The organism is Parageobacillus sp. VR-IP (genome assembly GCF_013357975.1).
GTDB classification, from domain to species: domain Bacteria; phylum Bacillota; class Bacilli; order Bacillales; family Anoxybacillaceae; genus Saccharococcus; species Saccharococcus caldoxylosilyticus.
This window is the reverse complement of the sequence record NZ_JABVYQ010000010.1, coordinates 1-57,671: the sequence shown is the minus strand read 5'-3', so window position 1 is coordinate 57,671 and position 57,671 is coordinate 1. Positions and strand designations below refer to the sequence as shown.

Below are 57,671 nucleotides of genomic sequence, written 5' to 3'. Positions count from 1 at the left end.
CCAAGCAAAACCGTTCCTCTAAAAATCAACCGGACAGGAACGTTGCCGGAAGGAGTAAACATTGTAGAAATAAAAACAGTTCCAGATGAAGTGACGATCTTCGGTCCTAAAGAAAAAATTGATTCTATTCAATTTATCGATGGGCTTACGATTCATTTAGATGAAATTACTGAGGATAGGACGTTGGAAATGGCTGTTCCGTTGCCGGAAGGAGTCAAAAGCGTTGATCCATCTAAAGTAAAAATCCATATCGATGTGCAAAAAGAAGAAACAAAAACGCTCAAGGACGTGCCAATTCATGTGTTAGGATTAGGAGAACCATATACAGTGGAATTTATAGACCCAAAAGAACAAGCAATGGATGTTCGGCTTCATGGAGCGCCTGACATCCTAAATGATATTAAAGAAGATGACGTGGAATTATATATTGATGTTAGCGGTTTAGACCTCGGTGAACATGAGGTAAAGATAAAATGGAATGGACCACAAAATATAAAATGGGAACTGCCAAAAGAAAATGTAAAAATTAAAATAAGCGAAAAAAACAATGAACAATAATATAATTTCATGGATGTAAGGAGAGATTGACATAATGGGCAAATATTTTGGTACTGACGGTGTACGCGGGGTAGCAAATCGAGAACTGACACCAGAGCTAGCGTTTAAAATCGGGCGCTGTGGCGGATATGTATTAACTAAAAGCGAAGAACGTCCGAAAGTGTTAATCGGTCGTGACACTCGGATTTCCGGCCATATGCTCGAGGGGGCGCTTGTCGCTGGATTGCTTTCCATCGGAGCGGAAGTCATGCGCCTCGGCGTCATCTCTACTCCAGGGGTTGCTTATTTAACAAAGGCATTGGGAGCACAGGCAGGGATTATGATTTCGGCGTCTCATAATCCTGTTCAAGATAACGGAATTAAATTTTTCGGTCCAGATGGTTTTAAGCTATCCGACGAACAAGAAAGAGAGATTGAAGAATTGATTGACAGTCCGGAAGATATGCTGCCAAGACCGATCGGCAAAGCTTTAGGACAAGTGAATGATTATTTTGAGGGCGGGCAAAAGTATTTACAATATTTAAAGCAAACCATTGATGAAGATTTTTCCGGTCTGAAAATCGCACTGGACTGCGCGCATGGAGCTACTTCGTCGTTGGCGACGCATTTATTTGCCGATTTAGAAGCCGATGTTGTCACGATGGGCGCATCGCCAAACGGACTTAACATTAACGAAGGAGTAGGCTCCACTCATCCGGAAGCATTAGCAGCATTTGTGAAAGAAAAAGGCGCCGATGTTGGACTTGCCTTTGACGGCGACGGCGACCGCCTCATTGCTGTCGATGAACATGGCAATATCGTGGACGGCGATCAAATTATGTACATTTGTGCCAAATATCTCAAAGAAATCGGGCGGTTGAAACATCAAACAGTCGTTACTACCGTGATGAGCAACCTTGGGTTTTACAAAGCGCTTGAATCCCAAGGAATTCAAAGCGTGCAAACCAAGGTCGGCGACCGCTATGTAGTCGAAGAAATGAAGAAAAACGGCTACAATCTAGGCGGAGAACAGTCAGGGCACATTATTTTCCTTGACTATAACACGACGGGGGACGGGTTGCTGACGGCACTGCAGCTTGTCAATATTATGAAAATCAAAGGAAAACCGCTGTCCGAGCTGGCAGGCGAAATGAAAAAATATCCGCAGCTGCTTGTTAATGTAAAGGTGTCGGATAAAGAGAAAGTGATGGAAAACGAAAAAGTAAAAGCAGCCATTCAAGAGGTGGAAGCAGAAATGAATGGAAATGGCCGCGTGCTTGTCCGCCCTTCGGGAACGGAGCCAGTCGTGCGTGTTATGGCGGAGGCGCCGACAGAAGAAACTTGCCGAAGCTATGTAGAGCGGATTGTTGCGGTCATTCGTGAAGAAATGGGAGTGGAATAAAAAGAATGGCTTATCACCAACCTATGCATAAATGGAACATTGTATTCCATTTATGCATAGGTTATTTTATGAACAATAACAAATATTACAGTTTATGAACAATAACCATATTACAGTTGACGCTCCTTTGGATGTACTGTAATATTAACGTTGTTGTTATTTTTAAGGAAAGGAGGATAAAGAGTTACTAGTTCTTTTTTCAAAGCGCCTGGACTAAGCGTGGGACGGCAAAACGCTTAGTTGACGAGGAGGAGGTTTATCGAGGTTTCGGCGGATGCCTCCCGGCTGTGGCGATTACAGCCGCAAGTCCTTCCTTAAAACAAAGGGGTGACCCTTTGGACAAAGGGGAGGATGTAATCGCAAAAAAAAAAAACGAAAAAGTAGGGAGTCTGTCTATACAAAAAGTCAGACCCCTGACATCGTTCTTTGACAAGAGAATAAACGTTTTTGGGTCGTTTTGTAAGACGGGCTCCCGCTAAAGGGAGGAACTATATCTATGTGCGGAATTGTTGGTTATATTGGCTACCAAGACGTAAAGGAAATTTTATTGCGTGGATTGGAAAAATTGGAGTATCGCGGCTATGACTCGGCAGGCATTGCCGTGCTAAACGATGAAGGTATCCATTTGTTTAAAGAAAAAGGCCGCATTGCTGATTTACGTAATGTCGTTGACCCGACGGTGAGCGCGTCGATCGGAATCGGCCATACGCGCTGGGCGACGCACGGGGCGCCAAGCCGTGTCAATGCACACCCGCACCAAAGCACATCGGGACGTTTTACGTTAGTGCACAATGGTGTCATTGAAAACTATGCGATTTTAAAACGCGAATATTTGCAAGATGTCGCGTTTCGCAGTGATACGGATACGGAAGTGATCGTGCAACTTGTTGAAAAATTTGTAAACGATGGTCTTTCTGTCGAAGAAGCGTTTCGCAAGACATTAACATTGTTGAAGGGTTCTTATGCCATCGCCATGATTGATGCGAAAAATCAAGAAGTTATTTATGTCGCGAAAAATAAAAGCCCGTTGCTTATCGGGCTCGGCCATGGTTTTAATGTGGTGGCGAGCGACGCGATGGCGATGCTTCAAGTCACCAACCAATTCGTCGAGTTAATGGACAAAGAAATGGTGATTGTGACAAGTGAAGACATTACGATTAAAACATTGAACGGCGATATCGTCCAACGCGCACCATATACGGCCGAATTGGATGCAAGCGACATTGAAAAAGGCACCTATCCGCATTACATGCTAAAAGAAATCGATGAGCAGCCGTTTGTAATGCGCCGCATTATCCAAAAATATCAGGATGAGAACGGCCAGCTGACGATTGATCCGCAAATCATTCAAGAAGTTCTAAATGCGGACCGCATATATATTATTGCGTGCGGAACGAGCTATCACGCCGGTTTGGTCGGCAAGCAATTGATCGAAAAATGGGCAAAAATTCCAGTTGAAGTCCATGTCGCAAGCGAATTTTCGTACAATATGCCATTGCTGTCGGAAAAGCCGCTTTTCATTTACATTTCGCAAAGCGGCGAAACAGCAGACAGCCGGGCGGTGCTAGTGCAAACCAACAAACTTGGTTATAAAGCAATTACGATTACGAACGTTCCAGGATCGACGCTGTCCCGTGAAGCCGATTATACGCTATTGCTTCACGCTGGTCCGGAAATCGCCGTTGCTTCCACGAAAGCATATACAGCGCAAATTGCCGTGCTTGCCATTTTAGCGGTTGCAACCGCGAAGGCCAAAGGCATTGATCTTGACTTTGATCTTGTAAAAGAACTTGCCATTGTCGCCAATGTGATGGAGATGCTGTGCGATGCGAAAGAAGAGATGGAAAAAATCGCGCGTGAATATTTAGCGGTAACGCGCAACTGTTTCTTTATCGGTCGCGCTGTTGACTATTATGTATGCTTGGAAGGCGCGTTAAAGCTAAAAGAGATTTCTTATATCCAAGCGGAAGGATTTGCCGGCGGCGAATTAAAGCACGGGACGATCGCTTTAATCGAAGACGGCACGCCGGTCATCGCCTTGGCGACACAGGAGCACGTCAACTTAAGCATTCGCGGTAACGTCAAAGAAGTCGTCGCCCGCGGCGCCAATCCATGCATCATTTCGATGCGCGGTTTAGAGACAGAGGAAGACCGCTTCGTTATTCCAGCGGTTCATCCAATGCTTACTCCGCTCGTTTCCGTCGTGCCGTTGCAGCTGATCGCGTACTATGCGGCATTGCACCGTGGCTGCGACGTTGACAAACCGCGCAACTTGGCAAAGAGCGTGACGGTCGAATAAAAGTTAAAAACACGCGTCCCGTTTGTCTCCCTACAAAAAACCCTGACGACACAAAAAAGTGTGACGATGTTGGAAAATAAAACAAGGGAGAAGGAATGGGATTGAAGGGAATCGAGGAAAGTACCTGACAGTGCTTTTCTCGATTCCTTTTTATTTTGGGACAAAAAGAGGAGAAAGGGATAGTGAATGTTAGCCTAAAAGTGGACACGCCAATATAACAAAACTAATTACATGGAGAAGAGAGTGTTCAACGCGGGAAAACGCTTGAACCTTCATGCTGTCAAACTAATCATAGAAGAAGGAAACACCAGCGCTGAAACTGCTCGAATTGCATAAATGGGGAAGCGGCTATAAAGAGGATTCTATTCACAGTTTTGTTGGAAGTGAAAACCTCCGGCCGGAAGAATAAGCATTATGAAAAGCATAATAGTATTAAAACGATTTATTTATTCGGGATTTTATACTTTTTTTAGAATTTGTTTAGAGTTTTTTTAAAGCTTAATACTAAGATAAGAACTAGATCATTTATTCATCATACGGGAGAGTTGATGATGTCTATTCGCACAAAACTGCTGCTATCATACATTGGCATGGTGATGATTCCAATAGTTTTGTTTATTTTGTCGGTTATGATGCTGATTGGAATCTTTTTGGACGACATTAAAGGAATCAACGAATATTACCAGGACGATCAACAAAAGAAGTGGGTGTTTTCTTTCATAGAAACGTTTAAGAAACGGGATGAGATTTTTTCGGGAATCAAAATGGTATCTAGGTATGACCCTGAACGTCTAATGGACCATACTTTTTTGCAAAATGTAGATGAAGAACTGCGTACGAATAATTCCGGTCTTCTTGTCACGAAACAGAATAAAACCGTTTTTGCATCTGCATTCCTAAAAGACGTAGATTTGTCAAAAGAACTATTAAGAAAAGATACAGAAAGATGGGAGATGTGGAAAAGAGAAAAAGATCGTTTTTTTGTGATTCAAACACACGATTTTCATTTTCAAGATGGGTCTGTCGGAACCGTGTATTTGTTCACTGACACCAGTCCACTTGCCCACTTTATGCAAAAGTTTTTTCCTCTTGTAATATTGTCTTTGCTGTTAGTGATCGGCTTGACCAACGGATTCCTGACTTTCCTTGTTTCCCGAAGCATCATCAAACCAATATATTCACTCAAACATGCAGCGGAACAAATCAAGGAAGGGAATCTGAATTACGAAGTGAACATGAAGCGCAAAGACGAAATCGGCGAATTGAGTGATGCGTTTGAAGAAATGAGATGCAGGTTAAAAGAATCGATACAGCTTCAACTACAATACGAAGAGAACCGAAAAGAGCTGTTGGCTAACATCTCCCATGATCTGAAAACTCCGATTACAGGGATAAAAGGATGCGTCGAAGCAGTGATGGACGGGATTGCCGATACGAAAGAAAAGCTGGACAAGTATATGAACATGATTTACAAAAAGGCGGATGACATGGATCATCTAATCGATGATTTGTTTTTGTTCTCTAAACTGGACTTAAAAAGGGTGCCATTCCACTTTGAGAATATTGACATTGTTGATTATTTAACCGATTGCGTGGATGAATTGCGGTATGATCCGAATCTGAATGGCGTGAAGATGAACTTTCTATATGACGGAAAGGGGCCCGTAACCGTCGTCGCGGATCGCGAACAACTTCGTCGAGTCATTATGAATATCGTGGATAACAGTATCAAATATAAACGGGATAAAACGCTGGAAATCGGATTTGATCTAATCGTTGGAGAAAAGGATGTTACCATCGCTATTTGCGACAACGGGCCTGGAATCGAAAGAGAAGCGCTTCAACGTATCTTTGAGCGATTTTACCGGGCGGAGAAATCACGGAATACCGAGACTGGCGGCAGCGGGCTTGGACTGGCCATTGTGAAGCAAATCATTGAAGAACATGGCGGGAAGGTATGGGCGGAAAGCCAAGCAGGAAAAGGTACGACCATATATTTCACGTTGCAAAAATCAAAGGCAATGAAGTGAGGAATAGGCATGAAACGAATATTAATCATTGAAGATGATACCGTGATCGCAGAAGTACAAAAGGATTACTTGGAGGCAAGCGGCTTTTCGGTAGATATTGCTTCAAGCGGAGACAAAGGTTTAGAGATGGCGTTGAACGGGTCGTATGATCTTATTCTTCTGGATGTGATGCTTCCGCATACAGATGGATTTGAAATATGCAGGCAGGTTCGTAAAGTACAGAACATTCCTATTCTAATGGTTTCGGCTAAGAAAGAAGATGTAGATAAAATCCGTGGTTTAGGGATGGGGGCTGACGATTACATCATCAAACCTTTCAGCCTCGGCGAGCTGGTTGCTAGGGTTAAAGCTCATCTTTCCCGTTTCGCAAGGCTGGTCGGTAGTGTTGAACGAAAAACAGAGGAAATTCGTATCCGGGGTATTGTCATTGATAAAGGGTCACGCAAGGTTTTCATCAATGGAAAGGAAGTAATGCTTACATCGAAAGAATATGACTTGTTGCTGTTGTTTGTAACGCACCCGAATCAGGTTTTTAGCAAGGAACAGATCTTTGAACGAATATGGGGGATGGATTCGTTCGGTGATATGGCCACTGTTACCGTGCATGTCAGTAAACTGCGTGAGAAAATTGAGCTCGATCCGTCCAACCCGCAATACATTCAGACTATTTGGGGAGTGGGTTACCGGTTTAACTTATAGATAGGAGGATACTGTTATGAAGAAAATCGGATTAACACCTAAGAAATGGCTGTTAACCTTGCACATCTTATTTGCGGCTATCATGTTTGGCGTAACCGTCACTTTCTTGGTTTTAAGCATTGCCGCGGCGGTCACGACGGATGAGGGCGTGCTGAAGGCTTCCTATACAAGTATGCATCTTTTAGCCAAAACGTCGGTTAGAGCATCCACGATCGGCACCGTAGTTACTGGCGTATTGCTTTCGTTGCTTACCCATTGGGGTTTCTTCCGATATTATTGGATCATCGTCAAAGAGTTGTTAACGATTCTTTCGATCGGTATTGGTATGGTGGGGATTTACTTATGGTCATCAAAAGCCGCTTCTATTGCAAGCGTTCAAGGAATGGAATCCCTGCAAAATCCCGATTTTTTGGTTAATCGAACATGCCTTTTCATCGGAATATCACTACAGATTGTTTCGCTTATAGCGATGTTTATCCTTTCGGTGTTCAAACCATGGGGGAAAAGGGAAAGGAAATCCAAATTGTCGAAGAAGCATTAAATGTGAACATGTGAGTCGGTATCGTTCTTAACTTCGTTATCGTTAAGTGGCTTATCTTAAAAAACAAAAAAATCACTAAGATCGATTGAGAGTCTTTTTTGCTTTAATATTTTTTGCTGTTGATGATAAGGTAATTATTATGTTATACTACTATCGACTTTTGAGAATGGAGGGTTTCCTTGTGGCATTTTATAGACTTCGATCCCAAGCTTTGAACGGGTAATTGAATACGTTCAAAGGCTCTGCCTGTGTGTAGAGTAAATGGGATTGGTCTGCCTATTTTTAAGGAAACCTATTGTTATACGATTATGAGGATATGAGAAAAAGAGGGGGACGAATCTGTCCCCCCTTTTATGTCTTTAAAAATAGAAAGCCATACAAAGGTAAGGAATGCTTCTTAGTATGTTTATCCACGTAAAGATATGCTTGAATTTTGTGCTGCAGTCAGGCTGGTTGCTAAAGATTTATTACGAGTGGATCAGTTTTGTTAAGTATGCCATTCTTTGTTGGAAGACCAGAATGATAACCAGGGAAGGATTTTTGTTTTCTTCTGAAAATAACTTATCTTTTTTGGTTTCTTAGATAGGTTCACATTCCTTTACCGTAACACAGGCAGATCGCCTGTGTTTTTTATTTTGTAAAAGTAATGGAGGATATATATGAAAAGCAAAAAAGTACAAAAATAACCAATTATGATAAAGGATGGGAGTCGTTGTTAAAATGAGCAAAAAAATAATATGTGTCAAACTGATCAGTAAATTTGAAAAGATTTTTCAATGTCCCATTTGTTTATCCCCTATGGGAATCGTGAACTCGAAAAGTTTAGTTTGCTCTAACAACCATACTTTTGATATCGCTAAGCAGGGATATGTAAATTTGATGACTCGTCCTCTCGCCACGAAGTACGATAAGGAATTATTTGAATCACGTAAGATTATTGCTGAAAATGGATTTTTTGAACCATTGCATAAGATGATTAGTGAATGGATAAAAAATGAGGTGCGTTTAGAGGGAGACACGGTGAAAATACTAGATACGGGATGCGGAGAAGGTTCGCATTTATCCAGCATCAAGCAGAAAATCAGCTTTCCTTCCGCAGGCGAAGTCTTGGGAGTGGGGATTGATATAGCTAAAGAAGGTATTTTGGTAGCGGCTAGGAATCATTCCAACATGATTTGGTGCGTCGCTGATCTTGCTCACAGCCCTTTTAAGGACAACACATTTGATGTAATCCTTAACATCTTGTCGCCAGCAAATTATAGAGAATTCCAAAGACTGTTGAATGGCAATGGTATCGTCATAAAAGTGATTCCTCGAAGTGATTATCTAAAAGAACTAAGAGAAGTTTTTTTTTGATGAACCGGAAAAGCAGTCTTATTCTAATCAAAAGATCGTTCAAAGATTTAATGCTAACTTTGAGGCTGTAGATAAGTTTCGGTTGTGTTATAGTGTTTCCTTGAATCAATCGCTGATTCCGACGCTGATTCGTATGACTCCTTTATCATGGTCTGCAACAGCGGAAAAGGTACAGGCATTGTTAAATATGAATGTAGGCGAAATAACCATCGATCTAGATATTTTAGTTGGAAAAAATAAAACAAAATAAGGTCATTTTGCGTTTATAAATGGCTTTGTTTCAGGAGCCGGATAAACAGAAAGAAAATGGATGCTTTTTCACACTGTTCGGATCTCTGAACGGTGTTATGCATATTTTGTGCATCGAGTGCAATATTTTTTCAAAACTTGTGTTGACTCTCACGCGGCGTGATACTTTATAGTGAATGTTGAAGGGAGGCCAAAGGTGATGGCAATGAGAGTAAAAGAAGTTGCGGATTTGGTTGGCATTAGTGTGCGCACACTGCATTATTATGATGAAATCGGATTATTAACCCCAGAGAAGACAACGGAATCGGGTTATCGCCTTTACACGGATGATGACCTTGAGAAATTGCAACAAATCTTATTTTTTAAAGAACTTGGCTTCCCTTTGAAGAAAATTAAAGAAATTATCAATAGTCCTTCGTTTGATCGGCATGAGGCGTTGGTGCTGCAGCGAAAAATGCTGCTGGAGAAACGCAGGCGGCTCGATAAAATGATTGCGACGATTGATAAGACCATTCAGCATATGAAAGGGGAAATTCAAATGACGAACAAAGAGAAGTTTGAAGGCTTTGACTTTAGACATAATCCATATGAACAAGAAGCCCGTGAGCGCTGGGGAGATGAAGCTGTCGACAAAGCAAACGCTAAAATCGGGAGCATGTCTAAAGAAGAACAAAAAGCTATGGTCCAAACAATGAATTCGATCTATAAAAAACTTGCAGCCCTTCGCCACGGCTCGCCTGAATCAGAGGAGGCGCAAGCGGCAATTAAAGAATGGTATGACTTTTTGAATAACTTCGGCAATTACTCGCTCGAAGCGTTCAAAGGATTAGGTCAAATGTATGTGGACGATGAACGCTTCACCAAAAACATCGACCAATTTGGCGAAGGGTTAGCAAGATTTATGCGCGATGCCATGGCGGTTTTCGCGGATCAAAACAAAAAATAATTGCGAACAAAAGCAGGGCATTGCCCTGTTTTTGTTCAGACTGTTGAAGCTCCAAGTCATTATGACCTAGGGGTTCAGGTTTTGTTAAATAGATGGATGAGGGGTTTATCTCGATGAAAAAAGGCTATTGATGAATTTTTAAATAGATTTTCTGCATATCCGCACATGCTCAAAATGGTTTTAGAATCATAAGTGCAATAATGATTAAAAAAATACCATTTTCTATGTGCTCGTAACGAAAAAGCTGATTGGATAAACGTATATATTCCTCTGGTATGTCTTCTCCTTTATAAGTTTCTAACAAATGTTTTAATGGTTTTGATTTAGGCGCTAATACAAGCGGTCCCATCGCGAGTGCAATTAAGAAGAGAACAAGGCTTGTCACATACCAACCCATTTGAAATAAGCCTGGATTTAAAAGTCCCATTAACAAACCTGTAATAAGTAAAAGCGTCCCCCCGATCATAACGAACGTATGCAGCTGCCGTCTAATGGCGTAAGCATATTTAAGTTCCGTCATTGTTTTCGCGGATTTTACGACATAAATTAAAATAAAACCCGGCCCCATCCCTAATATCGCTGAAAAAATATGTATAAAAACAAGAATTTTATAAAATGTTGCCATGAGAATCTTCCTCTCTGCTGAGGTAAGTTGCGCTTTCTACCTTAATCATACACCATTTATGCTCATATAACGCAGTGATATTTCATACAAAATGCAAAAATTCGTGCGAAGAAAACCTTTGAATTTGATAGTAAAGCGCTTGTTTTATATTGTAAAATATAATGCCCGATTTTAAAAGGTGTTTGAGAAGTCTTCCGCCTCGAAACGAAGAGAAGGGGGAGATGAATCGGGAGTTTTTTGTGCTCTAATAAAGAACATACGTTCCATCGCCAAATCATCCATCAGGCAAGGAAAGAAGGGAAGTCTCTCTCTTCGTGGCCAAAAGTGTTCTTTCGGGCATCGAAAGCGGATTTAAGCTGATGTACGCCTGCAATCAAGAGTTCGTCCGTGTTTGGAATGAATGTCTTCGATTAGCGAAGGAGCATCCAAGAAGACTTCCGATGGCAGTTATCGGGTAGAAGGAGACCGCCTTCTTCTATGCAGAAGCTTCTTCGATGGAGGTGGTAAGAAACTCTCATCTCTTCACGGAATAAAGGCGGAAAAGGTTCATGGTCTATAACTTCGCTTTTAATTCCTCGATTTGGGCGAGATGGCGTTTTTCATGGTAGCCGACAAATGAAATCCATGGTTTTAAGCTTATTGGTCCGAATGCGGGATATGGGAGCGATTTTTACTCTAAATCGGAAGAAGTTGCTTCTTTGGAGGCTTTCATCATGCTGATGCGATGGGTGAAGTTTTTATTGCATTTCTTCTAGTGTCACAGATGGATTGTTTTTTCCGCTGGCTGAATGCTGCTGTCTGCGAGTGTATCAGCAATCATGTTCGCGATGTACGCTTCCATCAAATAAAGATGTTCCAGCACTTGCATGATGGTCCAGCTTCCTTCTCTCACATGCTTGTTTCATTGCTTATCCAATAGGCCGATGAAGCTTAATAATAGTTTTTGCCTCACTTGTTCATTATGATCCGTGTGACCCCTTCTATATAGGAATGGCATTTGATTTTGATTTATCGTTTTTCTCACTGTCGAGTCTTTTCATGAAAATGGTTTTGCATTGGTTAATGGAACATTGTGTTGCCAAAGTCCAACATATCTCTGAAACAGTGGCAGCCCGTTGCCACTTTAAGGGTGGATGTTGCGATAGTGCAATGAAATGTTGTTGTTTTGCAACAATCTGAAATGGTAAGATAGAGGAAAGATATAATATTGTTAAAATTCTTAATTTATAATGTCACTGACCTGGGAACGTAAGAGAATCGGTCAACGAGATCGAGAGAATTTTTGTGACTGCTACTTCGGAGGTAGTTAATGGAGACCAGGCGATCAAGCTGCTTAACTTAGAGCAAGGTATTTCTGTATCAGAGCATATCACTGTCCATGACATCATACCGTTAAAACAGGCGGTCAAAGAAGTAGAACAGTAATTAATTGCAAAGGCATTGCAAAAAGAGGGGACGTACCGCAAAGCGGCGAATTTATTGAAAGTGAACGCTTCTACCATTACACGGAAAATACGAAAAAGAAAAATAGGAAGGGGATATACAATGGATTTTACTTTGCCAAAAGAGATTGAATTTTTAAAAGAAAATGTGCGAAAATTCGTAAAAGAAGTAGTCGACCCGGTCGCGATGGAAATTGAAGAAAACGATCAAATTCCGGAACACATTATCGAAAAATCGAAAGAAATGGGCTTGTTTGGGTTGAGCATTCCGGAAGAATACGGGGGCCTAGGCCTATCGATGGTCGGCAAATGCGCGATTTACGAGGAGCTTGGGAAGACGCACAACGGCTATACGACATTGATCGGCGCGCATACCGGCATCGGTACCGTTGGCATTGTCGAACTTGGCACGGAGGAACAAAAGCGGAGATATTTGCCGAAAATGGCGACAGGAGAATGGATTGGCGCGTTTGCTTTAACCGAGCCTGGCGCGGGTTCCAATGCGGCCGCATTGAAAACGACAGCAGTGAGAAAAGGAGACCGCTACATTATCAACGGCTCGAAACATTATATTACAAATGCGGTCGAAGCGCATGTTTTTACCGTGATGGCGGTGACCGATCCTTCCAAAGGGGCGAAGGGAATCACTTCCTTTATCGTCGAAAAAGACTTTCCGGGCTTTATTTTAGGAAAAGTGGAGCGGAAAATGGGACTAAGAGGCTCGCATTCGGCGGAAATTTTCTTTGATAATTTGGAAGTCCCGGTCGAAAACGTGCTCGGCAAAGAGGGAGAAGGATATGTCAACGCCTTGAAAATATTGGCGAACGGCCGCGCCGGATTGGCGGCGAGAAATTTAGGATCATGCATCCGCCTGCTTGAATACTGCATGGAATATGCGCAGCAGCGCGAGCAATTTGGTAAGCCTATTTTTGAGCAGCAAGCCATTCAACATATGTTGGCCGAGATGAGCATGCTGATTGAAGCGCTGCGGTCGATTACATATCGCGTCGCATGGATGACCGATCAAGGAATGAGAGTTGTAAAAGAAGCGGCGATTGCGAAACTGTTTGGCTCGGAAGTGTATAACAAAATTGCTGATTTAGCTGTCCAAATTCACGGCGGGCTCGGATATATGAAAGACTATCCGATCGAGCGCTTTTACCGCGACGCACGGATTACGAAAATTTACGAAGGAACATCCGAAATCCAGCGCAATATTATCGCCAATGAATTAAGGAAAGAATATTCCAAAGTAAGAGTATAATTGTTTTATCCAAGGTAAAGGTTTAGGCGTTTACCTGGGCTTTTTTTTGTACACCACATAGCCAGTCTCAAGAAACGAAAGAAGCAGCCTTAAGTTCATCACTTTTATGGTAGATTGTATTATTATTTTCTCCGGCACCGCGATTGTGTTGCAGTTTTTGCAAAAAGCAATTTTTTACCATTTGCGTGAGAGAAAGACCTTTTACCATCCTCATGTTTATTATCATTTTTACGACAGCCATATCGATTTTGATATATCAATTTGTCCCTGGATTTGGTTACCGTATCGAAGCGGGAGGAATGATTCGCATCCTTTTCGGCTTGCTTGTATTGGCTGTGACATGGTGGCTCAATAAGAAGTTTCTCATTACAAAATGATAATGAGCGGCGTTTCTTTTACGCATGCCAAGTTCATTTATTTGAATGCCGGCATGGCGATTCGCTACAATAAGGTGGAAACATGAAATTTTGCTTTCTTGTTGTTTTTGCAACGGAGAGCCTAAACCGAGGTGCATATACGATGAAAATAGAGGTTTGGTCCGATTTTGTTTGCCCATTTTGCTATATTGGGAAACGCCGGTTGGAAGAAGCGCTTGAGCAGTTTCCGCATAAAGACCAAGTCGAAGTCATATTCCGCAGTTTTGAGCTAGACCCAAACGCAAAAAAGCATTATGATATGACGATTCACGAAATCATTGCACAAAAATATGGCATTTCGGTTGAAGAGGCGAAAAGGGTCAATGCCGATATTGGCAAACAGGCAGAGTCCGTCGGGCTGACGTTCCGCTTTGACACGATGAAGCCGACGAATACGTTTGACGCTCACCGCCTTGCCAAATATGCGGAAGAGCGCGGAAAACTTCCAGAAATGACAGAGCGGCTGTTCCAAGCGTATTTTACCGATTCGAAACGGATTAGCGACCATGATGTACTCGTCGAGCTGGCTGGCGAAGCCGGGCTGGACCGGGAGGAAGTGAAACAAGTTCTCGAAAGCAGTCGCTATACCGATGAGGTGAGAAAGGACGAGGAGGAGGCGGCCCGTTTTGGCGTCCGCGGCGTGCCGTTTTTTGTGCTGAACCGCAAATACGCGATTTCCGGAGCGCAGCCGATAGAAGTGTTTATACAGGCGCTTGAAAAAGTGTGGAAAGAGGAAAACGCAAACTCGCCATTGCGGCCGCTGGCAGCGGATGGAGGAGGCCAATGCATGGACGGCAGCTGCCAAATGGAATAGCAAGTATATAAAAACACAACCAGACGGTCTTTAGTGAGAGCCGCCTGGTTGTGTTTTGTTATCCGCGCTTGACAAACAATGGCAAGTCGGTATGCCCCATTTCGCGGACGTATACGAAAAGCTGGCCTTTATGGTGGATTTCATGGTCCATCGCCATTTGCAAAAATTGCGCTGTCGGGATTTTCGCGCCAAATACGTTCGTGAGATCTAAAACACGCTCGAAATCTTCATCGGTAAGGGATTCCAGCAATTGTTTTGTTTTTTCCGTATATGTTTGGGCAAGCTTTTGCAAATTGGTCTCCGTTTCTTCGATTTTTTCTGTAAATAGCGTTGGATCTCCATGTTTTGCAGTGTTGGCGAATTTATAAAAGCTGAGAAGAATATGAGTGGCTAAATCTTTTGCCGTCATCGACGTTGGTGTCGGTTTGTAATCATAATGCTTTTCTTCGATTTTGTTAATTAACTCTACCGTAACATTGCGGTGGGATAAAAAGTATTGCACAAGTTTTTGCGCCTGGCTCATGTGCATTCCTCCTTTTGGAATTTGTTTCCCTTTCCGATTATACCAAAGAAGAACAGGATATGGTTAGTAAGGAAGTTTGACGATAAAGGTTGTCCCTTGCCCTAGGGTGCTTTCTACGTTGATTGTACCATCGTGGGCCAATACGAATTCTTTGGCGATTGCCAGACCTAGTCCCGTTCCGCCCCGATTGCGCGTTCTTGCCTCATCGGCGCGGTAAAATCGATTAAACAACAATGGCAAATGCTCCGGTGCGATGCCGATGCCTGTATCCTCCACCGCAATTCGCAGCATACGGCTCTCTCCATTATGGATTGGTTCTTCATCAATGGTCACTTTTACCGCTCCGCCTTCAGGGGTATAGCGAATTGCATTGACAAGCAAGTTAAGAAACACTTGCGTGATGCGGTGCGGGTCGACGAGAATCGTTGTTTTGTCCGTAGAACATGTCATATGGATATGAATGTTTTTTTCCTCCGCGCTGGGTGTGACTCGCTCGATCAGCCGTTGCAAAAGCACGTGCATATCCGTCGGTTTGCGTTCGAGCGGCAGTTTTCCTGCCTCCGCAAGTGATAACTGATGAAGATCGTCAACGAGACGAGTAAGACGAATCAATTCGTCTTGCAAAGGCAGTAAACTTTCCGGCTCGATGGAACAGCCGCTCTGTTGAAACCAATCCAGCTTGCCGCGAATGACCGTTAATGGTGTCCGCAGTTCATGCGCGACGTCGGCAACTAAATTTTTGCGGGCTTCCTCGGCGCGTTGCAGCTGTTTCGACATCTCGTTGAACGTTTGTGCGACTTTCCCGTATTCATCGTTCGTGACGACAGGCACTTGAACACCGAATTCACCTTTCCCTAAACGGTCGATCGCGGGAATAAGTAGGCCTAGCGGTGCAGTGAGCCGTTTGGACAGCCAAAAGGCGACCAAGAGAGAAAGAAGAACGAAAGCGGCGGCGCAGATCAACAATAGAGTAGTGACGGAACTAGTAATTCCCATCCGCAATTTCGACATGTTGCCGACTTCGCGGTCGTAGTAATACAAGAAAGCGATGGTTTTTCCATTTACCTGTACTTTGCTTCGAACCCCCAATCCTACTATGGATTCATAGCTGGCGTCTCCAGCCATATATAGCTGTTTTCGTTCAGGAGACGTAAGTAGGATACTAAATTCCTCATGCTTTTTCCCGTTGTCCTTGTCGATATGGACATGCTTTACACCATTCCAAGAATGATGATGTTTTTCATAGTAATCAGCAAACATTCTGGACAATTCTTCGATTTCTTTGCTTCTATCTACACGTAACATAACGTCGAGTATATCGTTGACCACAACCTTGGTCAATAAAGCAAATATGACCCCCATGCCGACAATAAAGGCCGCCATGGAAAGAAACAGTTTGCGTCTGATGCTCATTCTCGTTCACCGAACCGGTAGCCAAATCCATAGACTGTTTGGATGTAAACTGGATTGGAAGGGTCATCTTCGATTTTTTTGCGGAGTCGGCTAATATGGGCGTCCACGGTCCGCTCATCATTTAAAAAGTCATCGTCCAAGGCGTTTTGCAATAACTGTAGGCGGCTATATACAACGCCTGGTCTAGCGGCTAAGGTGAGTAATAATTTAAATTCGGTTGGTGTCAGAGCAATTTCTTTTCCTCGTTTCCATACGCGGCATTGTGCTTCGGAAATCGTCAATTCGCCCCGCTGCATCATTTCTTCCTGATTTTCTTGCCCCTCTATTCGCCGCAATACCGAGCGGATGCGGGCCGCTAGTTCCCGTAAGGAAAAAGGTTTGGTGATATAATCATCGGCACCGATTTCCAACCCGATAATTTTGTCTGTTTCGTCTGTTCTCGCCGTTACCATAATAATGCCGACACGGCTTGTTTTACGCAGTTCGCGGCATACTTCAATCCCGCTCATTTCTGGAAGCATCCAGTCAAGCACCACAAGGGATGGCTTTACTTCTTTTGCTTTTTGTAGCGCCTCTTTTCCTGTTTTGGCGGTGACGATTTCAAATCCTTCCTGTCGCAGAAATGGTTCCATAAATTCGAGTACTTTTTCTTCATCATCCACCAACAACAATGTATGTGGCATTCTCTTCCTCCTTCCTTGCACCTCATTCTCTCTCCATTATAGCCCCATCTTCATGGATTTAGGAAAAATTCATTAAACCCGTAAAGGTTCGTCATAAGTTTGCAACATTGTGCTGGTAGGATAAGACCGTAGTCATCTAAAGGAAAAAGTGGACACGAAAGGGTGATGGAAATGAAGAAGATAGCTTTGATGGTGTTGGTCTTACTTGGCGGATTGCTTGGGGGATTGGTGTTATCCATCACGATTATAGATAGCAGCTTCCAATTGTTTGGGGTATCATTTGGCTCTCTTATTCTTTTATTGCCAATTGCCGGTGCGGGAATCGCACTCATGTTGTTCTTGCGTAAACGGAATGGCTGACAGGACTGGGAATAGAGAAATATTGAGGCAGGAAAAACGAGCTTGCGTTCGATTTTAATGACGGCGTTTGCGACGGTGGCTGCCCTCATTCCGCTTGCGCTAACGAAATCATTAGGAACGTTAATTTCCAAAGGGCCGGCCATTCCTGTCATCGGTGGACTTACGAGAACAGCCGCCAGAAGCACGCGGCTTTAGCCGTTGGGTAGTTGACTTCGCCTACATTGCTAACGCTCATCGTCATCCCAATGATGTATGTATAAATGGTTCTTTAGCCGACAAGCGAAAGCAGAGCGAAAAGAGTAAATAAAGAGATGTCCGTCTTTATCGACATCTCTTTTTTCGTATGCATACTTCACTTATTCCTATGTAATATATCCTTTCAACATCGCCTGTAGCAAAGTTCGGCATCATGAATCCAATGAAAATGAAACTTTTGGAAATTTCGTTCGTAATATATAAAAAGGAGGAGTATATGATGTCATCGGAATGGCTATTTTTTGGAAGCCTTGCTTTGCTGTATTTTCTTGTGATGATCCCGATTCAATACTTGTATATATCGGGAATAAAAAAACGGGCAAGAAAATCGAAGCTTTCGCAAGAACAAATGTATCAAAACATGTCGTTTGAAGAAGAGCAATTACACTTCCATATACAAGGAAACATAGGGAATCTGCCGTCTACTGTTGTTGCTCATTGTTTGTATCAATTACGCCATCGTAAACAATCAAAGGGCTAAAGAGGAAGCGGACAGACCAAATATACAGTGATCCTTTTCGTCCAATCCTCATCTGTTAAATGGAATATATTTACCAAAATGTATAACGCACTATTTTGAATATGTGTAGGTAGGGACAAGGTGTCCGTTCTATCCTGTTATGCTCCTGAAGAAGCAGTGGAATGAAGGTACGGATTTTCTAGCCTGCTGTAGAGATAAAATAGTAAAATAAATGGAGATGAAAGGGTGTGAATAGGGATGAAGGACACCACCTCGCCAAAACAGATGAAAATAAAAGTCATTATAGCCGATGATAATTCCTTTGTTCGCGAAGGAATGCGAATTATATTAAGCACGTACGATGAGTTCGAGGTTGTAGCGACAGTGAATGATGGACAAGAGGCATTCCATTACTGCAAAAATCATGATGTAGATATCGCGCTATTGGATGTGCGCATGCCGAACATGAACGGGGTCGAAGCGACCAAACTCATATGTGAGCAAACAAAGACGAAACCTCTTATACTTACTACTTTTGATGACGATGAATATATTTTAGATGCCATGCGAAACGGCGCGAAAGGATATTTTTTGAAAAATACCGACCCAGAGAGGATACGGGAAGCGATTAAAGCAGTATATAACGGAAATATCATTATGCAGGATGTCGTAATGGAAAAGATCAAGTCCAGCTTAAAAGAAGAAAAAGAAGCAGAACCTAAAATCGACAAGAGCCTTTTTACGGAACGAGAAATGGAAATTATGTCTTTCATTGCGAAAGGGCTTTCGAACAAAGAAATTTCGAAACAGCTTTTTATATCGGAAGGAACAGTCGCCAATTACATCACTTCGATTTTAGATAAAACAGGATTACAGCATCGCACACAGATCGCCATTTATTATTTAACAGGAAAAATTAGTTGAGGGAGATCAATGGAGCTTTGGTTCATCCTGAGCAAACTAATCGTGTGGGTCTATGTGGCTGTCTGTTACGTGTACTCTGATAATACCGCTATTTCTTGGTTTGTCTTTTCTTCTCTTGTCTACTTTTGTATCAATATGGTCATTTACATCGTCAAAAAAGATACAGTGAAAAAGGGCGCGGTGCTGCTATCGATCTGTCTTATACTTACTGCGAGTTTCTATATTTACCCTTTATTTATTTTGCTTTTGCCCATCAATCTATATGAATTCGCTTCTGGCCATATACGTAAAAAATGGATGCTGTTTCTCTTGCTTTTGCTTCCAATTTTCTTTGTCCAAGAAGAAGTATATCCTATATATGGGCTTGTTGCGTCGTTTACTTTTATGGGTGTTACTATGGCAAAACAGTACACGTTTAGAGCAGAACAATTGGAAGACCGCCTTGATAAAATGCGGAAAGATATGCAACGATTAACCAAAAGTTTAAACGAATATCATGAATACATAAAGCAGTCAGAATATACGCTTCAATTAGAGGAACGAAACCGGCTGTCTCAAGAAATCCATGATAAAATCGGACATTCCATGACCGGGGCGCTGATTCAGTTGGAAGCGGCGAAGCGCTTAATGGACATGGACAAAGAAAAAGCAAAAGAACTATTGCAAAACGCCATCCATATCTCGAAAGAAGGAATTGAAAATATAAGAATGACGTTAAAACAAATAAAGCCCCCATCCGAACAAATCGGTATGAATCGAGTGAGATTATTCATAGAGGAATTTTCGGCTAAACACCACATTCAAATTCCGCTTGTATGCAAAGGGGATTTGGAGGTCATTTCCCCTATCCAATGGAAAATTATTTATGAGAATATTGCCGAGGCGTTAACGAATGCGATGAAATATGCGGAAGCGACTGTTGTTTCCGTTGAGATTCATGTACTTAACACTCTCATTAAAGTGGAAGTGAAAGATAATGGAAAAGGCGCCGAAAAAATAAAAAAAGGCCTTGGAATCATGGGAATGGAAGAACGGGCCGCTTCGGTAAACGGCACTGTAATTGTCGATGGCACAAAAGGCTTTTCTGTGACAACGTTGCTTCCTATTCTTCAATGAATGACCTCATGCAGAAAACATGAAAATTCTCATGTGAAGAAGATGAACTCCTACACTTACAGGGGTTCATCTTTTTTTCTATAATAAGCAACATAAAGCAGGTAAAGAGGGTGAAGGGATGAACATATTAGAAATCAAAAACGTAACGAAAAAATTTGGCGACTTCATCGCAGTAGATAATATGTCTTTAACGGTAGCGGAAGGGGAAATATTTGGATTCCTCGGGGCAAACGGCGCTGGGAAAAGTACGACAATCAATATGATTTCCGGGCTGCTGCGTCCCAATGCGGGTGAGATCAAGATTCTTGGAAAAGACATTGGCAAACATAGTCATTTTGCGAAAAGAAATATCGGCATCGTTCCCCAAGATATTGCGATTTATGAAGATTTAACGGCATATGAAAATGTGAAATTTTTTGCCGGCTTATACGGACTGCGTGGTTCCCAGCTACATGAGCGGGTAGAAGAAGCATTACAGTTTGTCGGATTAAGCGATAAACAAAAAAGCTATCCGAAAAATTTTTCAGGCGGAATGAAACGCAGATTAAATATCGCTTGCGCGATCGCCCACCGACCGAAGCTGATTATTATGGATGAGCCTACCGTGGGCATTGATCCGCAATCTAGAAATTATATTTTGGCCTCTGTCAAAAAGCTCAACGAAATGGGATGTACGATCATTTATACAAGCCACTATATGGAGGAAGTCGAAGAAATCTGCACGCGAATTGCCATCATCGATCATGGAAAAATCATTGCGGAGGGAACGAAAGAACAGCTTGAAGCGATTATCACGAATACAAAAGACGTTTGGATTGGAGTCAAATCAATGGATAACATGGATATCAACAAACTTAAAGCCATTAGTGGGGTAAAGGCAGTGCAATGCGAAGAAAACATGGTGAAAATTAGCTCGGATATAGGAGTCAATAACCTTAACCGCATTATCCAATGTTTGATGAATGATGGCGTGGAAATACGTTCACTGGAAGAAAAGCCGCCAAATTTAGAAACGGTCTTCCTTACCTTAACGGGAAGAAATTTAAGAGATTAGCCTTTTAACCTACCGTAATATAAAGGAGGTTTTTTCTTGAATATCGTTAATATCGCCATAAAGGAAATAAAAAGAGATTTTCGTGATGTGAGAACGCTTATTTTTATGCTTGCATTTCCGATTGTGCTCATGTTAATACTTGGTACAGCTCTTTCTAATGCTTTTGATTCCACCATTTCGGTAGGGGATATTCATGTTTTGTACAAAGACAAAACGGCTGGGGAGTTTTCCACATATGTTCGTACATTTATAAAAGAAGCAAAGAAATCTGACATTCATTTCAAAAAAGCTTCCCATCATATGGATGGGAGAAGAGAGGTCAAGCAGGGGAATTATGACGGTTACATGGAAATCGATAATCAAGGCGTACAGCTGTATACGAACAATAACAATTCGGTCAAAGGCAGTATTATTCAAGGAATGGTGGCTGCTTTTGCCGATAAATATAATATGGTTGCGGCTGTGACGCAAGTGAAGCCCAATCAAGTCCATATGCTGATGAACAACGGCCATCGTGATGATTATATACAAGAAACCTCCCTGCATTCTAAACGGCAACCAGGCGCCATGGACTATTATGCCATTACGATGACAACGATGATTGCTCTTTATGGAGCCGTATCGGCCAGTTATTTAATAAGGGGAGAAAGAACACGGAAAACAGCAGATCGGTTACTAGCGGCGCCAATTCATAAAAGTGAAATTTTTATCGGAAAAATACTCGGAAGCATGGTTACCAATTTTCTTTGCGTTGCCATTATCATCGTTTTCAGTAAGTTTGTCTTCAAAGCGTATTGGGGAAACCACCTTGCACTCGTATACCTTGTAGTGTTCACCGAAGTACTATTCGCCGTTAGTTTCGGGCTAGGCATCAGCTACATTGCAAGGACAGAAGGAGCTGCGAAAATGATTGTCATGGTGGTGATACAGTTAGCGTCTTTCTTTGGCGGGGCGTATTTTAAAATAGAAGCTACAAGTACAATAGCAAGGTTGATTACTAATCTTTCTCCGCTCACATGGGCAAACACGGCTATTACAAAAATGATTTATGCCAACGATTTGTCCGCCAGCTTTCCTGCCATACTCCTAAATGTCGGATTATCAGCGTTGTTTTTGCTGATTGCAGGGATGTCGCTCACAAGACGGGAGGGATTATAAGATGCGCGATCTCGTTTGGCTAATAAGGCATACATTAAAAAGGACGTTTAGCAACAAAAGAAATATACTATTATATTTTGGTACTCCATTGATCGGGATTATAATATCTCTACTTGTTTACGGCGGTTCTACAGCGAAGGATTTGCATGTCGGTATGGTAAACCATGATCCTCATTATATTACCAATGATACGATACGTTTTATCAAAAGCATTGAACATATATCGGTTACGAATGTAAAAGAATCAGAAATAGATGACAAAATCACGTCTGGAAAACTAGACTGTGTGGTTATTTTTCATTCAGGGTTTTCACAAAGCGTTCAAGAAGGACGTCCTAGCCATATTCAAATCGTTTCGATCCGGGGAACAGAAATTACAGGTTTTATCAAATCGTATCTGTATCATTACATCGATAATATTGCTGCCCTCGGCCAAATTGCAAAAGGGGATGAACATACGTTTTTGGAAATGTACAAACGTTATCAGCAAGCTCCGTTCAACATGTCAGTCCATTCGTTACAAGATACATCGAAACACAAATATATGACGTATCAAACGATCGGATATTTGCTCATGATCATGCTTTTATCGGCGGGAAATTTAGCCGAAATCATTATTAAAGAAAAAGAAAATCGAACCTATTTCCGATTATTATCCACTCCTATTAATGCAAAGCAGTATGTATTATCAAATGTCATCGTCAACATGATCGTAATGACGGGACAGATTATCATTACGCTAATCATGATGGATACAGTATTTCACATCAAAACAAATATTCCTTTTTGGCAAATGACAACGATCCTTATGCTTTTTGCCTTGGTAGCCATTGGAGTAGCGTTAATGACAGTGGCTTTTGCGAGCAGTTCCGCTTCTTCAGGAGCGATGCAAAATTTATTAACGGTTCCTACATGCATGCTTGCTGGATGTTTTTGGCCAGTGGATATTATGCCTGCGTTTGCGCAAAAAATGGCTGATTTTCTTCCGCAGCGGTGGGCGTTAGATACGCTATTGAAATTACAGCAAGGGCATCATTTCGGAAGCTTATATTTAAATATACTGATTCTCTTTGCCTTTGCGCTCGCTTTTTTCTTAATTGCTGTTTACAAATTTGGGAGAAATCATAGTGTGGGCAATTTTTTATAACCAATATCTCTTTCCCATGGTTAGGCAAATATAGGTGATCATTTTACAAAACATCACTATATATTAGTATTAGGATACGATACCATGAAGAATAGATTGAGGTGAAAACATGCCCAAAATCTTTATCGATCCGGGGCATGGCGGCAAAGATACAGGCGCGGTTGGAAACGGGCTGCAAGAGAAAGATATTACGTTATCCATTGCATTGGAGATGCAACGCATATTGCAAGACGAATATGAAAACGTTTCTGTGCAGTTAAGCCGTACGAGCGATACGGCTGTACCATTAAGTCAGCGGGCGGCAAAAGCGAACCGCTGGGGTGCCGACGTTTATCTAGCCATTCACGTAAATGCTGGGGGAGGAACGGGGTATGAGGATTATATTTATGAAGGACTTTCCGATCATTCCAAAACAGCGCGGATTCGCGATATCATTCACGAAGAAGTGATACGGGCGACAGGATTCCGCGACCGCGGGAAAAAGAAAGCAAACTTTTACGTGCTAAGAGAAACGGCCATGCCAGCGGTGCTTACGGAAAACGGATTTGTCGATCGAGAGGAAGACGCGGAAAAGTTGAAAGATCCTGCTTTTCTGCAAACGATCGCAAGAGGGCATGTGAATGGGTTAGCGAAAGCATTCCACTTAACAAAAAAGTCAGATGCGAACGATTTGATTCGTGTCATTGTCGATGGGAAACAAATCGGTGTCTATGAAGACAAGGAAAATGTATTGAAACAAGTAGAATACTATTTAGAAAAGGCTAATAAAATAGAGATGGAACGAGTGAAAAGATGAGTTTGTGTAGCAAAGCCTATCGCACTTTGTGAAGTGCGATAGGCTTTTTTGATTGGTTTGTCTCAAGATACAAGCCGTTGCCAATCCCCTCCTTTTTCATAGAGTATATCAAGGTTTCACTAGAGGAGGAGATCGAATGTACGGATATTCTATTGTTCAGCTAGCGCGTAATTACGCACATAAATTAGACCGTCCTTTGCGTCATTTTATGGTAAGTATGTATAAGCCTTTTATATATACTCCGTGTATTATTCATAAACATCTAGAAAGATGGATGAAAAAGACGAAAAAAATTCCGGTCATCATTCATTTTCATGATGAGGATGGTATTTTCGCTCTCAAGGAAATCGAAAAACAACATTTTCGCATGAAAATTCATCATCAATTCCGTTATATCCCTTCGTGCAGTGCCGAGGTGACTCCGCAAGCGTTAGAGCAAATTTTACAGCGCTCCGATGTGAAAAAAGTATACTTAAACCGAAAAGTAAGCGCGCTATTGAATAATGCTGTTCCATCAGCGAATGCGAAACATGTGACAGTGAACGGGACAACGTTAAGCGGAAAAGGGGTAACGATTGCGATTGTTGACACAGGAATTTATCCGCATCCGGACTTGGAAGGACGGATTATTGAGTTTGTCGATTTTGTTAATGGGCGTACTGCCCCGTACGATGATAATGGACATGGAACCCATTGCGCCGGCGATGCGGCGGGAAACGGCCGCATGTCTTCCGGATTGTATGCGGGGCCGGCATATGAGGCAAATGTGGTAGGAGTAAAAGTGCTGAACAAGGCAGGAGCTGGCACCCTTGATACAATCATTCGCGGAATTGAATGGTGCATCCAATATAATGAAACGAATCCAAACAACAAGATTGATATTATTTCACTGTCACTAGGCGGCGAACCGCAGCCGTTTCCTGCCGAAAATGACGATCCGCTTGTGCAGGTGGTGGAAAAGGCATGGGATCATGGCATTGTCGTCTGTGCTGCAGCTGGAAATGCGGGGCCGGAATATAGAACGATTTCTAGTCCAGGAATCAGCGATAAAATTATTACCGTCGGCGCCCTCGATGACCTTGATACGGCCGAGACAAGGGCGGATGATAAAGTTGCCGATTTCTCCAGCCGCGGGCCTACCAATTACGGGGTGACAAAGCCTGATATTGTCGTGCCGGGAGTCAATATCATTTCGCTGCGCGCGCCGAGATCCACGTTGGACAAATATCAGAAACAAAGTCGCATCGACCAATATTATACGAGCATGTCAGGAACATCCATGGCGACACCGATTTGCGCGGGCATTGTTGCTTTAATGCTGCAGCATAAACCAAATGCCGCACCAGATGAAATTAAACAGGCCCTAAAAGAAGGTACTGATCTATGGAAAGGGCTTGACCCTAATGTATATGGAGCGGGGTATGTTAACGCCAAAAAAGCAATTGAATTACTAAAAGCATAAAAAAGAAGAGGAAAGCGTTATTCGCCGCTTCCCTCTTCTTTATCTTTGCGATTATTGTTGTAATTGTATTTGGACGGATCGACCGGCTTAAATCCTTTCGGAGTATAGAACCGCAACAAATCACCGTATACGACTTTATCGGAAAGGTCCAGTTTCGTACGGGCAATTTGTTCCATTCGTTTAATTTCTGGAGTTTCTTTCAACGGTTCGCCCGTCTTCGAATCATAATATTTTCCGTTTACCGCCGTTACGGTCGGAGTGACGAAGTTGCCGTTGCGGAACGGCACGATTTCCTGATGTTCCGGCGACAACAGGTCTGTACCGAAATGGACATAATTTTTTGTATCAATGCCTAACAGGTGAAGAACTGTCGGCAATAAGTCAATTTGTCCGCCGTATTTATGAATAACGCCGCCTTTGACGCCAGGAATATGGATAAACAAAGGAACTCGTTGTAATTGCGCGTATTCAAACGGCGTAATTTCTTTTCCTAGTAGTTGCGACATTGCTTTATTATGATTTTCGGAAATTCCATAATGGTCACCATATAAAATGATGACGGAACGGTCGTATAAGCCGGATTTTTTCAGATAATCAAAGAACTCTTTTACCGCTTCATCCAAATAACGGGCGGTTTGGAAATAACGGTCTACCGAGCCATCGCCTGTATCCGCCGGTTCGATCGTTGCGTCTTCCTCGCTAATTGGATAAGGGAAATGGTTTGATAGCGTGATAAATTTGACATAAAACGGTTCTTTCAACGATTCCAACAATGGAATCGATTCTTTAAAGAACGGTTTGTCCTTTAATCCATAGTTAAGCACATCGTGGTCATTCATATCATAGTAGCTTGCATCAAAGAAATGATCGAACCCGAACGATTTATAAATTTCATCACGGTTCCAGAACGTTTTATAGTTACCATGGAACACCGCCGACGTATATCCATACTGGCGGAGAATTGCCGGTGCTGCTTGATACGTGTTTTGTCCTTTGGTTGTAAACACAGCTCCTTGTGGCAAGCCGAACAGCGAGTTTTCTAACATGAACTCTGCATCCGATGTTTTCCCTTGACCGGTTTGATGGAAGAAGTTATCAAAGTAAAAGGTGTTCGGATCATGCACAAGCGAATTTAAAAATGGAGTTACTTCTTGGCCATGCAATTTATAATTAATCAAAAAGTTTTGGAACGATTCTAAATGAATGTAAATTACATTCATTCCTTTTGCGACACCGAAATACTTCGGATTTGGTTTCGCATATGTTGCTTGTACATGGTTTAAAACCGTTGTAATATCGCTTTTATTCGCAAACGCGCGCTGTGTCGAAGATTTCATGCTTTGCACAGCGTCATAAATTAAGTAGTTGTAGACCCCTAAATATTTCACGATGTAGTTTCGGTCAAACGTTCTTGTCAGCAGTTGCGGGCGGTCCACTTCAGCTAGCGCAAGGTTCGCGGTAAAAATGAGGACAGCAGTCGCGAACACAATGCTTTTTTTGTAGCGTCCGACCTGCACCGCTGGCAGGGAGAAACGTTTCGAAGCGACAATCGCTATTAAAATAATCGTATCTAAAAAATAGAAAATATCGTACCACTTGAGCAATTCCCAAATACTTCCGCCAAGATCGCCGAAGTTTTTCGTCTGCGTGAGTGTTGGAAATGTAATAAAGTCGCTAAAGAAACGGTAGTATACAATATTGGCGTATAAAATAAACGATAAGATGAAATTAATAATAATGAGCCATGTATACGCTCGTTTTCCTTTCGCCAATAACGCTAATCCTAAAAAGAAAACAGCAGAGCTGATCGGGTTAATAAACAGCAGAAACTCCTGCATGGAATTGCTGATGCCCAGATTAAATTCAGCTAGATAAGCTACATACGTTTTCATCCAAAACAAAAATACAGCAAAAATAAAAAAAACAATATATTGGTTAGGGAGAGAACGGTATTTGTTTAACAGTTTTGCACCAATCCTCTTCACGTTCTCTTCGCCTCCTTGTTTATTATTTGAACGCCTAGTGCAATGGATAGCACATATACATATATGAACAACAGCTGCACAAAGTGCCGCGTGCAGCATGCGAGGCATTCTGTCATTATTTTACGTTGAAAAATCTCCACGTCAAGTAGCATAATACCTATTTTATATAAAGTCAATGGAATGTTTTTATTCTATTTCCACTTTATTTTCGCTTTCCTCGCTGTCTGTCCCCCCTTTCTCTGCCATTTGCCAAGCGTTTCTTTCTGTTTTATATAGACGAAAGTGGAAAGGAAATGGTTTCACGTTTATGGAAAAAATTCTGTCCAATTGAACGGCCATGCCCTCTAACCATTTTATTAAGCGAGTGACGCATTATGATAAAAAATAATTGGATGTACCGGATTTTGCTGTTTTTTGGTATATTTTTCTATGCATAACCTGTAACTATGTAGAAATTAGAATGAAGAAAAGAGGAAGGGATACTAGGATGACCACGGCACGGAAATATTATTTAGACCCACCGAAAGTATTGGTGACTGGATTTGCCGTGATTATTTTCATCGGTGCTATGTTGTTAATGCTTCCAGTGGCGACGAATGATGGAAAAGGATTGTCTTTTTTAGATGCGTTATTTACGGCAACATCGGCTACATGTGTAACGGGATTAGTGGTTGTTGATACGGGAACGACGTTTACCCTATTTGGGCAGCTTGTTATTTTAGCGCTTATTCAAGTAGGCGGACTTGGATTTATGACATTTGCAACGATGTTTGCCTTTCTGCTTGGAAAGCGGATTTCGTTGCAAGAACGGTTATTGCTTCGGGAAGCGATGAATAATTTAACACTCGAGGGAATCGTCCGTTTAGTGAAGAGGGTATTAATTTTTACGGTAATAATTGAGGGGATCGGCGGCCTTGTATTGGCCATTCGTTTTGCATTTGATATGCCGCCGCTAAAGGCTTTCTATTTTGGGATGTTTCATGCGATCTCCAATTTTAATAACGCAGGTTTTGATTTAATGGGAGATTTCCGAAGTCTAACAGGATACGTGGAAGATCCAGTTGTTACGCTTGTTGTATGCGCCCTTATTATTTTAGGTGGCATTGGTTTTATCGTCATAAATGAGGTGTACGAATATCGGCAGACGCGCCGCTTTTCCCTTCATACAAAAGTCGTCGCCGTAACGAACGGCCTCTTGTTAGCATTTGGCACGCTGCTCATTTTTTTGTTTGAGCTTCATAATCCAAAAACGCTCGGGCCATTATCTCCGCTTGGCAAGTTTTTGGCCTCCTTCTATCAGGCGGTAACACCAAGAACGGCTGGATCGAATACGTTGAATATTCCTGATTTAACGCAGCCGACATTGTTTTTGATTATATTTCTTATGTTTGTTGGCGCCTCTCCCGGTTCAACTGGCGGCGGCATCAAGACGACCACTTTTGCGACATTATTGGGAGCGGTTTGGTCGCAAATACGAGGAAAAGAGGATGTCGTCTTTTTTAAAAAGCGGATTATGTATGATACGATTTATAAATCGTTAACCGTAACGATCAGCGGTTTGTTTATCGTTATGTTTGTAACGATGCTGTTAACGATTACGGAAAAAGGAAAAGACTTTTTAATGATTTTATTTGAAGCAACGTCGGCATTTGGCACGGTAGGATTGTCTATGGGACTGACACCGGAGCTATCTCCATTCGGAAAGGTGTTAATTATATTTACGATGTTTGCGGGAAGAGTCGGGCCATTAACGATCGCTTACGCTGTAACATTGCATCGCAAGCCGGATCCGTTCCGCTATCCAAAAGGGAAAATTATGATTGGTTAAGCAAGAATGCAAAAATAAGCAAAAGTGTGAGAAAGAAAGAAAAAGAAAAGATAAAATGAGCCAAATCGTGTTCACTTCTTTCCTTTTGCTCCTTTACAGGGAAACAAGAAGCGAGTAATATAGCTGCTATAATGCAACACTATATAGGGAAATCGCTGAATCCTTAATGGAGCGGGGGACCCAATGTTGTAACGTCCGTTACTTGGGGTGAATCCTGAAAAGGAAGGGCTATCTCTCCATGCCCTAACCCGACAGCTAACCTCGTAAGCGTTCTGGGGAGGGATGTAAAGGGAAATGTTCGCCTAATCTAACCGTTGAGTACATTCTCAACGGTTTTTTTCTTTTTGAATGATGATGGATGAAAAAGGAAAGGTAATACGTAAGGGGGAGATAGAACGATGGCTTCTTTGAAACGATGGCTAATTGGTTCGCCGATGGAAACAAAACGGCTAAAACACGAAAAGTTGCCAAAATGGAAGGCTTTAGCCGTGTTTTCATCCGATGCGCTTTCATCGGTTGCGTACGCAACGGAAGAGATTTTATTAGTATTAATGTTGTTAGGAACGAGCGTGTTTTTTTATTCGCTGCCGATTGCAGTTGCCATTTTAGTGCTGCTGCTGCTTGTGACGTTATCCTATCGCCAAATTATTTACGCATTTCCGTCCGGAGGCGGAGCTTACGTAGTTGCTAGAGATCATTTAGGAACGGCGACCAGCCTCGTTGCCGGCGCGGCATTAATGATTGATTATATTCTTACTGTAGCGGTCAGCATTAGCTCAGGCGTGGCGGCGTTAACGTCGGCGTTTCCAAGCTTGCTGCCGTGGAAAGTACAAATCGGAGTAGCGCTCGTATTGCTGCTGATGATTTTAAACTTGCGTGGAATTACCGAGTCAGCCACAGTGTTTGCGTACCCAACGTACTTGTTTATTATTTTCGTGTTAGTGCTTATTGCTGTAGGGGGATGGCAGCTGTGTCATGAAGGATGGCATGGGTTTAATTACAAAGAGCATGCTTCTGCTGCACATTTTTTTGCTTCAGGTTATAGTGTGTTTATTTTATTAAGAGCATTTGCATCAGGATGTTCGGCGATGACAGGGATAGAAGCCATTAGCAACGGTGTCCCGGCATTTAGACCGAATAGCTCAAAAAATGCAGCCATAACAATGGGATGGATGTCCGTTTTATTAGGGATGATGTTTTTAGGAATTACCATTTTAGCGGCAGGGTTTGGTGTGACGCCATTAGAACATAAGACGGTCATTTCCCAAATTGGCCATCATGTTTTCGGGAATAGTATATTCTTTTACCTATTTCAAATGATTACGATGCTTATTTTAGTACTGGCCGCAAATACAAGCTTTGCCGGTTTTCCGCAGCTGGCTTCCATTATTGCCAACGATCGATTTTTGCCGAGAAGCTTGGCGGCGCGCGGCGACCGTCTTGTATTTTCGAACGGAATTATTCTGCTAAGTATTTTGGCCATCGTGCTGATTGTTACATTTCACGGTGAAACTCACTCACTGATCCCGCTGTATGCAGTCGGTGTGTTTCTTTCGTTCACGATCGGCCAAAGCGGAATGCTAAAGAAAATATGGAAAGATAAAGAAATGCGACGTGCGACCACGATTCTGACCATTGGGGCAGGAACGATTGTAACGGGGCTGGTCACCATTATTACAGTGGTGGCGAAATTTACGCAAGGCGCATGGCTGGTCATTGTCGCCATTCCATTATTAGTGTGGATGTTTTACCGCATTCACGATCATTATGAAAAATTAGGAGAACAGCTAAAACTGGACGAACCGGAGTGGGCACGTCGCAAAAAAATGTTAAAGCCGAAAGTGATTATTCCGATTTCAGGGGTAAGTAAAGTAGTCGCGCAATCAGTGCAGTACGCACGCAGCATCTCCAACGATATTAAGGCGATCTCTGTAATTTTCTACGAGGAGGAGGAACAAAAGCTAAGAGAAAAATGGGAAAAATTTTATCCCGATATTCCATTGCAGGTGATCTATTCTCCTTATCGGACGATTCTGTCTCCAATATTAGACTATATTAACGAGGTGGAAAAACAAGCGAATGGTTTGCCGATTACGATTTTAATGCCGCAATTTATCGTAAAAAAATGGTGGCATACGCTTTTGCATAACCAAACGGCGATTATTTTGCGCTTTTTCTTGATTCTAAAAAAGGACATTGTCATTGCGACATTACCGTATCATTTACGGGAATAATGTGTCGACAGAAGCAGAAATATTTCCTTGGAAATCGACATGTGTCGAATGGGCAAAAAAAGTTCCCCCTGTGTGAATCATTGCATATAGTAACGCAGGAGGAACGAATAATGTGGAAATATATATCAATGATCATGTTAGCCTTTGCCGTCAGTATGGACAGTTTAAGCGTTGGGGTGACATACGGAATTAGGAAAATTCAATTTCCGCTTCGCTCAAGGCTCGTCATCGCATGCATGTCCGGCGCGATGTTATTGTCATCCATGTATGTCGGCAGCGTTCTTTTGTTGTTTTTGCCGGTGCAGGCGGAGCGATGGCTGGCTTCCTCTATATTAATTGCCCTTGGCATTTGGGCGATTTATAATGTAGTTAAAAAAGAGGATAAGCACGAAAGGATTGAGCCGTTGGTGGCGGTTCCGCCTCGCATTAAAGTATGGAGGTTTCAATTGGAGCGATTTGGCATCGTCGTTCAAGTGCTAAAACGCCCGACGCTAGGGGATTTGGACCGTTCCGGAAGCATCAGTATGACAGAGGCGATATTGATTGGTTTCGCGCTGTCGATGGATGCGTTTGGCGCGGGAATCAGTGCCTCGTTTTTAGGGTATTCGCCATTGCTGCTTGCCTTGCTTGTATGCACATTAAATATTATTTTTATTGGTTTAGGGTTAAAAGCTGGAAATCTGCTCTCCAAGACAAAGGCAGTGAAAAAGGCTACGGTCATCCCTGGAGCGATTTTAATCTGCCTCGGCATCACGAAAATATTTTTTTGACCATCCTAAAAGCCGTCGCCTTTAGGATGGATTATATTGAATCTCTTTGGCCGTTATATTCGTAACTATTCATAGAAACAATATTTCCATGAGGAGAGATGAACAAATGTGGAAAAAGTTGTTGTCTAAACTTGGAGTAGGAGCTGCAAAAGTAGACCTTGTGCTGCACCGTCCTCACGTACGTCTAGGTGAAAAATTGGAAGGAGAATTTTTGATTGAAGGGGGGACGGTGGCACAACAAATTCGCAAGCTGGAAGTGGAACTGCAACTCACCGTTCAGTCTGATGGAAAAGCATATCGCCGAACGGTGGCCGTCATTCCCGTTGCTCCCGCGTTTACCATTCAGCCCGGGGAAAGAAAGGTATTGCCGTTTTCTTATGTTCTACCGTTGCATCTGCCGATTACCCGTCATAGTGTGCGCTATACATTTGTGACGCGTTTGGATATTGCCGATGGAGCCGACGCCTTTGACCAGGATGCGATTCATATTCTTCCGCCGTTAGCCCTTGAGAAATTGTTTCAAGCGTTTGCGAAACTTGGTTTCCGCGAGAAGCCTTCTTCGGGCAAAATAAGTGCGTACGGCCAAGAATTTGCCTTCTTCCCGACCGACATGTTTAGAGGAACGGTACAGGAAGTAGAATTTTTTGCCCTGCTCGAAGAGGAAGGGGTTCGGTTGTATCTAGAAATAGACGTATGGAACGGATTTGCTGGGCTACGTGAAAAAGAGATGAAACAAGAGATGTTTTTGCGTTATGAAGAGTTAGACGATGTGGAAGGAACAGCTCAAGCGTTGCAACGTGCAATCGAAGAAGCGGTTCAAGCTGCTCAGAACCCTTCCTTCCATATGGGTACTACCTATGCGCCGCCTTATACCGCTCCACACGCATACGATCCTTATCATCAACATCATCCTTATCACCAACATCATCATGGTGGGCATAGCATGATGGGAGCGATTGGCGGATTTGCGGCCGGAATGCTTGCGGGCATGGTAACGGAGGAATTGTTGGAGGACGTCGTTGAGGATGCGTTTGATGATCATGACCTAGGAGACATGCTGGATGTCGGCGATTGGTTTGACGGCGACGACGATATTATATAAGCATCACAGAGGGTGTTTCCAAAAGCAAAATGATGGGACACCCTTTTTTCTGCGTCCATCATCGTGAGGAGCGTTAAGAAAGACGAAAAAGATCCGATGGCCTTTCATGAAAAAGGGCATCGGTTCTTTTATTTATAGGGGTATTTTTATAAAATACCTTTAATAAAACCGTCCAATTAGGCAAGGAGAAAAGGTAATTCTCCTGTTTCGTGGCCAAAAAGTGTTCTTCCAGCATCCAAAGAGGATTTAGACCGATTGTACGACTGTAACCGGGAGTCCGCCCATGTTTGGATGAATGTCTTCGATTGCTAAAAGAACATTTTCTTCAATACGACCGCTGGATTACCAAAAGCAAACGAAAGGAAAGTTCCATCTTCACAGCAATCGATTTAAGTCGTTTGTCATAAATACCTCGTCGCAAGAACCACACGCACCAAGCCATCTTTATATTAAAAGTATATATTTTTTAAAAAATTATTTATATAGTAAAAGTAGGTAGGAATATAAGAAAAAGTTTGCCTTAACATGCCTGCATGGAGTTTTTATAGACTAGCGACCAATCATGTATACTTTTTCTTTTCTCCGCATCCACTGTACACGCGGGCAATGAACATTTACCATTGATCACATGAAGAGGGAATATTCTCTTCTGTAAAATCATTTTCTAAATAGGTGATGGGATTGACAAAATATAGGGAAATTGCCAACGATATCAGGAGTAAAATTTTAAAAGGAATATATAAAAAAAACGAGCAGCTGCCGTTTGAAAAGGAACTATGCGAAAAATATCATGCCAGCAAAATGACGGTCAAAAAAGCGCTCGACCTCCTTGTCGCCGAAGGGCTGATTGTCAAAAAGCGAGGGTCGGGCACGTTCGTCAAAGACGTTCAAACGCAGGAAATGCAGCGCATGACGCTGTCCAATCAGTTCCGCGGATTTACCGCGACGTACGCGGACCGGAAAGTATCAAGCATCGTTTTGGATTTTTCTGTCATCAGCGCACCGGAAAGGGTGGCGACTTATTTAAATATCCAGAAAGACTCGTTTGTGTATGCCATTCGCCGAGTTCGCTGCGTAGACGATCAGCCGCTGGTCATTGAGTCGATGTATATTCCGATTCATGTGATTACGGGGTTAAAAAAGGAACATTTAGAAGCGTCTGTTTACAAATATATTGAAGAAGACTTGGGGCTGAAAATTCAAAGCGCCCACCGCACGATTCGCGTCCGCAAATCAACAGCGGAAGAACAGAGGCATTTGCGCATGCAAGAGCATGACCCGGTTGCCGAAGTCGAACAGGTTGCGTTTTTAGATAACGGACAGGCGTTTGAATATTCGCTTTCTGTGCACCGCTACGATGCGTTTGAATTTAAAACCGTCATTTTACGATAAGGAAGCGAGGGAAGAAGATGAAACTCGAAGGAAGAATCGTATTCATCGGTGACAGCATTACCGAATCGGGAAGATGGAGAGACCCGGAACAAATTGGCTACGGATATGTCCGGCTGATCCGCGACTATCTTATTACCGCTTATCCGCACCGCTCCTTTGATGTTGTTAATCGCGGCGTCAGCGGCAACCGCATTCCTGATCTGCTGGCGAGGTGGGAGCGGGACGTTATCGATCTTCAGCCAGATATCATTTCCATTTCGATCGGCATCAATGATGTATGGCGCCAGCTCGACCATCCAGAAAAGGAGCAAGTATATCCGGACCAATTTGAACGGGTATATACGCAGCTGGCTGTGCAAACGAAGGAAAAAACGAAAGCGCAGCTGATATTTATGGAGCCGACCATTATCGGCGAGGATATTCATTCAGAAGGAAACATAAAGCTGAAACCGTATGTGAAAATTGTGCAAAAAATGGCGCGGCGGTTTCGAGGTATTTTAGTGCCTACCCATCAGGCGTTTCTCGCCTATTTACAAGCGCGTTCGCCATATAGACTGACAACAGATGGTGTTCACATGAATTCCATCGGCAATATGCTGATGGCGCGTACTTGGATAGGTGCGGTGAAAAAAGTGAATTGATCTCTTTCATTACTTTCCTTTCTTTGGCTGAAGAGGAGGTCTTGTCGCTCGATGATGATGAAAACAGTCCGACGGCTCGCAAAGAAGAGCCCGTCGGATTTTTTGTGAAGAAAAAATTTCCAAGAGTTTAGAGTGAGAGGAAATTTATAGGCAGATAGATACCTCTTTTGGCGGTGGTAGAAATAGAAGATTTGTAGTAAAATAAAGCGTGCTGACTTTTTGGCATGTATTGATTTGGTAAAAGGAAAAGAGCAGGAAAGTGCTATAAAGAGAAGCGAAGAGTGATATTTTGGCATAGCGGAAAAATATGCTATATAAGTAGAGACAACTTATAATTTCGAAAAGAAAGGAATGCTAGCGAATGGACATTGTAGAGATTATAAAGGCCATTATTTTAGGAATGGTTGAAGGATTAACGGAGTTTGCACCGGTTTCCTCAACGGGCCATATGATTATTGTCGATGATATGTGGCTGAAATCGCAGGAATTTTTAGGGAAGTATGCAGCAAACACTTTTAAAGTTGTCATTCAGCTTGGCTCGATTTTGGCGGTCGTTGTCGTGTTTAAAGACCGATTTATCGACTTGCTTGGGCTGCGTGGACGCCATCGCGATGGACAGCCGCGCTTGAAGCTGATGCAAGTGATTGTCGGACTCATTCCAGCAGGGGTATTAGGAGTGTTGTTTGAGGATTATATTGACGAGCACTTATTTTCGACCGCAACCGTGTTGATCGGATTAGTGCTCGGGGCGCTGTTGATGATTGCCGCTGATTGGTTTGCTAAAAAGAATACTCCGAAAGCGCAAACGGTCGACCAAATTACATATAAGCAGGCGCTTATCGTCGGTCTTGTTCAATGTTTGTCCTTATGGCCAGGATTTTCCCGATCCGGCTCGACGATTTCCGGCGGGGTGCTGGCGGGAATGAGCCACCGCGCCGCGGCCGACTTCACGTTCATTATGGCTGTACCGATTATGGCCGGCGCAAGTGGCTTGTCGCTGTTAAAAAACTGGCAGTACGTGACGGCGGCCGATATCCCGTTTTTCATCGCTGGCTTTATTAGCGCATTTTTGTTTGCCTTGCTCGCGATTCGCTTTTTCTTAAAGCTGATTAACCAAATTCGCCTCGTGCCGTTTGCGGTGTACCGCATTGTCTTGGCGCTGGTCATTTACGTCTTGTATTTCTAGAATGATTTAGCAAGGAGAATACGCTTTTATGCCCGATGGACGCATTCCATCGGGTGTTTTTATTCCAATAGTCCAAGCTTCATCGCTTTGACGACCGCCCCAGCCCGCGAGTCGACGTCTAATTTTCGCAAAATCAAAGATACGCGGCATCAAACAAAAGCCTTCATTTTACAACACTAATCATGTATAATATACATAGAAGGTTCGTATAAATAAAATAAGACCAAGGGTGCTGCAACACCCTCGGTCCTGCAATAGAACGGTTCCCTGCAAGGGGGATCGGCAGCAGAGCGGAAATAATCCACCCGTAGCTCCGACAACTCAAGGGTGGATTATTTCTTTTGGTTGTAAGACAGTATTGAAACGATAAGACTTGCAAAAGCTATCGCAAACATTAACGCTTCAAACACTGTCATCGGCATCACCCCCTTTCTGCATATAAAGGGGTACATGCCGACCCACCCTTGAGTTCTCCCGTACTATTGCCTTCCTATTATACTATATATTTACAACTGTTGGAAACGGAAGATAGTAAGGTTTATCTTCTGTTTTTTTGTTGGAAAGTAGATACTTTGTAGGACATTTCAGCTTGTCGACTTTGGCGACAAGCTGAAAGCCCGTCGAAAAAACTCGACGGGCCTTTTTATTAGTTCATATTGATCCAGACACTCTTCACTTCGGTATAGTTTTCTAAAGCATAGCTACCCATTTCGCGGCCGATACCTGATTGTTTATAACCGCCAAACGGAGAAGCAGCGTCAAAGACGTTGTAGCAGTTTACCCACACTGTTCCAGCTTGCAACTTATGAGCAATTAGGTGAGCTTTTTTCAAGTCTTGGGTCCAAACACCAGCTGCAAGGCCATAAATGCTGTCGTTCGCTTTTTTAACCAGATCATCAATATCATCAAATGGCATTGCTGCAACAACTGGTCCGAAAATTTCTTCTTTTGAGATAGTCATATTGTGGTTAACATCTGCAAAGATGGTTGGAGAAACGAAGTATCCTTTCTCAAATGGAATCGTTCCACCGGTTACAACTTCCGCTCCTTCTTCAATCCCCTTGTCAATATAACTTTTTACATGAGCTTGTTGTTGTGCTGAAATAAGTGGCCCCATTGTAGTATCTGGTTCTAAACCATTACCTAGTTTGATTGATTTTGCAGCAGATGCTAAATCAGCTACTACATTGTCATACATTTTCTTTTGGACATATAAACGGCTTCCAGCAGCACAAACTTGTCCTTGGTTGAACATAATTCCTCTTAAAGCCCCTGGAATGGCTTTGGAAAGGTCGGCAAGGAGATTTGCCGCCTAATTCAAGAGTCACACGTTTTAGTGTATTAGCGGCAGATCTCATAATAGATTTACCTACATTAGTAGAGCCTGTACATGCAATTTTATCCACTAACGGGTGATCTACTAGTGCTTGTCCAGCAGTTGGACCATAGCCTGGCACGATATTGATTACACCTTTAGGGAATCCAGCTTCACTAATTAATTGAGCTAAATATAAAACGGACAACGGAGTGTTTTCAGCTGGTTTTAAAACAATTGTACATCCCGTTGCCAAAGCAGCACCTAATTTCCAAGCCGCCATCAGTATTGGGAAGTTCCAAGGAATAATTTGCCCTACTACTCCAACAGGTTCGTGTAAAGTATAGTTAAAGTAATTGCCTTGAACAGGAATAGTTTGCTCGACAATCTTTGTAGCCCAACCAGCGTAATAGCGGATGTGCTCAATAGCTAAAGGAACGTTCGCATTAGATGTTTCCGCAAATGGTTTACCATTATCTAAAGTTTCTAGCTGTGCTAACTCTAATTTATGCTCTTCCATCAAGTCAGCTAATTTATACATCAATCGACTGCGCTGCCCATCTTTCTCCAAGGACCGTTGTCAAATGCCTCGCGAGCTGCTTTAACCGCTAAATCGATATCCTCTGCAACTGCTTCGGAAACAGTCGCCAATACCTCACCTGTAGCAGGATTAAATGTTTGAAACGTTTTCCCGGAAATGCAAATTCCCCGTTTATGTATAATTTTTTAACACCTTTTAAAAATTCTACTAATCTTGGACTTAATTAAGTTGCCACTGTTGTCACTATAAATTTCCTCCTTTGGGTAATTAAAAAAAGATAATAGGATGAAGAGCTTTCAATAAAGCACTTTCGTTAAAAAGGAAAAAATTTCTTTATGGAAATTTTATCATATTTACACTAAAAAAAACAATAGATATATTTTATTTGCAACTAATCTTTCTTCATATTTCATACTTTAAGAAGGGGTTTTGTTCAATAGGCACTATACTGAACAAAACGAAAAATTATTTTTAATAAAAAATTTATTTTGCTAAAAAACTATCTTTCGTTTGGCATGCAAGGGAAATCGGGCCGAAAAAATGAAAAACAATTATAGAGGATTGTGGCATCACAAAATAAGACACGGCATCCTGTGGATACCGTGTCTAGTTGTTGAGAGGAATAGCTGCTTTTGTCCTACATTTCTTCAGGAGCACGAATTTCTAACAGCCGCAATCCTTCTTTATATAAGTCTTTTTTTCTTAATTTTTCCTTGATTCCTCAATCAATGCCAACAGCTTTTCCAACGCATCTCCCGCGTCGGACCGCTCCATGTTTCGGTGGTAGCGATCTTTGTTTTGGTAAAGATGATAAATGGCGCTTTGCAGTGATTCGTTCGTTAAGTCTTCTTCCATCAACACTTCGGCGTAACCCGATTTTTCAAAAGAGCGGGCGTTTAAAATTTGGTCGCCGCGGCTCGCTTCCTTGGATAGAGGAATGAGCAGCATCGGTTTGCGCAAGGCGAGAAACTCGAAAATTGAGTTGGCGCCGGCGCGCGATAGGACGATATCGGCCATCGCCATCAGATGAGGAAGCTCTTCATGGACGTATTCAAATTGCTTATAGCCTTTTTCTTTCGCCAATTTAGCGTCGACATTTCCTTTTCCGCAAATATGGACGATTTGAAAATCGGCAAGCAGTTTTGGCAAATTGGCGCGCAGCGCGTCATTAATTCGTTTCGAGCCTAGACTTCCGCCCATGGCGAGAAGAACCGGCTTTCCTTTTTCAAACTGGCAAAGCTTTCGTCCTTTGTCGGCGTCCCCACGCTTTAATTCCTCACGAACGACCGCTCCAAGGTAAACGCCCTTTTCTTCCTTGACGTGGCGCATCGTTTCCGGGAATGTGACGCAAATTTTGGTCGCAAACGGCATCGCGATTTTATTGGCCAGTCCTGGGGTAATATCCGATTCGTGAATGATGGACGGCACCCCACTTAACCACGCGCCGATGATGACAGGGACGGACACAAATCCACCTTTGGAAAAGATGATATCCGGCTTTTCTTTTTTGATGATGCGGTACGCTTGCCAAGTGCCTTTCAGCACTTTAAACGGGTCTTTAAAGTTGTTCCAATCGAAATAGCGGCGCAACTTTCCGGTCGAAATCGGAAAGTAAGGCACGTCGTCCATTTTTGCGATAATTTCCCGTTCAATGCCTTGGTGGGAACCGATATAGGCAATGTTCCAGCCTCGTTCTTTTAATTTCGGAATCAGCGCGACGTTCACCATGACATGTCCGGCTGTGCCGCCGCCGGTAAGAATAATTTTTTTGCTCAACGTTGATCACCTGTCTTTTTCAGCATGCTGCAATAGTTATTAGCTTTTTTCCATGTATCGTATTGTATTATAGCAGATACTTTCCGTTTCATGTGTGAAAACGCGAAAACCGATCGGCGTTGTTTACGTACGCTAAAGAATCAGGTTCTCATGTTTCATCAAATTTTCATCATTTTCTGTTTTAATTTTTATCAACGTGTTATATGATAATTAATCTGTAAAATATTGTTTTGATATGGTGATAGATTCAGATCGGTTTGTTTTTTTCTATTTTCAAAGATAAGAAATATTGGTAAAGTACAAATAAAGAGGTGAAAACGATGCTGTGGATGATTTTGGTGTGTGTTATTGGCGGGATACTATTATATGGCATCGTTCCAACGATTGTTATTCGCAAAAAAAAGTTTCGTATTTATCGCGAAGGAGCGTCCGAGAATAACATTGCTTTGACGTTCGATGACGGTCCTGACCCGTATTATACACCAAAATTATTGGATTTATTAAAAAAACATCAAGTGAAAGCGACATTTTTCGTGGTCGGAAACAAAGCAAAACAATATCCTGATATTGTCAGACGGATGCATGAGGAAGGCCATGAAATCGGAATGCACAATTACCGGCATATCAGCAATTGGCTGATACTTCCGCCTTTTTTGGAAAAAGGATTGCAGAAATCAGCAGATATTATTGAAGAGATTATTGGAAAGCGGCCCATCTATTACCGTCCGCCTTGGGGGCATTTTAATTTATTTACCCCGCTTGTGCAAAAGAAATATATTACGGTGCTGTGGACTTACATTCTTGGTGACTGGAATGCAAAGCTTGGCACGATGGAATTGTTTCGCCGCCTTCGAAATAGTATGAAGGGTGGAGCCATTATTGTTCTGCATGACAACGGTGATGCGCTTGGCGCTGACAAACGGGCGCCGGAACAAATGCTTGCGGCGCTGGAGCTGTTGCTAAAGGAAGAAGCGGCGAAAAAAATGCGCTGGGTGACGATTACAGATGTTATGAACGTGCAAACTAATAAACAAATCTCGTCAATATAATGGGGGATCTATGGATACGAGTATTCTCTTTTCGTATGTGGAATCATACGGATATGTCATTATTTTCGTGTTTTTGTTTTTCGGCATTGTCGGCATTCCGGCGCCGGAAGAGAGTTTATTGTTTTTTCTTGGCATCATAATTGCCAGACAACAGCTTTTATGGGAATATTGTATGATCGCCAGCTGGTGCGGCGTAGTGATCGGGATGATCACCGCTTACGGCATCGGACGCTTTTTTGGAGCGCCATTTATTCAAAAGTACGGAAAGTATTTAGGGATTAAAGAAGAAAAGTGGGAGCGGGCAAAACAGCTGTTTCATCGCTATGGAAAATGGGGTATTTTATTCGGCTATTACATTCCGGGAGTTCGGCAAATTTCTCCGTATATGGCAGGGGTTATTCACTTCTCGTTTCGTTCGTTTTTATTGCTTGCTTCGCTTGGCGCAACGGTGTGGATTGTTCCCGTTACGCTTGCCGGAATGTTGCTCGGACGGCATATGCAAATTCCGCTGTTTTATTTTCCTCTGATTGGGTTGACATTGTTCGTATTGTTTCTATTTGCAACATGGATTGGGCAGCGACTGCGCAAAAAATCTTTGGAAAACTAAGGGAGCTAACGATGATGAAAATTCTTGTATTACCGCTGTTCCAGATGAATACAGGACATCATAAAGTAGCCGATACGTTGATCGATTTTCTGCAAAGGCAGTTTCCGTATGTATTTTGCAAAAAAATCGATTTTTTAAGCTATTGTAATGAATTAATGGAGAAAATGGTATCGGAAATGTATTTGCGCTGGATTCGCTCTCATCCTGATTCGTACCATCGTGTTTATAAGACGTTCATGTACCATGATGTTCATCGGTTGGAATTCGTTTCTTTCGAGCCGTGGCTTCCTTATTTTGAAAGTAAGATGAGGAAAATGATGGAAAGAGAGAAGCCAGAGCTTATTATTTGCACGCACTCCTTTCCATCGCGCATTTTGCAGCGGCTTAAGCGGAAGAAAGTGATTCGCACGCCAGTGATCAACGTTTATACAGATTTTTTTATTAATAGCGTGTGGGGGAAGCGAAATATTGATTACCACTTTGTTCCGCATGCCGACGCAAAACGGGAGCTGATGACGAAGTATCGTATTGAGGAAAGACGGATTATCGTAACAGGGATTCCTGTCCATGAAGTGTTTATGGCGAAACATTCAGAGGCAAGAAGGAAAAGACGTTCGTTTCATTTGCTATTGGCAGGCGGCAACCAGGGATTAGGAAATATCATCGATTTTCTCAAAAAAGCAAGGAATTCTCATTTGTTTCGTTATTCGGTATTATGCGGGAAAAACAAAAAGCTTTATGATGAAATCGCAAGTTGGGAACATCCGCATATTCGGCCTTTCTCCTACATATCGAGCCCGCAGGAGATGAACCGTTTATATAACGAGGTTGATGCGGTGATCACGAAACCGGGCGGCGTTACGGTAAGCGAGGTATTGCATAAGCAATTGCCGATTTTTACAGTCGATTATTTGCCTGGCCAGGAACAAATTAATTTACAGTATCTTGAAAAACGCGGGTTAGTTTATAATTTGTCTGGGCTTCGCCATTACGAACAAAAAGTTTTTCATGTGCTTACAGATGAAATCGAAAAAAACCGCTTTTACCGCCGGGTGCACGAATATTTCGCAGAGATCGAAAAAACGGCCCAAGATGCATTAGAAGAGATGGTGGCGGTGATGTGCCAAGGATCGTATCGCGCTCTCCGGAAATAGCGATTTCACCATCTAACGAATCGGTTAGATGGTGTTTTTGCTGTTTTTGAAGTGGCGAAACAACCTGCATTGCTCATATAAAAATACCATACGATTGCGCGCGAAAAGTGTTAAAATAGGAACGATGGGAAGCAAAGAGGAGGAACCTACATGAAAACGAGAGTCGGGATTTTATACGGCGGCAAATCGCCGGAGCATAACGTTTCGCTATCAACAGCGATGGCGGTCATGAACGCTATGGATAAAAATAAATTTGATGTGATTCCGATTTATATCACCACTGAAGGACAATGGATCAAAGGGGAGCGGCTGACCGGAACGATTACGGAAGTCAAGCAGCTGCAGTTCCAGTCGGATGCGAAAGCAATGATACCGGTAGCGTTAAACCAAGTGCCGGTATTAGCGGATGATAAAAATCAGCATCCTTCTGAAATGGATGCTAATAAGGAATCGGAAACGGCCATTGATGTGATTTTTCCATTATTGCACGGTCCAAATGGAGAAGACGGCACCGTGCAAGGCTTGCTTGAGATTTTGAATGTTCCATATGTTGGAAACGGTGTGCTTGCCTCAGCGGTCGGCATGGATAAAGTGGTGATGAAAAACTTATTTGCCCAGGCCGGGCTGCGCCAGGCGAAATACGTAGCGTTTACGAAGCGGGATTGGAGTAAAGATGAAGAAGCCGCATACGATCAGGTTGAGCGAAAACTCGGCTACCCTTGTTTTGTCAAGCCGGCAAACGCAGGGTCAAGCGTTGGCATTACGAAATGCAAACAGCGCGCCGATTTGAAGACCGCTTTTATCGAAGCGTTTAAGTATGACCGAAAAATTATTGTGGAAGAAGCGATTGTCGGCCGTGAAATCGAAATTGGTGTAATCGGTAATGATGAACCAATTTGTTCGGTCGTAGGAGAAATTATTCCGAAAAAAGAATTTTATGATTATCAGGCAAAATATGAAGATGGCAATACGGAACTCATCATTCCGGCGCAAGTGACGGAAGAACAGTATGAAACGATCAAGCAGATGGCGATTACGGCCTTTAAGGCGCTTGATCTTTCCGGGCTTGTGCGCGCCGACTTTTTCTTGGCGGAAGATGGCACAGTGTATATTAACGAAATTAATACGATGCCTGGGTTTACGCCATACAGCATGTTCCCATTGCTATGGAAACATAGCGGCGTTTCATATCCAGAATTAATCGAGCGCCTCATTCAGCTAGCGATCGAGCGGCATGAAGAAAAGCAAACGATCACGTACACGTTTGAGAAATAGAGAAGGTGGAGAAAGATGATTACTCGCACGTTAAAGGAGATACAAGCGATGGCGGATGGCCGCTTGGTGGCTGACGAATTTGCGGATGTTACGATCAGCGGCGTCTCGACCGACACACGGACGATTCAGCAGGGCAATTTATACGTCCCGCTCAAAGGAGCTAAGTTTAACGGGCATGCGTTTGTGCAAGAGGCGTTTGCAAAAGGCGCCAGTGCGGTGCTTTGGTCGGAAACGGAAGGAAATCCGCCAGAGAACGCCCCGGTGATTGTTGTTGATGATACGCTGCGCGCGCTGCAGCGCCTGGCCCACAGGTACCGCAGGCAGCTGGCCGTAAAAGTAATCGGCATTACAGGAAGCAATGGCAAAACAACGACAAAAGATATGACAGCGGCGCTATTGGCCACTTCTTATAAGGTGCAAAAAACAGAAGGGAATTTAAACAACCATATTGGCGTGCCATTGACGCTCCTTCGTTTAGCAGAAGATACGGAAATGGCGGTCGTCGAAATGGGAATGAGCAATTTCGGTGAAATTGAACTTTTGTCCAACATCGCTGAGCCGGATGCGGCGATTATTACGAACATTGGGGAATCCCATTTGCAAGAATTAGGTTCGCGTGAAGGAATTGCACAAGCAAAATTGGAAATTTTGTCTGGTTTGCGCAAAAACGGTCTGTTTGTTTATCATGGCGATGAGCCGTTATTGACGAGCCGCGTGTCAAATTTGCCGCTGCCGGAACATGTCGTAACGTTTGGCCAAGAAGCGAAAAACGATTATTATCCGAATGCGGTGCGGATGGAAGTAAAGGGGACAACATTTACGATCAACCAGCTTCCAAACCGAACGTTGTTTATTCCGATTTTAGGGAAGCATCATGTTAATAACGCATTGGCTGCCATTGCGGTTGCCCGCTTTTTTCGGATCAGCTGGGAGAGTATTCAAGAAGCGCTTGCCCATTTAGGGGTCACCCGCATGCGCATGGAGTTGATCGAAACGAAACGGGGCTTTACGGTAATTAACGATGCGTACAACGCCAGCCCTACTTCCATGAAGGCGGCTTTGAAGCTGCTCGGGGAATTGACGGGATATACGAAAAAAATTGCGGTGCTAGGCGATATGTTGGAGCTCGGTGACCAAGAAGTAGCCTTTCATCGCGAAATCGGCGCGATGCTTCGTCCGGAAATGGTCGATTATGTTTTCACCTATGGACCGCTGGCGCGCCATATTGCGCTAACAGCTGCGCCGTCTTTCCCGGATGGGCGGGTGCGCGCATACGATGAGAAAAAAGCACTGGCCAACGATTTGCTTGCCATCGTTTCTTCGGGTGATGTGATTTTGTTAAAGGCTTCCCGTGGGGTGAAATTAGAAGAACTGCTTTGCGATTTGCAATAACGGTATCATCGTGTAAAATGAAAACAACGGTGAAAAAATAAAAGCGGCGTTGTCGATCGCCGCTTTTAATTTTTTAGGAAACGGTGATATAAACATGATTGGCTGTCTATGTATCCATGGATTTACAGGAAGCCCTGATGAAGTCGCTCCGTTGGCAGAGTATTTGCGAAAGCGGACGGACTGGATGATCAAAACCCCTACTCTTCCCGGCCACGGAGAAGAGCTGCATCTGAAAGGAATTACGCATGATCAATGGTTTCAGGCGGCGGAACACGAGCTGCAAGCGTTAATGAACGAGTGTGAAACGGTATATGTCATCGGCTTTTCGATGGGCGGAGTGATCGCCGTCTATTTAGCAGAAAAATACCACATTGATAAGTTAGTGCTGTTAAGCGCGGCATTTTATTATGTCAATCCGCGTCAATTGTGGGAAGACATTCGTGATATGTTTCGCAATGGATGGCGTCGCATCGGTGAACATCCGCTGTTTATCCGCTATAAAAATAAAGTGCGATCCACGCCAATTGCTGCGGTATTAGAGTTTCGCAAACTAGTGAATGAAGTACGGCCGCGTCTTCCCTACGTTCATGTCCCGGTGTTGATTGTGCAGGGAGAAAAAGACGGGATTGTTCCGCTAAAAAGCGCCCATTATTTATATCAAAGAATTGGTTCATCCAAAAAGAAACTATTATTCTTGCCCGAGTCTTATCATCACGTCTGCCATAGCGCAGACCGGCATGTATTATTTGCCGAAGTCGAAAAGTTTTTACGGGAAAGTGGTAATGATTGAAAACAACAGATGAAAATGGTATGATAACTGTCAAACATTTTTATTTGATTTTATATCGATCAGTAAGGATGATTAAAGGAGTTTGAATAACATTGACGACATTTCAGGAGTTAGGATTAAGCAATGAATTAATGAAGGCAATCAGACGCATGGGGTTTGAAGAAACAACCCCGATTCAAGCAAAGACGATTCCGCTAAGCTTGCAAAATAAAGATGTGATTGGACAAGCGCAAACCGGTACCGGGAAAACGGCGGCGTTTGGCATTCCGCTTATTGAAAAAGTAAATGTGCAAAGCGAAGCGGTGCAAGGGCTAGTGGTGGCGCCGACGCGCGAGCTGGCGATTCAAGTATCGGAAGAGCTATATAAAATTGGTGCCGTCAAGCGCGTGCGCGTATTACCGATTTATGGCGGTCAGGATATTGAGCGGCAAATTCGCGCGTTGAAAAAACATCCACACATTATTGTCGGGACACCGGGGCGCATTATCGACCATATCAATCGCAAGACGCTGCGGCTAGAGCAGGTGCATACAGTGGTGCTCGATGAAGCGGATGAAATGCTGAATATGGGATTTATTGACGATATTGAGGCGATTTTAAGCAATGTTCCGAAACAGCGGCAAACGTTATTGTTTTCAGCGACCATGCCGGAACCGATCCGCCGCATTGCCGAGCGGTTTATGAATGATCCGCAGCTTGTAAAAGTAAAAGCAAAAGAAATGACCGTTCCGAATATTCAACAATATTACCTCGAAGTGCAAGAAAAAAAGAAATTCGATATTTTGACGCGTTTATTGGATATTCAGGCCCCCGAGCTGGCGATTGTGTTCGGGCGGACAAAGCGGCGTGTCGATGAATTGGCGGAAGCGCTAAATTTGCGCGGCTATGCGGCGGAAGGGATTCACGGCGATTTAAGCCAGGCGAAACGTCTCTCTGTGTTGCGCAAATTTAAAGAAGGTGCGATCGAGATTTTGGTCGCCACGGATGTAGCGGCGCGCGGGCTGGATATTTCCGGCGTGACGCATGTGTACAATTTTGATATCCCTCAAGATCCGGAAAGCTACGTTCATCGCATTGGCCGCACCGGCCGCGCAGGGAAAACAGGCGTCGCGATGACGTTTGTGACACCAAGGGAAATCGGACAGCTTCATAACATTGAACGGACGACAAAGCGGAAAATGGAGCGTATGAAACCGCCAACATTGGACGAAGCGCTGGAAGGGCAGCAGCGTATCGCGGTGGAAAAACTAGTGAATGTGGTGGAAAGTGGAAACTTGTCTTTCTATAAACGAGCTGCTGAAGAGCTATTAGAGGAACATGATTCGGTTTCGCTGGTAGCCGCATGTATTAAAATGTTAACAAAAGAACCGGATACGACGCCGGTGCAGTTAACGGAAGAGCCGCCGCTTCCGGTTAAACGGGAGAAAAAGCGGGGAAACCGCGCGGAAGGCCCATTCCGTGAGCGTGCCAAAAAACGGCGCGTTGCCCGTTAAAAACGGTGCAACAGGCGCCGTTTTTTGCTATGGTAAAATGTATATACGCGAACAACAGCCGGGCAGCAAACAGAATGAATATATCCATTGGGGAAAAGAGTTTTTATGGCGATCGTCCTGCTTGGCTATGTCGCCATGAGCGTTCATTTGCAGCAGTGTTCCCTGTCGCAAACGATGACGTTTGCGCCCTTTTTTAGAAGTCGAATGGGGTGATGGCGTCATTTTCATCCGCTAATTCATCAGATCCCGTTTTCATTGTCGAGAAAGCGGCGATGATGGTTAGCGATGAAGAAGAAAAGGCCGATGCGGGCGCAGGCGAGACGAGATAAAAGGTGCAATAATCCCTCCTGTTAAAAAACCAAATAGGTGGGCGACCATATTCAGATCAGGATTGGTAAATGCGATAAATAAACTAATACAGATAACGACGAGAAGAAGGCGGGCATGCTGATGGTCGATTATATCGCGGCGGAATACGATTAAATAGCCATACATGCCGAACAGTCCAAAAATAGCGCCAGACGCTCCAACATGACTGTACATAGCCGGCAGAAGGAAAAAAGAGGCGATGTTGCCGCCGACTCCGCTCCCTATATAAAGAAGCAAAAACTTGCTTTTCCCTAACATTTGCTCTAATGCAGGGCCGAATAAAAGAAGAGAAATGGAATTGATCATCATATGTTCAAACCGCACATGAAAAACAAGAGGGCTTACAAGCCGCCAATACTCCCCTTCGCGTATGGCGGCATTAAATCCAATCATTCGTTCCCATAATGGTTCCGCACTCGAAAGACTCAAAAAAAACATAAACCATGTGACTACATGAAGGATCACAAGGATAGAAACAACGGGATAAAGGCGAAAAAAAACACGGGCGTTTTCCCTGCGCACAAACATATCATTCTCTCCTTCATCTTTGTTTGTCAAAAAATGGCTAGGGAAGCTTCCGCTTTGGCGGGCAAAACGAATAAGTGAAAGATGAATCGGCTTATTAAAATGGTATGTAAGAAGTAGAAAGGATAGAAGGACAATGATTATCGGAGTTGGCATTGATATTGTGGAATTAGAGCGGGTTAGACAGTTGATGGAAAAAAATGAAAAATTGATTGACCGCATTTTAACGAGGGACGAAAAAAATGTGTTTACGCAATTATCGCCAAAACGCAAAGTGGAATTTTTAGCGGGGCGGTTTGCGGCGAAAGAAGCGTACGCAAAAGCCGTCGGCACAGGAATTGGAAAACATCTGTCATTCCACGATATTCAAATTATGAACGACCTGCATGGAAAGCCAATCGTCGTTTCAGATGCGAAGGACTGCCGCATCCATCTTTCCATTTCTCATAGCCGTGATTATGCAATCGCTCAAGTAATTATTGAGCGCTTGTCATAGCTAGTCTGCATATTCCCCGAAGTTGTCTCATATATTGTAATGCGAAAAGGGAAATCGATATGAGGCAAAGGGGTTGAAATGAATGAGGAGAAAGGTGCTCAGTGTATTGGTTGGCATCATATTGCTTATTGCTTTAGCTGGCTGTGGGTCAAAATCACAGGAAGATGTCATCAAAGCGCTCGATGAAAAAATGGATGAGATCACAAGCTACCAGGCAGAAGCAAAAATGACGTTTCAAACAGGTTCAAAACCGCAAGTATATAACGTCGAAATCTGGTATAAACATCCTGCCTATTACCGTGTCAGCTTAAAAAATGCAGACAAAGAGCAAAGTCAGATGATTTTGCGCAATGATGAAGGGGTCTTTGTGTTTACGCCGGCGCTTAATAAAAGCTTCCGGTTCCAAAGCGATTGGCCGAAAAACAGCAGTCAGGCCTATTTGTATGAGTCATTGGTCAAAGACATTTTGAGCGATTCGAAGGCGAAGTTTAAAGCGACAAAAAATCATTACGTATTTGAAACGAAAACAAACTATCCAAACAGCAATGTCGTGCCGACGCAAGAAATTACGTTAAACAAAAAGGATTTATCACCGGTATCGGTCAAAGTGATGGATACCGACCGAAAAGCTTTGTTAACCGTGCAATTCTCCAAGGTCGAATTTAATAAAAAGTTTGATGATGATGCATTTGACACATCGAAAAATATGACGGGAGCGCGTTTAGAAGTGCCGACGATGGCAGAAGCGAAAGACAAAGCGATGGAAGTCATGTATCCGGTGCAGCTGCCGGAAGGAGTAAAGCAAATCGATGAGAAGGAAGTTGCCAGTGAAAACGGAAAACGAGTGATTATGACGTTCGGCGGCGAAAAAACATTTACATTAGTTCAGGAAAAAGCAAAAGTTTTACCGGCAACAAGCACACCGACGCTGGTCAATGGCGAGCCGGTCGATTTAGGTTTTGCGATTGGTACGCTGACGGACAAAACATTGACATGGTCGTATAAAGGTGTCGACTTTACGATTGCTTCCGATGATTTAACACCGGAGGAAATGGTCATGGTAGCCCGCTCCGTGCAAGGAAAGGCGATTAAATAATTGATTTGCTAGGCAACAGGCTTGCGGCTTGCCGAGCCTGTTTTTTTTTAGGAAAAGGCAGACTCCTTAAGACAATGATATATTCCTTCCTTGTTTAGAAAGTGGTAAACTAAAAAAGGATAGCGCAAATTAGAGCGTTTACATTCAAAAAAATAACTCTGAGATCTGCTAGACAAGGAAGGACAGCGAGAAATGATGAATTCATTTTACCGTGATACGTGGGCTGAAATTGATTTAGACGCGATTTATTACAATGTTTCTCAACTTAAGAAGCTTTTGCCGGATGAAACTTGCATTATGGCAGTGGTAAAGGCGAATGCATACGGCCACGGCGATGCGCAAGTGGCGAAGACAGCGCTGGAGGCCGGCGCTTCCTATTTGGCCGTAGCTTTTTTAGATGAAGCGCTTGCATTGCGAGAAAAAGGAATCACTGCTCCGATTCTCGTATTAGGTGCTTCTCGTCCTAGCGATGTCCATCTTGCCGCCAAGCACCAAATCTCACTTACGGTGTTTCAACCGGACTGGGTCGAGCAAGCGGCCGATTTATACAAGGGAACGGAACGAGTGCGGTTCCATTTAAAAATGGATACGGGAATGGGACGGTTAGGAGTCAGAGAGGAAGAGGAGACAAAACGCATTGTTGAATTAATCGACGGCCATCCGTATTTTTCGCTGGAAGGCGTTTATACTCATTTCGCCACAGCCGATGAAATCAATACCGATTATTTTTCCTTTCAGTATCGTCGTTTTCTGCAAATGTTAGAGTGGCTTCCGTATAAACCACCGATGATCCATTGCGGGAACAGCGCGACGGCTTTGCGGTTTCCGGATAAAGTATTTAATATAGTGCGCTTTGGCATTTCAATGTATGGATTGTCGCCTTCGCCAGCTATAAAGCCATACTTGCCATACGAGCTAAAAGAAGCTTTCTCCTTGCATAGCCGCCTTGTTCACGTTAAAAAGCTACAACCAGGAGAAAAAGTGAGCTACGGTGCAACCTATACGGCGGAGACGGAACAATGGATAGGCACTGTGCCAATCGGCTATGCAGACGGTTGGTTGCGCAAACTGCAAAATTTCCATGTGCTGGTGAACGGAAAAAAAGCGCCGATTGTCGGGAGAATCTGCATGGATCAACTCATGATCCGTCTGCCTGAACCAATGCCGGTCGGAACGAAAGTGACTTTAATTGGGCGGCAGGGCGACGAATATATTTCCGTTGATGACGTGGCCCAATATCTTGGAACGATTAACTATGAGGTTCCTTGTACAGTAAGTTATCGCGTTCCCCGTATTTTTTTCAGAAATAAGAGTATAATGGAAGTGAGAAATGTTGTTTTGAATGGCAATGATTATGTATAAACTTTGCAGAAGATAATACGCAGAAAACGCGGAAATGACTTTGCAGCGCCTTTATTTAGTGGTATGATGAAATGGAAGCAATGAATGGCTGCAGTTCGTGGAGGTGTATATTTGTGTCGGAGTCTAGCGCAACAACGGAAATCGTCGTTCGTTTGCCTCAATCATTAGTAACAGAATTAGATGTGCTGGTGAAACAAGAAAACGGCAATCGGAATGAACTGATTTACCAAGCGACGAAAATGTATATTCGTGAGCGGAAGAAACGGCAAATCCGCGAAGCGATGAGACGAGGCTACATGGAAATGGCAAAAATCAATTTATCGATCGCTTCAGAAGCGTTTCTTGCAGAATATGAAGCCGACCACACCGTTGAACGTTTAGTTAGCGGGGGGTAATGCTTTGATTGTTAAACGTGGCGACGTTTATTTTGCGGACCTTTCCCCGGTAGTTGGCTCAGAGCAGGGCGGTGTCCGCCCCGTGTTGGTCATCCAAAATGACATTGGCAATCGCTTTAGCCCAACGGTGATCGTAGCGGCGATTACAGCGCAAATTCAAAAAGCGAAGCTGCCAACGCACGTTGAAATTGATGCAAAACGCTACGGGTTTGAGCGGGATTCCGTCATTTTGCTAGAACAAATTCGGACAATTGATAAACAGCGGCTCACGGATAAAATCACCCATTTAGATGATGAAATGATGGATAAAGTGGATGAAGCGCTGCAAATCAGTTTAGGACTTATCGATTTTTAACATAAACCGGCAAGAGTTTTTCCACTTTGAAAACATACGAAGCCTAGTTTGAAGTGGGCATCTTGAATCCGGTGCACAGGGTGGGAAACATCGCCCCAAGTGTTTGCTCATGAAAGTCTTGTGGAACAAGAGTCAGTGTCCATGCGAAGCACGGAAGAAGCTCTTTGGTACACAAGAACCTGTCGACTTTAGTCGTGCGAAGATTCCGTTTGCAGTGCTTTGTCCTATCATTCTCCTGTTTCGGTTTCGAAAAAGGGCTTATTCTGTGTTTGCAGCGTACTGAGCCATCTATCGCCTCTGCAATGTATAAACAAAGTGGCAGATAGTTTGTTTTGCTGTGCATAAAAAAGGACAGGTCGCGGGGAGAAACGATCTGTCCAACTATTTATAGTATGGTTGATCGGAAATAGCTGCATCTTTGTAGCTATTTTTATTTTCGCCATTGGAGGGATAATCGATTTGTTCAATAGAGAAGCGTTGATCGGCTTGATCGCCAATGAGTTGCAGTTGTCTGCCAATCAAGTGAGCAATGTCATTACCCTTTCCGAGGAGGGGAACACAGTACCGTTTATCGCCCGCTATCGAAAAGAGATGACAGGCGCGCTGGATGAAGTGCAGATTCGTGATATTTTAGAGAAATGGAGCTACTTGCAAAGCCTAGAACAACGTAAAGAAGAAGTTCTTCGTCTTATCGATGAGCAAGGGAAATTGACAGATGAGTTGAAAAACGCGATTATGAGCGCCACGAAACTGCAGCAAGTCGAAGATTTGTATCGCCCTTATCGGCAAAAAAGACGCACGAAAGCTACGGCCGCCAAAGAAAAAGGGCTCGAACCGCTTGCTGAATGGCTATGGACATGTCCAGCGGAACCGAGACCGGAAGAAAAAGCACAGGAATTTATCAACCCGGAAAAAGAAGTGTTTACGGTGGAAGAAGCGCTCCAAGGAGCAAAAGATATCATTGCTGAAAAAGTGTCTGATGATGCGCAATTCCGCCAATGGATTCGCCAGCAAACGTGGAAAAAGGGAGTCATTGTATCAACGGCCAAAGCGCCGGAAAAGGATGAGAAGAAAGTATATGAAATGTATTACGAATACGAAGAGCCTGTACATAAGATTGTTCCGCACCGTGTGTTAGCGTTAAACCGCGGCGAAAAGGAAGAGGTGCTACGTGTCACCATAAAGGCACCAGTAGAAGAGATTACGGCGTATTTACAAAAAAACGTGATCACAAATCCGCAATCTCCTGCCGCTCCGCTTTTATCTGAAGCAATAGAAGATGGCTATAAACGGCTTATCGAGCCGGCCATTGAACGCGACATCCGCAATGGGCTAACGGAAAAAGCGGAAGAGCGGGCGATTCACATTTTTTCTGAAAACTTGCGGAAACTTTTGCTGCAGCCACCATTGAAAGGAAAAATCGTGCTTGGCATTGACCCGGCCTACCGAACGGGATGTAAGCTTGCTGTTGTTGATGAAACAGGCAAACTATTGAAAATTGATGTCATCTATCCACATCCACCGCAGCAACGGGTAGACGAAGCAAGGGAAAAGTTAATTCGTCTAATCGCAGAATATCATGTAGAAATGATTGCGATTGGGAATGGAACAGCATCACGGGAAACGGAACAGTTCGTCGCCGATACGTTGAAGCAGGTAGATAGGGAAATCTTTTACTTAATTGTCAATGAAGCAGGTGCCAGCGTATATTCTGCCTCTGATCTCGCGCGCCAGGAATTCCCAGATTTACAAGTTGAAGAGCGGAGTGCCGTTTCGATCGCCCGGCGCGTACAAGACCCATTGGCAGAATTGGTAAAAATCGATCCAAAGTCTGTCGGTGTCGGCCAATATCAGCATGATGTTTCGCAAAAGAAATTAGCCGAATCGCTGCGCTTTGTCGTAGAAACGGTCGTGAACCAAGTCGGTGTCAATGTCAATACCGCATCTGTTTCCTTATTGCAATATGTATCGGGGCTTACAAAGACGGTGTCGGAAAATATTGTAAAGCGACGGGAAGAACAAGGAAAATTTAGAAGCCGCGAAGAATTAAAATCGATACCGCGGCTCGGTGCGAAAACATATGAGCAATGTATTGGCTTTTTGCGTATTATTGACGGAGATGAACCGCTCGACCGGACGCCGATCCATCCAGAGCGATACGAAGAAGTGAAAAAGCTATTGCAAAATTTAGGCTTTTCCACAGCGCATATCGGAAGCAAAGAACTTCGCGAGGCGCTGCAATCGCTGAATGTTTCCGATACGGCCGCGAAGCTTGGTATCGGCGAATTAACGTTACAAGATATTATCGACGCTTTAATCCGCCCGGAACGCGATCCCCGTGATGAACTGCCAAAGCCGTTATTGCGCAAGGACGTTTTAAAAATGGAAGATTTAAAAGCGGGGATGGAACTAGAAGGCATCGTACGGAATGTCGTTGACTTCGGCGCGTTTGTCGATATCGGCGTCAAGCAGGACGGGCTTGTGCATATTTCTAAATTAAGCAAGCAATACGTACGACATCCGCTTGATGTTGTATCGGTCGGCGATGTCGTAAAAGTTTGGGTGGATCATGTAGATGTGAATAAAGAAAGAATCTCTTTATCAATGATTGCGCCAGCGGAGCTAGAGAAAACACTGCCTTCATGAGCAGTGTTTTCTCTGATAAAAAAACCAGCATTGGTTTAACAGTTTGATTTGATAACGATTTTTTTCATAATAGGCTCGTCTCATTTGATTTTTTAGCCAAGTTGGCATCGTGTCCAACCTCCTATAATGAAAAGGTTAGTATATAATGTATGTACTGTCAGTCTGTCCTGTGCCAGAAAAGTGAGGAGTAAAGAGCAATGGAACAAAGTGATTTACAAAAACTTGTCGAAAGGGTATCTTTGCAATTTTTTCAAAAACCGTTCAAACATATGGCGACGTTCAACCCACGGCTGCGAACAACAGGAGGACGTTACATCGTACAAACCCATAACATTGAGATAAATAAAAAGTATTACGAATCATTTGGCGAAGAAGAACTGATCGCCATTATTAAACATGAATTGTGCCATTACCATCTTCATTTAGAGGGGAAAGGTTACCGCCATCGCGATAAAGATTTCCGTGATTTATTGCGGCAAGTTCAGGCCCCGCGTTATTGCCGCCCGCTTCCGCAACAAACACGAAAAAAAGCAAAAAAGATACACGTGTACGTTTGTTCCTGGTGCGGTTTGACTTATGAAAGAAAAAAACGGGTCAATACGAATCGGTATGTTTGCGGGAAATGTGGGGGAAGGCTAACATCAGATGATAGCGGTGAAGCAAAGTAAAATTTTTTAAATTGGTTGATAACGAGAAGCAAAAAAATGATAAAAAGTTATTGACATGGATTATTTATTATGCTAAATTATAAAAGCCGTCGCCAAACGACGGGTTGCAAAAAACATATTGACAACGCTAAGTTACCTAAATATAATAAAGAATGTCGGTTGCACACAACAGATCATTTAAAATCATTTAAAAATTAATTATTCCGCAATAGTTCAGCGACGAGGAATACATCAATGAATCCACTCCGAGTTGCCTCGACGCATCTAGCTTCTTGGAGACGGCTAGCAGAGGAAGAGGCAGCAAGCATACCGAAAAGTCGCCTGTTGTTAGGGTTCATTATTCCGCAATAGCTCAGCGGTAGAGCAACCGGCTGTTAACCGGTAGGTCGTAGGTTCGAATCCTACTTGCGGAGCCTTTGGAGAAGTACCCAAGTGGCTGAAGGGGACGGTTTGCTAAACCGTTAGGTCGTGTCTTTACGGCGCGCGGGTTCAAATCCCGCCTTCTCCGCCACTTTGATATATATCGTGGCCCGTTGGTCAAGTGGTTAAGACACCGCCCTTTCACGGCGGTAACACGGGTTCGAATCCCGTACGGGTCACTTTTATAAGATGTGTTGGGGTTGTGAAACTCCAACCTTCATGATGGTCCCGTAGTGTAGTGGTTAACACGCCTGCCTGTCACGCAGGAGATCGCGGGTTCGAGTCCCGTCGGGACCGCCATTACATGAATCATTGGGCCATAGCCAAGCGGTAAGGCAACGGACTTTGACTCCGTGATGCGCTGGTTCGAATCCAGCTGGCCCAGTTATGAGCCATTAGCTCAGTAGGTAGAGCATCTGACTTTTAATCAGAGGGTCGGAGGTTCGAGTCCTCCATGGCTCACCACCTTGCGGGTGTGGCGGAATTGGCAGACGCACCAGACTTAGGATCTGGCGCCTCACGGCGTGGGGGTTCAAGTCCCTCCACCCGCACCAGTTAAATATGCGGTCGTGGCGGAATGGCAGACGCGCTAGGTTGAGGGCCTAGTGGGGGCAACCCCGTGGAGGTTCAAGTCCTCTCGACCGCATAACAAAAAACATTTGCATTCAACAATTTATTGTGTTATAGTAAAATTTGTTGTCTTAATATCGCGCGCTCGTAGCTCAATTGGATAGAGCATCTGACTACGGATCAGAAGGTTAGGGGTTCGAATCCTCTCGAGCGCGCCATAGCGGGAAGTAGCTCAGCTTGGTAGAGCACATGGTTTGGGACCATGGGG

Annotated in this window: 49 protein-coding genes, 9 tRNA genes, 3 pseudogenes and 1 riboswitch (1 of these 62 running past the window's edge); of the genes and pseudogenes, 51 read left to right on the top strand and 10 right to left on the bottom strand. The window is 43.3% G+C overall.

The features are described 5' to 3' along the window. The 8 genes and pseudogenes from HT574_RS17875 to HT574_RS17840 form a co-directional block, all read left to right on the top strand. Positions 1 to 558 carry the 3' end of a CdaR family protein gene (locus HT574_RS17875; RefSeq protein ID WP_175245641.1) on the top strand. The gene continues 690 nt to the left of window position 1, outside the view, so 558 of the gene's 1,248 nt are visible here — the last part of the coding sequence; its start codon lies beyond the left edge, outside the window; its stop codon occupies positions 556 to 558. A 34-nt stretch (positions 559 to 592) separates the two neighbouring features. Continuing rightward, complete coding sequence (gene glmM / locus HT574_RS17870) at positions 593 to 1,939, top strand: phosphoglucosamine mutase (RefSeq protein ID WP_175245640.1); 1,347 nt, start codon at positions 593 to 595, stop codon at positions 1,937 to 1,939. A 496-nt stretch (positions 1,940 to 2,435) separates the two neighbouring features. Continuing rightward, positions 2,436 to 4,238: a glutamine--fructose-6-phosphate transaminase (isomerizing) gene (gene glmS / locus HT574_RS17865; RefSeq protein ID WP_175245639.1), complete on the top strand. Its 1,803-nt coding sequence runs from the start codon at positions 2,436 to 2,438 to the stop codon at positions 4,236 to 4,238. A gap of 548 nt (positions 4,239 to 4,786) precedes the next feature. Next, positions 4,787 to 6,268, top strand: a complete 1,482-nt coding sequence (locus HT574_RS17860; protein ID WP_254698720.1) for a sensor histidine kinase — start codon at positions 4,787 to 4,789, stop codon at positions 6,266 to 6,268. A 9-nt stretch (positions 6,269 to 6,277) separates the two neighbouring features. Next, positions 6,278 to 6,967 (top strand): response regulator transcription factor, encoded by a 690-nt coding sequence (locus tag HT574_RS17855; protein ID WP_042409173.1) that lies wholly within the window; start codon positions 6,278 to 6,280, stop codon positions 6,965 to 6,967. 16 nt (positions 6,968 to 6,983) lie between these two features. Then, on the top strand, positions 6,984 to 7,508 hold the full coding sequence (locus HT574_RS17850; RefSeq protein ID WP_175245638.1) for a hypothetical protein: 525 nt from the start codon (positions 6,984 to 6,986) through the stop codon (positions 7,506 to 7,508). Positions 7,509 to 8,228: 720 nt separating this feature from the next. Continuing rightward, positions 8,229 to 9,114, top strand: a pseudogene (locus HT574_RS17845) (putative RNA methyltransferase). 198 nt (positions 9,115 to 9,312) lie between these two features. Then, on the top strand, positions 9,313 to 10,059 hold the full coding sequence (locus tag HT574_RS17840; RefSeq protein ID WP_175245637.1) for a MerR family transcriptional regulator: 747 nt from the start codon (positions 9,313 to 9,315) through the stop codon (positions 10,057 to 10,059). A 169-nt stretch (positions 10,060 to 10,228) separates the two neighbouring features. Here HT574_RS17840 and HT574_RS17835 read toward each other — a convergent pair whose 3' ends face one another. Then, the gene (locus HT574_RS17835; RefSeq protein WP_175245636.1) at positions 10,229 to 10,684 is read right to left on the bottom strand and encodes a DUF2269 family protein; all 456 of its coding nucleotides are present in this window, start codon (positions 10,682 to 10,684) and stop codon (positions 10,229 to 10,231) included. A 1,284-nt stretch (positions 10,685 to 11,968) separates the two neighbouring features. Between HT574_RS17835 and HT574_RS17825 the strand changes: the two genes are divergently transcribed. The 3 genes from HT574_RS17825 to HT574_RS17815 all read left to right on the top strand — a co-directional run bounded on the left by HT574_RS17825 (position 11,969) and on the right by HT574_RS17815 (position 14,620). Continuing rightward, complete coding sequence (locus tag HT574_RS17825) at positions 11,969 to 12,109, top strand: hypothetical protein (RefSeq protein WP_175245635.1); 141 nt, start codon at positions 11,969 to 11,971, stop codon at positions 12,107 to 12,109. Between the two features lie 120 nt (positions 12,110 to 12,229). After that, positions 12,230 to 13,390, top strand: a complete 1,161-nt coding sequence (locus tag HT574_RS17820) for an acyl-CoA dehydrogenase family protein (protein ID WP_175245634.1) — start codon at positions 12,230 to 12,232, stop codon at positions 13,388 to 13,390. Positions 13,391 to 13,909: 519 nt separating this feature from the next. Continuing rightward, positions 13,910 to 14,620: a DsbA family oxidoreductase gene (locus HT574_RS17815; protein WP_175245633.1), complete on the top strand. Its 711-nt coding sequence runs from the start codon at positions 13,910 to 13,912 to the stop codon at positions 14,618 to 14,620. A 58-nt stretch (positions 14,621 to 14,678) separates the two neighbouring features. On the opposite strand, the gene HT574_RS17810 is transcribed toward HT574_RS17815, so the two are convergent. The 3 genes from HT574_RS17810 to HT574_RS17800 all read right to left on the bottom strand — a co-directional run bounded on the left by HT574_RS17810 (position 14,679) and on the right by HT574_RS17800 (position 17,239). After that, complete coding sequence (locus HT574_RS17810; RefSeq protein WP_175245632.1) at positions 14,679 to 15,143, bottom strand: DinB family protein; 465 nt, start codon at positions 15,141 to 15,143, stop codon at positions 14,679 to 14,681. Positions 15,144 to 15,206: 63 nt separating this feature from the next. Continuing rightward, positions 15,207 to 16,556 carry a HAMP domain-containing sensor histidine kinase gene (locus HT574_RS17805; RefSeq protein WP_175245631.1) on the bottom strand — a complete coding sequence of 450 codons (1,350 nt, stop codon included), beginning with the start codon at positions 16,554 to 16,556 and terminating at the stop codon, positions 15,207 to 15,209. After that, complete coding sequence (locus HT574_RS17800) at positions 16,553 to 17,239, bottom strand: response regulator (RefSeq protein ID WP_175245630.1); 687 nt, start codon at positions 17,237 to 17,239, stop codon at positions 16,553 to 16,555. The genes HT574_RS17805 and HT574_RS17800 overlap by 4 nt, the downstream gene beginning before the upstream one ends. A gap of 171 nt (positions 17,240 to 17,410) precedes the next feature. Here HT574_RS17800 and HT574_RS17795 point away from each other — a divergent pair, with 171 nt between their 5' ends. From HT574_RS17795 to HT574_RS17750, 10 genes and pseudogenes are all read left to right on the top strand, one after another. Then, positions 17,411 to 17,599 (top strand): hypothetical protein, encoded by a 189-nt coding sequence (locus HT574_RS17795; protein WP_175245629.1) that lies wholly within the window; start codon positions 17,411 to 17,413, stop codon positions 17,597 to 17,599. 21 nt (positions 17,600 to 17,620) lie between these two features. Next, a pseudogene (locus HT574_RS17790) lies at positions 17,621 to 17,764 on the top strand (hypothetical protein); the annotation flags it as partial. Between the two features lie 310 nt (positions 17,765 to 18,074). Beyond that, positions 18,075 to 18,335, top strand: coding sequence for a DUF3949 domain-containing protein (locus HT574_RS17785; protein ID WP_175245646.1), 261 nt, complete (start codon positions 18,075 to 18,077; stop codon positions 18,333 to 18,335). Positions 18,336 to 18,599: 264 nt separating this feature from the next. Continuing rightward, the gene (locus HT574_RS17780) at positions 18,600 to 19,238 is read left to right on the top strand and encodes a response regulator transcription factor (RefSeq protein ID WP_175245645.1); all 639 of its coding nucleotides are present in this window, start codon (positions 18,600 to 18,602) and stop codon (positions 19,236 to 19,238) included. Between the two features lie 9 nt (positions 19,239 to 19,247). Further along, the gene (locus HT574_RS17775; protein ID WP_175245628.1) at positions 19,248 to 20,354 is read left to right on the top strand and encodes a sensor histidine kinase; all 1,107 of its coding nucleotides are present in this window, start codon (positions 19,248 to 19,250) and stop codon (positions 20,352 to 20,354) included. A gap of 118 nt (positions 20,355 to 20,472) precedes the next feature. After that, a complete protein-coding gene (locus tag HT574_RS17770; protein ID WP_175245627.1) occupies positions 20,473 to 21,408 on the top strand; it encodes an ABC transporter ATP-binding protein in 936 nt (311 codons plus the stop codon). Between the two features lie 36 nt (positions 21,409 to 21,444). Further along, positions 21,445 to 22,566: an ABC transporter permease gene (locus HT574_RS17765; protein WP_175245626.1), complete on the top strand. Its 1,122-nt coding sequence runs from the start codon at positions 21,445 to 21,447 to the stop codon at positions 22,564 to 22,566. A gap of 1 nt (position 22,567) precedes the next feature. Further along, positions 22,568 to 23,713: an ABC transporter permease gene (locus HT574_RS17760; RefSeq protein ID WP_042409194.1), complete on the top strand. Its 1,146-nt coding sequence runs from the start codon at positions 22,568 to 22,570 to the stop codon at positions 23,711 to 23,713. A gap of 109 nt (positions 23,714 to 23,822) precedes the next feature. Beyond that, complete coding sequence (locus HT574_RS17755) at positions 23,823 to 24,509, top strand: N-acetylmuramoyl-L-alanine amidase family protein (protein ID WP_175245625.1); 687 nt, start codon at positions 23,823 to 23,825, stop codon at positions 24,507 to 24,509. A gap of 136 nt (positions 24,510 to 24,645) precedes the next feature. Beyond that, the gene (locus HT574_RS17750; RefSeq protein ID WP_175245624.1) at positions 24,646 to 25,971 is read left to right on the top strand and encodes a S8 family peptidase; all 1,326 of its coding nucleotides are present in this window, start codon (positions 24,646 to 24,648) and stop codon (positions 25,969 to 25,971) included. Positions 25,972 to 25,988: 17 nt separating this feature from the next. On the opposite strand, the gene ltaS is transcribed toward HT574_RS17750, so the two are convergent. Beyond that, positions 25,989 to 27,935 (bottom strand): lipoteichoic acid synthase, encoded by a 1,947-nt coding sequence (ltaS, locus tag HT574_RS17745; protein ID WP_217499603.1) that lies wholly within the window; start codon positions 27,933 to 27,935, stop codon positions 25,989 to 25,991. A 508-nt stretch (positions 27,936 to 28,443) separates the two neighbouring features. Here ltaS and HT574_RS17740 point away from each other — a divergent pair. The 7 genes from HT574_RS17740 (at position 28,444) to HT574_RS17710 (ending at position 37,109) form a co-directional block, all read left to right on the top strand. Continuing rightward, a complete protein-coding gene (locus HT574_RS17740; protein ID WP_175245623.1) occupies positions 28,444 to 29,784 on the top strand; it encodes a TrkH family potassium uptake protein in 1,341 nt (446 codons plus the stop codon). A 143-nt stretch (positions 29,785 to 29,927) separates the two neighbouring features. Further along, a riboswitch (cyclic di-AMP (ydaO/yuaA leader) is annotated at positions 29,928 to 30,069 on the top strand. 113 nt (positions 30,070 to 30,182) lie between these two features. Then, positions 30,183 to 32,018 (top strand): APC family permease, encoded by a 1,836-nt coding sequence (locus tag HT574_RS17735; protein ID WP_175245622.1) that lies wholly within the window; start codon positions 30,183 to 30,185, stop codon positions 32,016 to 32,018. 110 nt (positions 32,019 to 32,128) lie between these two features. Continuing rightward, positions 32,129 to 32,788 (top strand): sporulation membrane protein YtaF, encoded by a 660-nt coding sequence (gene ytaF, locus HT574_RS17730; protein ID WP_175245621.1) that lies wholly within the window; start codon positions 32,129 to 32,131, stop codon positions 32,786 to 32,788. 106 nt (positions 32,789 to 32,894) lie between these two features. After that, positions 32,895 to 33,890 (top strand): sporulation protein, encoded by a 996-nt coding sequence (locus tag HT574_RS17725; protein WP_175245620.1) that lies wholly within the window; start codon positions 32,895 to 32,897, stop codon positions 33,888 to 33,890. Between the two features lie 681 nt (positions 33,891 to 34,571). Beyond that, positions 34,572 to 35,282 carry a GntR family transcriptional regulator gene (locus HT574_RS17720; RefSeq protein WP_175245619.1) on the top strand — a complete coding sequence of 237 codons (711 nt, stop codon included), beginning with the start codon at positions 34,572 to 34,574 and terminating at the stop codon, positions 35,280 to 35,282. A gap of 17 nt (positions 35,283 to 35,299) precedes the next feature. After that, positions 35,300 to 35,923 carry an SGNH/GDSL hydrolase family protein gene (locus HT574_RS17715; RefSeq protein ID WP_175245618.1) on the top strand — a complete coding sequence of 208 codons (624 nt, stop codon included), beginning with the start codon at positions 35,300 to 35,302 and terminating at the stop codon, positions 35,921 to 35,923. 361 nt (positions 35,924 to 36,284) lie between these two features. Next, positions 36,285 to 37,109 carry an undecaprenyl-diphosphate phosphatase gene (locus HT574_RS17710; RefSeq protein ID WP_175245617.1) on the top strand — a complete coding sequence of 275 codons (825 nt, stop codon included), beginning with the start codon at positions 36,285 to 36,287 and terminating at the stop codon, positions 37,107 to 37,109. A 332-nt stretch (positions 37,110 to 37,441) separates the two neighbouring features. Here HT574_RS17710 and HT574_RS20600 read toward each other — a convergent pair whose 3' ends face one another. The 3 genes and pseudogenes from HT574_RS20600 to HT574_RS17700 form a co-directional block, all read right to left on the bottom strand. Next, complete coding sequence (locus tag HT574_RS20600; RefSeq protein ID WP_223812257.1) at positions 37,442 to 37,525, bottom strand: putative holin-like toxin; 84 nt, start codon at positions 37,523 to 37,525, stop codon at positions 37,442 to 37,444. 230 nt (positions 37,526 to 37,755) lie between these two features. Then, positions 37,756 to 39,140 (bottom strand): annotated as a pseudogene (locus tag HT574_RS17705) (aldehyde dehydrogenase family protein). Positions 39,141 to 39,667: 527 nt separating this feature from the next. Next, positions 39,668 to 40,741: an undecaprenyldiphospho-muramoylpentapeptide beta-N-acetylglucosaminyltransferase gene (locus HT574_RS17700; RefSeq protein WP_175245616.1), complete on the bottom strand. Its 1,074-nt coding sequence runs from the start codon at positions 40,739 to 40,741 to the stop codon at positions 39,668 to 39,670. Positions 40,742 to 41,061: 320 nt separating this feature from the next. Here HT574_RS17700 and HT574_RS17695 point away from each other — a divergent pair, with 320 nt between their 5' ends. From HT574_RS17695 to cshA, 7 genes are all read left to right on the top strand, one after another. Next, on the top strand, positions 41,062 to 41,790 hold the full coding sequence (locus tag HT574_RS17695) for a polysaccharide deacetylase family protein (protein WP_175245615.1): 729 nt from the start codon (positions 41,062 to 41,064) through the stop codon (positions 41,788 to 41,790). 10 nt (positions 41,791 to 41,800) lie between these two features. Next, positions 41,801 to 42,397 (top strand): DedA family protein, encoded by a 597-nt coding sequence (locus HT574_RS17690; RefSeq protein WP_175245614.1) that lies wholly within the window; start codon positions 41,801 to 41,803, stop codon positions 42,395 to 42,397. 11 nt (positions 42,398 to 42,408) lie between these two features. After that, positions 42,409 to 43,551 carry an MGDG synthase family glycosyltransferase gene (locus HT574_RS17685; protein ID WP_175245613.1) on the top strand — a complete coding sequence of 381 codons (1,143 nt, stop codon included), beginning with the start codon at positions 42,409 to 42,411 and terminating at the stop codon, positions 43,549 to 43,551. A 150-nt stretch (positions 43,552 to 43,701) separates the two neighbouring features. Continuing rightward, entirely contained in the window at positions 43,702 to 44,826 is a 1,125-nt protein-coding gene (locus HT574_RS17680; protein WP_175245612.1) for a D-alanine--D-alanine ligase, read from the top strand. 15 nt (positions 44,827 to 44,841) lie between these two features. Further along, a complete protein-coding gene (locus tag HT574_RS17675; RefSeq protein WP_175245611.1) occupies positions 44,842 to 46,218 on the top strand; it encodes a UDP-N-acetylmuramoyl-tripeptide--D-alanyl-D-alanine ligase in 1,377 nt (458 codons plus the stop codon). A gap of 94 nt (positions 46,219 to 46,312) precedes the next feature. Next, entirely contained in the window at positions 46,313 to 47,008 is a 696-nt protein-coding gene (locus HT574_RS17670; protein WP_175245610.1) for an alpha/beta hydrolase, read from the top strand. Positions 47,009 to 47,100: 92 nt separating this feature from the next. After that, positions 47,101 to 48,501, top strand: coding sequence for a degradosome RNA helicase CshA (gene cshA, locus HT574_RS17665; protein WP_175245609.1), 1,401 nt, complete (start codon positions 47,101 to 47,103; stop codon positions 48,499 to 48,501). A 279-nt stretch (positions 48,502 to 48,780) separates the two neighbouring features. Here the strand turns inward: cshA and HT574_RS17660 are convergent, their stop codons facing one another. Next, positions 48,781 to 49,398, bottom strand: coding sequence for a rhomboid family intramembrane serine protease (locus tag HT574_RS17660; RefSeq protein ID WP_175245608.1), 618 nt, complete (start codon positions 49,396 to 49,398; stop codon positions 48,781 to 48,783). A 133-nt stretch (positions 49,399 to 49,531) separates the two neighbouring features. On the opposite strand from HT574_RS17660, the gene acpS reads away from it, so the two are divergent. The 6 genes from acpS to HT574_RS17630 all read left to right on the top strand — a co-directional run bounded on the left by acpS (position 49,532) and on the right by HT574_RS17630 (position 55,745). Then, a complete protein-coding gene (gene acpS, locus HT574_RS17655; protein ID WP_175245607.1) occupies positions 49,532 to 49,891 on the top strand; it encodes a holo-ACP synthase in 360 nt (119 codons plus the stop codon). Positions 49,892 to 49,973: 82 nt separating this feature from the next. Beyond that, on the top strand, positions 49,974 to 50,987 hold the full coding sequence (locus tag HT574_RS17650) for a LolA family protein (protein WP_175245606.1): 1,014 nt from the start codon (positions 49,974 to 49,976) through the stop codon (positions 50,985 to 50,987). A gap of 195 nt (positions 50,988 to 51,182) precedes the next feature. Next, the gene (alr, locus tag HT574_RS17645; RefSeq protein WP_175245643.1) at positions 51,183 to 52,349 is read left to right on the top strand and encodes an alanine racemase; all 1,167 of its coding nucleotides are present in this window, start codon (positions 51,183 to 51,185) and stop codon (positions 52,347 to 52,349) included. Positions 52,350 to 52,462: 113 nt separating this feature from the next. Next, the gene (locus tag HT574_RS17640) at positions 52,463 to 52,744 is read left to right on the top strand and encodes a CopG family ribbon-helix-helix protein (protein ID WP_017435868.1); all 282 of its coding nucleotides are present in this window, start codon (positions 52,463 to 52,465) and stop codon (positions 52,742 to 52,744) included. 4 nt (positions 52,745 to 52,748) lie between these two features. Beyond that, the gene (gene ndoA / locus HT574_RS17635) at positions 52,749 to 53,099 is read left to right on the top strand and encodes a type II toxin-antitoxin system endoribonuclease NdoA (RefSeq protein WP_003253417.1); all 351 of its coding nucleotides are present in this window, start codon (positions 52,749 to 52,751) and stop codon (positions 53,097 to 53,099) included. A 459-nt stretch (positions 53,100 to 53,558) separates the two neighbouring features. After that, the gene (locus tag HT574_RS17630) at positions 53,559 to 55,745 is read left to right on the top strand and encodes a Tex family protein (RefSeq protein ID WP_175245605.1); all 2,187 of its coding nucleotides are present in this window, start codon (positions 53,559 to 53,561) and stop codon (positions 55,743 to 55,745) included. Here HT574_RS17630 and cmpA read toward each other — a convergent pair. After that, complete coding sequence (gene cmpA, locus HT574_RS17625) at positions 55,740 to 55,853, bottom strand: cortex morphogenetic protein CmpA (protein ID WP_017435866.1); 114 nt, start codon at positions 55,851 to 55,853, stop codon at positions 55,740 to 55,742. The genes HT574_RS17630 and cmpA overlap by 6 nt on opposite strands. 89 nt (positions 55,854 to 55,942) lie before the next feature. Between cmpA and HT574_RS17620 the strand changes: the two genes are divergently transcribed. The 10 genes from HT574_RS17620 to HT574_RS17575 all read left to right on the top strand — a co-directional run bounded on the left by HT574_RS17620 (position 55,943) and on the right by HT574_RS17575 (position 57,621). Beyond that, positions 55,943 to 56,413 (top strand): SprT family protein, encoded by a 471-nt coding sequence (locus HT574_RS17620; protein ID WP_017435865.1) that lies wholly within the window; start codon positions 55,943 to 55,945, stop codon positions 56,411 to 56,413. Positions 56,414 to 56,754: 341 nt separating this feature from the next. After that, a tRNA-Asn gene (locus tag HT574_RS17615) sits at positions 56,755 to 56,826 on the top strand. A 5-nt stretch (positions 56,827 to 56,831) separates the two neighbouring features. Then, positions 56,832 to 56,924 (top strand) — tRNA-Ser (locus HT574_RS17610). Positions 56,925 to 56,940: 16 nt separating this feature from the next. Next, a tRNA-Glu gene (locus tag HT574_RS17605) sits at positions 56,941 to 57,012 on the top strand. Between the two features lie 45 nt (positions 57,013 to 57,057). After that, a tRNA-Asp gene (locus HT574_RS17600) sits at positions 57,058 to 57,133 on the top strand. Between the two features lie 13 nt (positions 57,134 to 57,146). After that, a tRNA-Gln gene (locus tag HT574_RS17595) sits at positions 57,147 to 57,218 on the top strand. Positions 57,219 to 57,222: 4 nt separating this feature from the next. After that, a tRNA-Lys gene (locus tag HT574_RS17590) sits at positions 57,223 to 57,298 on the top strand. A gap of 4 nt (positions 57,299 to 57,302) precedes the next feature. Further along, positions 57,303 to 57,387 (top strand) — tRNA-Leu (locus tag HT574_RS17585). Positions 57,388 to 57,396: 9 nt separating this feature from the next. After that, a tRNA-Leu gene (locus HT574_RS17580) sits at positions 57,397 to 57,479 on the top strand. Between the two features lie 65 nt (positions 57,480 to 57,544). Continuing rightward, a tRNA-Arg gene (locus HT574_RS17575) sits at positions 57,545 to 57,621 on the top strand. Positions 57,622 to 57,671: the final 50 nt, after the last annotated feature.

Coding starts and splice junctions, on each gene's coding strand:
- glmM (WP_175245640.1), top strand. CDS start 593: ATGGGCAAATATTTTGGTACTGACGGTGTACGCGGGGTAGCAAATCGA.
- glmS (WP_175245639.1), top strand. CDS start 2,436: ATGTGCGGAATTGTTGGTTATATTGGCTACCAAGACGTAAAGGAAATT.
- HT574_RS17860 (WP_254698720.1), top strand. CDS start 4,787: ATGATGTCTATTCGCACAAAACTGCTGCTATCATACATTGGCATGGTG.
- HT574_RS17855 (WP_042409173.1), top strand. CDS start 6,278: ATGAAACGAATATTAATCATTGAAGATGATACCGTGATCGCAGAAGTA.
- HT574_RS17850 (WP_175245638.1), top strand. CDS start 6,984: ATGAAGAAAATCGGATTAACACCTAAGAAATGGCTGTTAACCTTGCAC.
- HT574_RS17840 (WP_175245637.1), top strand. CDS start 9,313: ATGGCAATGAGAGTAAAAGAAGTTGCGGATTTGGTTGGCATTAGTGTG.
- HT574_RS17835 (WP_175245636.1), bottom strand. CDS start 10,684: ATGGCAACATTTTATAAAATTCTTGTTTTTATACATATTTTTTCAGCG.
- HT574_RS17820 (WP_175245634.1), top strand. CDS start 12,230: ATGGATTTTACTTTGCCAAAAGAGATTGAATTTTTAAAAGAAAATGTG.
- HT574_RS17815 (WP_175245633.1), top strand. CDS start 13,910: ATGAAAATAGAGGTTTGGTCCGATTTTGTTTGCCCATTTTGCTATATT.
- HT574_RS17810 (WP_175245632.1), bottom strand. CDS start 15,143: ATGAGCCAGGCGCAAAAACTTGTGCAATACTTTTTATCCCACCGCAAT.
- HT574_RS17805 (WP_175245631.1), bottom strand. CDS start 16,556: ATGAGCATCAGACGCAAACTGTTTCTTTCCATGGCGGCCTTTATTGTC.
- HT574_RS17800 (WP_175245630.1), bottom strand. CDS start 17,239: ATGCCACATACATTGTTGTTGGTGGATGATGAAGAAAAAGTACTCGAA.
- HT574_RS17795 (WP_175245629.1), top strand. CDS start 17,411: ATGAAGAAGATAGCTTTGATGGTGTTGGTCTTACTTGGCGGATTGCTT.
- HT574_RS17785 (WP_175245646.1), top strand. CDS start 18,075: ATGTCATCGGAATGGCTATTTTTTGGAAGCCTTGCTTTGCTGTATTTT.
- HT574_RS17780 (WP_175245645.1), top strand. CDS start 18,600: ATGAAAATAAAAGTCATTATAGCCGATGATAATTCCTTTGTTCGCGAA.
- HT574_RS17775 (WP_175245628.1), top strand. CDS start 19,248: ATGGAGCTTTGGTTCATCCTGAGCAAACTAATCGTGTGGGTCTATGTG.
- HT574_RS17770 (WP_175245627.1), top strand. CDS start 20,473: ATGAACATATTAGAAATCAAAAACGTAACGAAAAAATTTGGCGACTTC.
- HT574_RS17760 (WP_042409194.1), top strand. CDS start 22,568: ATGCGCGATCTCGTTTGGCTAATAAGGCATACATTAAAAAGGACGTTT.
- HT574_RS17755 (WP_175245625.1), top strand. CDS start 23,823: ATGCCCAAAATCTTTATCGATCCGGGGCATGGCGGCAAAGATACAGGC.
- HT574_RS17750 (WP_175245624.1), top strand. CDS start 24,646: ATGTACGGATATTCTATTGTTCAGCTAGCGCGTAATTACGCACATAAA.
- HT574_RS17740 (WP_175245623.1), top strand. CDS start 28,444: ATGACCACGGCACGGAAATATTATTTAGACCCACCGAAAGTATTGGTG.
- HT574_RS17735 (WP_175245622.1), top strand. CDS start 30,183: ATGGCTTCTTTGAAACGATGGCTAATTGGTTCGCCGATGGAAACAAAA.
- ytaF (WP_175245621.1), top strand. CDS start 32,129: ATGTGGAAATATATATCAATGATCATGTTAGCCTTTGCCGTCAGTATG.
- HT574_RS17725 (WP_175245620.1), top strand. CDS start 32,895: ATGTGGAAAAAGTTGTTGTCTAAACTTGGAGTAGGAGCTGCAAAAGTA.
- HT574_RS17715 (WP_175245618.1), top strand. CDS start 35,300: ATGAAACTCGAAGGAAGAATCGTATTCATCGGTGACAGCATTACCGAA.
- HT574_RS17710 (WP_175245617.1), top strand. CDS start 36,285: ATGGACATTGTAGAGATTATAAAGGCCATTATTTTAGGAATGGTTGAA.
- HT574_RS20600 (WP_223812257.1), bottom strand. CDS start 37,525: ATGACAGTGTTTGAAGCGTTAATGTTTGCGATAGCTTTTGCAAGTCTT.
- HT574_RS17695 (WP_175245615.1), top strand. CDS start 41,062: ATGCTGTGGATGATTTTGGTGTGTGTTATTGGCGGGATACTATTATAT.
- HT574_RS17690 (WP_175245614.1), top strand. CDS start 41,801: ATGGATACGAGTATTCTCTTTTCGTATGTGGAATCATACGGATATGTC.
- HT574_RS17685 (WP_175245613.1), top strand. CDS start 42,409: ATGATGAAAATTCTTGTATTACCGCTGTTCCAGATGAATACAGGACAT.
- HT574_RS17680 (WP_175245612.1), top strand. CDS start 43,702: ATGAAAACGAGAGTCGGGATTTTATACGGCGGCAAATCGCCGGAGCAT.
- HT574_RS17675 (WP_175245611.1), top strand. CDS start 44,842: ATGATTACTCGCACGTTAAAGGAGATACAAGCGATGGCGGATGGCCGC.
- HT574_RS17670 (WP_175245610.1), top strand. CDS start 46,313: ATGATTGGCTGTCTATGTATCCATGGATTTACAGGAAGCCCTGATGAA.
- HT574_RS17660 (WP_175245608.1), bottom strand. CDS start 49,398: ATGTTTGTGCGCAGGGAAAACGCCCGTGTTTTTTTTCGCCTTTATCCC.
- acpS (WP_175245607.1), top strand. CDS start 49,532: ATGATTATCGGAGTTGGCATTGATATTGTGGAATTAGAGCGGGTTAGA.
- HT574_RS17650 (WP_175245606.1), top strand. CDS start 49,974: ATGAGGAGAAAGGTGCTCAGTGTATTGGTTGGCATCATATTGCTTATT.
- alr (WP_175245643.1), top strand. CDS start 51,183: ATGAATTCATTTTACCGTGATACGTGGGCTGAAATTGATTTAGACGCG.
- cmpA (WP_017435866.1), bottom strand. CDS start 55,853: ATGCCAACTTGGCTAAAAAATCAAATGAGACGAGCCTATTATGAAAAA.
- HT574_RS17620 (WP_017435865.1), top strand. CDS start 55,943: ATGGAACAAAGTGATTTACAAAAACTTGTCGAAAGGGTATCTTTGCAA.